The 55,955-nt window shown below is 37.6% G+C and carries 66 protein-coding genes, 5 tRNA genes and 2 pseudogenes (2 of these 73 only partly in view); 64 read left to right on the forward strand and 9 right to left on the reverse strand.

What is annotated here, in order from left to right:
• On the forward strand, positions 1-184 hold the 3' portion of the coding sequence (locus JCM15092_RS02100) for a LytR/AlgR family response regulator transcription factor (RefSeq protein ID WP_024993204.1). 548 nt of this gene lie to the left of the window's left edge; the window shows 184 of its 732 coding nt (coding positions 549-732); its start codon lies beyond the left edge, outside the window; the stop codon is at positions 182-184.
• 3 nt (positions 185-187) lie between these two features.
• Here JCM15092_RS02100 and JCM15092_RS17390 read toward each other — a convergent pair whose 3' ends face one another.
• From JCM15092_RS17390 to JCM15092_RS02110, 3 genes are read right to left on the reverse strand one after another with little or no spacing between them, the layout of a single operon-like run.
• Complete coding sequence (locus JCM15092_RS17390) at positions 188-718, reverse strand: BamG-related protein (protein ID WP_235782248.1); 531 nt, start codon at positions 716-718, stop codon at positions 188-190.
• A gap of 37 nt (positions 719-755) precedes the next feature.
• On the reverse strand, positions 756-1,379 hold the full coding sequence (locus JCM15092_RS17395) for a BamG-related protein (protein ID WP_235782249.1): 624 nt from the start codon (positions 1,377-1,379) through the stop codon (positions 756-758).
• Positions 1,376-2,710, reverse strand: a complete 1,335-nt coding sequence (locus tag JCM15092_RS02110) for a DUF4270 family protein (RefSeq protein WP_024993205.1) — start codon at positions 2,708-2,710, stop codon at positions 1,376-1,378. The genes JCM15092_RS17395 and JCM15092_RS02110 overlap by 4 nt, the downstream gene beginning before the upstream one ends.
• A 181-nt stretch (positions 2,711-2,891) precedes the next feature.
• On the opposite strand from JCM15092_RS02110, the gene JCM15092_RS02115 reads away from it, so the two are divergent.
• Positions 2,892-3,917, forward strand: a complete 1,026-nt coding sequence (locus JCM15092_RS02115; RefSeq protein ID WP_084488407.1) for a Kelch repeat-containing protein — start codon at positions 2,892-2,894, stop codon at positions 3,915-3,917.
• A gap of 121 nt (positions 3,918-4,038) precedes the next feature.
• Here the strand turns inward: JCM15092_RS02115 and JCM15092_RS17005 are convergent.
• A pseudogene (locus JCM15092_RS17005) lies at positions 4,039-4,182 on the reverse strand (ORF6N domain-containing protein); the annotation flags it as partial.
• 378 nt (positions 4,183-4,560) lie between these two features.
• On the opposite strand from JCM15092_RS17005, the gene JCM15092_RS16440 reads away from it, so the two are divergent.
• Positions 4,561-5,373, forward strand: a complete 813-nt coding sequence (locus JCM15092_RS16440; RefSeq protein WP_024993207.1) for a DUF4382 domain-containing protein — start codon at positions 4,561-4,563, stop codon at positions 5,371-5,373.
• Positions 5,374-5,553: 180 nt separating this feature from the next.
• On the opposite strand, the gene JCM15092_RS02125 is transcribed toward JCM15092_RS16440, so the two are convergent.
• Entirely contained in the window at positions 5,554-6,045 is a 492-nt protein-coding gene (locus JCM15092_RS02125) for an acetyltransferase (RefSeq protein WP_024993208.1), read from the reverse strand.
• A gap of 120 nt (positions 6,046-6,165) precedes the next feature.
• On the opposite strand from JCM15092_RS02125, the gene JCM15092_RS02130 reads away from it, so the two are divergent.
• From JCM15092_RS02130 to JCM15092_RS02155, 6 genes are all read left to right on the forward strand, one after another.
• Positions 6,166-6,789, forward strand: a complete 624-nt coding sequence (locus JCM15092_RS02130) for a class I SAM-dependent methyltransferase (RefSeq protein ID WP_235782250.1) — start codon at positions 6,166-6,168, stop codon at positions 6,787-6,789.
• A gap of 7 nt (positions 6,790-6,796) precedes the next feature.
• On the forward strand, positions 6,797-7,360 hold the full coding sequence (locus tag JCM15092_RS02135; RefSeq protein WP_024993210.1) for a cob(I)yrinic acid a,c-diamide adenosyltransferase: 564 nt from the start codon (positions 6,797-6,799) through the stop codon (positions 7,358-7,360).
• 67 nt (positions 7,361-7,427) lie between these two features.
• Positions 7,428-7,649: a DUF2795 domain-containing protein gene (locus JCM15092_RS02140; RefSeq protein ID WP_002558131.1), complete on the forward strand. Its 222-nt coding sequence runs from the start codon at positions 7,428-7,430 to the stop codon at positions 7,647-7,649.
• Between the two features lie 202 nt (positions 7,650-7,851).
• The gene (locus tag JCM15092_RS02145; protein ID WP_024993211.1) at positions 7,852-8,427 is read left to right on the forward strand and encodes a porin family protein; all 576 of its coding nucleotides are present in this window, start codon (positions 7,852-7,854) and stop codon (positions 8,425-8,427) included.
• Positions 8,428-8,449: 22 nt separating this feature from the next.
• On the forward strand, positions 8,450-10,912 hold the full coding sequence (gene priA / locus JCM15092_RS02150; protein ID WP_024993212.1) for a replication restart helicase PriA: 2,463 nt from the start codon (positions 8,450-8,452) through the stop codon (positions 10,910-10,912).
• 12 nt (positions 10,913-10,924) lie between these two features.
• Positions 10,925-11,392 carry a low molecular weight protein-tyrosine-phosphatase gene (locus JCM15092_RS02155; RefSeq protein WP_024993213.1) on the forward strand — a complete coding sequence of 156 codons (468 nt, stop codon included), beginning with the start codon at positions 10,925-10,927 and terminating at the stop codon, positions 11,390-11,392.
• An 89-nt stretch (positions 11,393-11,481) separates the two neighbouring features.
• On the opposite strand, the gene JCM15092_RS02160 is transcribed toward JCM15092_RS02155, so the two are convergent.
• Together JCM15092_RS02160 and JCM15092_RS02165 are read right to left on the reverse strand one after the other, a co-directional pair.
• The gene (locus tag JCM15092_RS02160; protein WP_024993214.1) at positions 11,482-13,194 is read right to left on the reverse strand and encodes a GH35 family beta-galactosidase; all 1,713 of its coding nucleotides are present in this window, start codon (positions 13,192-13,194) and stop codon (positions 11,482-11,484) included.
• 5 nt (positions 13,195-13,199) lie between these two features.
• A complete protein-coding gene (locus JCM15092_RS02165; RefSeq protein WP_024993215.1) occupies positions 13,200-15,257 on the reverse strand; it encodes an HD family phosphohydrolase in 2,058 nt (685 codons plus the stop codon).
• Positions 15,258-15,338: 81 nt separating this feature from the next.
• Between JCM15092_RS02165 and gltX the strand changes: the two genes are divergently transcribed.
• On the forward strand, positions 15,339-16,856 hold the full coding sequence (gene gltX / locus JCM15092_RS02170; RefSeq protein WP_024993216.1) for a glutamate--tRNA ligase: 1,518 nt from the start codon (positions 15,339-15,341) through the stop codon (positions 16,854-16,856).
• 10 nt (positions 16,857-16,866) lie between these two features.
• Positions 16,867-18,085, forward strand: a pseudogene (locus JCM15092_RS14680) (3-deoxy-D-manno-octulosonic acid transferase).
• A gap of 252 nt (positions 18,086-18,337) precedes the next feature.
• Here the strand turns inward: JCM15092_RS14680 and JCM15092_RS02180 are convergent.
• On the reverse strand, positions 18,338-18,862 hold the full coding sequence (locus tag JCM15092_RS02180; RefSeq protein ID WP_024993217.1) for a gamma carbonic anhydrase family protein: 525 nt from the start codon (positions 18,860-18,862) through the stop codon (positions 18,338-18,340).
• A gap of 6 nt (positions 18,863-18,868) precedes the next feature.
• Complete coding sequence (locus tag JCM15092_RS02185; RefSeq protein WP_024993218.1) at positions 18,869-20,653, reverse strand: aminopeptidase P family protein; 1,785 nt, start codon at positions 20,651-20,653, stop codon at positions 18,869-18,871.
• Positions 20,654-20,810: 157 nt separating this feature from the next.
• On the opposite strand from JCM15092_RS02185, the gene rpsU reads away from it, so the two are divergent.
• From rpsU to JCM15092_RS02445, 53 genes are all read left to right on the forward strand, one after another.
• Positions 20,811-21,002 (forward strand): 30S ribosomal protein S21, encoded by a 192-nt coding sequence (gene rpsU / locus JCM15092_RS02190; RefSeq protein ID WP_024993219.1) that lies wholly within the window; start codon positions 20,811-20,813, stop codon positions 21,000-21,002.
• Between the two features lie 73 nt (positions 21,003-21,075).
• On the forward strand, positions 21,076-21,963 hold the full coding sequence (locus tag JCM15092_RS02195; protein WP_024993220.1) for a tyrosine-type recombinase/integrase: 888 nt from the start codon (positions 21,076-21,078) through the stop codon (positions 21,961-21,963).
• Between the two features lie 13 nt (positions 21,964-21,976).
• Positions 21,977-22,276: a ribosome hibernation-promoting factor, HPF/YfiA family gene (gene hpf, locus JCM15092_RS02200; protein ID WP_024993221.1), complete on the forward strand. Its 300-nt coding sequence runs from the start codon at positions 21,977-21,979 to the stop codon at positions 22,274-22,276.
• Between the two features lie 90 nt (positions 22,277-22,366).
• Positions 22,367-22,440 (forward strand) — tRNA-Thr (locus JCM15092_RS02205).
• Between the two features lie 32 nt (positions 22,441-22,472).
• Positions 22,473-22,555: transfer RNA gene (locus JCM15092_RS02210), tRNA-Tyr, on the forward strand.
• A gap of 30 nt (positions 22,556-22,585) precedes the next feature.
• A tRNA-Gly gene (locus tag JCM15092_RS02215) sits at positions 22,586-22,658 on the forward strand.
• Positions 22,659-22,664: 6 nt separating this feature from the next.
• Positions 22,665-22,736, forward strand: a tRNA-Thr gene (locus tag JCM15092_RS02220).
• A gap of 51 nt (positions 22,737-22,787) precedes the next feature.
• Positions 22,788-23,972, forward strand: a complete 1,185-nt coding sequence (gene tuf / locus JCM15092_RS02225) for an elongation factor Tu (RefSeq protein ID WP_024993222.1) — start codon at positions 22,788-22,790, stop codon at positions 23,970-23,972.
• Between the two features lie 43 nt (positions 23,973-24,015).
• A tRNA-Trp gene (locus JCM15092_RS02230) sits at positions 24,016-24,088 on the forward strand.
• A gap of 16 nt (positions 24,089-24,104) precedes the next feature.
• Complete coding sequence (gene secE, locus JCM15092_RS17870; RefSeq protein ID WP_084488409.1) at positions 24,105-24,299, forward strand: preprotein translocase subunit SecE; 195 nt, start codon at positions 24,105-24,107, stop codon at positions 24,297-24,299.
• An 11-nt stretch (positions 24,300-24,310) separates the two neighbouring features.
• On the forward strand, positions 24,311-24,853 hold the full coding sequence (gene nusG / locus JCM15092_RS02235) for a transcription termination/antitermination protein NusG (protein ID WP_024993223.1): 543 nt from the start codon (positions 24,311-24,313) through the stop codon (positions 24,851-24,853).
• A gap of 58 nt (positions 24,854-24,911) precedes the next feature.
• A complete protein-coding gene (gene rplK / locus JCM15092_RS02240; RefSeq protein WP_024993224.1) occupies positions 24,912-25,355 on the forward strand; it encodes a 50S ribosomal protein L11 in 444 nt (147 codons plus the stop codon).
• Between the two features lie 15 nt (positions 25,356-25,370).
• A complete protein-coding gene (gene rplA, locus JCM15092_RS02245; RefSeq protein ID WP_024993225.1) occupies positions 25,371-26,069 on the forward strand; it encodes a 50S ribosomal protein L1 in 699 nt (232 codons plus the stop codon).
• A gap of 16 nt (positions 26,070-26,085) precedes the next feature.
• Positions 26,086-26,601, forward strand: a complete 516-nt coding sequence (gene rplJ, locus JCM15092_RS02250; protein ID WP_024993226.1) for a 50S ribosomal protein L10 — start codon at positions 26,086-26,088, stop codon at positions 26,599-26,601.
• Positions 26,602-26,643: 42 nt separating this feature from the next.
• Complete coding sequence (rplL, locus tag JCM15092_RS02255; RefSeq protein WP_024993227.1) at positions 26,644-27,015, forward strand: 50S ribosomal protein L7/L12; 372 nt, start codon at positions 26,644-26,646, stop codon at positions 27,013-27,015.
• Between the two features lie 103 nt (positions 27,016-27,118).
• Positions 27,119-30,931 carry a DNA-directed RNA polymerase subunit beta gene (rpoB, locus tag JCM15092_RS02260; protein ID WP_024993228.1) on the forward strand — a complete coding sequence of 1,271 codons (3,813 nt, stop codon included), beginning with the start codon at positions 27,119-27,121 and terminating at the stop codon, positions 30,929-30,931.
• A gap of 34 nt (positions 30,932-30,965) precedes the next feature.
• Positions 30,966-35,246: a DNA-directed RNA polymerase subunit beta' gene (gene rpoC, locus JCM15092_RS02265; protein WP_024993229.1), complete on the forward strand. Its 4,281-nt coding sequence runs from the start codon at positions 30,966-30,968 to the stop codon at positions 35,244-35,246.
• Between the two features lie 104 nt (positions 35,247-35,350).
• On the forward strand, positions 35,351-35,677 hold the full coding sequence (locus JCM15092_RS02270) for a DUF3467 domain-containing protein (protein WP_024993230.1): 327 nt from the start codon (positions 35,351-35,353) through the stop codon (positions 35,675-35,677).
• Positions 35,678-35,861: 184 nt separating this feature from the next.
• The gene (gene rpsL / locus JCM15092_RS02275; protein WP_024993231.1) at positions 35,862-36,266 is read left to right on the forward strand and encodes a 30S ribosomal protein S12; all 405 of its coding nucleotides are present in this window, start codon (positions 35,862-35,864) and stop codon (positions 36,264-36,266) included.
• Positions 36,267-36,404: 138 nt separating this feature from the next.
• A complete protein-coding gene (rpsG, locus tag JCM15092_RS02280) occupies positions 36,405-36,881 on the forward strand; it encodes a 30S ribosomal protein S7 (RefSeq protein WP_024993232.1) in 477 nt (158 codons plus the stop codon).
• Positions 36,882-36,912: 31 nt separating this feature from the next.
• Positions 36,913-39,030, forward strand: a complete 2,118-nt coding sequence (fusA, locus tag JCM15092_RS02285; protein WP_024993233.1) for an elongation factor G — start codon at positions 36,913-36,915, stop codon at positions 39,028-39,030.
• A gap of 79 nt (positions 39,031-39,109) precedes the next feature.
• Positions 39,110-39,415, forward strand: coding sequence for a 30S ribosomal protein S10 (rpsJ, locus tag JCM15092_RS02290; protein ID WP_004291244.1), 306 nt, complete (start codon positions 39,110-39,112; stop codon positions 39,413-39,415).
• A gap of 20 nt (positions 39,416-39,435) precedes the next feature.
• Positions 39,436-40,053 carry a 50S ribosomal protein L3 gene (gene rplC, locus JCM15092_RS02295; RefSeq protein WP_024993234.1) on the forward strand — a complete coding sequence of 206 codons (618 nt, stop codon included), beginning with the start codon at positions 39,436-39,438 and terminating at the stop codon, positions 40,051-40,053.
• Positions 40,053-40,679, forward strand: coding sequence for a 50S ribosomal protein L4 (gene rplD / locus JCM15092_RS02300; RefSeq protein ID WP_024993235.1), 627 nt, complete (start codon positions 40,053-40,055; stop codon positions 40,677-40,679). The genes rplC and rplD overlap by 1 nt, the downstream gene beginning before the upstream one ends.
• Positions 40,680-40,697: 18 nt before the next feature.
• Positions 40,698-40,988: a 50S ribosomal protein L23 gene (gene rplW / locus JCM15092_RS02305; RefSeq protein ID WP_024993236.1), complete on the forward strand. Its 291-nt coding sequence runs from the start codon at positions 40,698-40,700 to the stop codon at positions 40,986-40,988.
• A 5-nt stretch (positions 40,989-40,993) separates the two neighbouring features.
• Positions 40,994-41,815 (forward strand): 50S ribosomal protein L2, encoded by an 822-nt coding sequence (gene rplB, locus JCM15092_RS02310; RefSeq protein WP_024993237.1) that lies wholly within the window; start codon positions 40,994-40,996, stop codon positions 41,813-41,815.
• Positions 41,816-41,837: 22 nt separating this feature from the next.
• Positions 41,838-42,107: a 30S ribosomal protein S19 gene (gene rpsS, locus JCM15092_RS02315; protein ID WP_024993238.1), complete on the forward strand. Its 270-nt coding sequence runs from the start codon at positions 41,838-41,840 to the stop codon at positions 42,105-42,107.
• Positions 42,108-42,197: 90 nt separating this feature from the next.
• The gene (gene rplV, locus JCM15092_RS02320; protein ID WP_024993239.1) at positions 42,198-42,554 is read left to right on the forward strand and encodes a 50S ribosomal protein L22; all 357 of its coding nucleotides are present in this window, start codon (positions 42,198-42,200) and stop codon (positions 42,552-42,554) included.
• Positions 42,555-42,560: 6 nt separating this feature from the next.
• A complete protein-coding gene (gene rpsC / locus JCM15092_RS02325) occupies positions 42,561-43,289 on the forward strand; it encodes a 30S ribosomal protein S3 (RefSeq protein WP_024993240.1) in 729 nt (242 codons plus the stop codon).
• Between the two features lie 21 nt (positions 43,290-43,310).
• Positions 43,311-43,745, forward strand: coding sequence for a 50S ribosomal protein L16 (rplP, locus tag JCM15092_RS02330; RefSeq protein WP_024993241.1), 435 nt, complete (start codon positions 43,311-43,313; stop codon positions 43,743-43,745).
• Between the two features lie 6 nt (positions 43,746-43,751).
• On the forward strand, positions 43,752-43,949 hold the full coding sequence (rpmC, locus tag JCM15092_RS02335) for a 50S ribosomal protein L29 (RefSeq protein ID WP_024993242.1): 198 nt from the start codon (positions 43,752-43,754) through the stop codon (positions 43,947-43,949).
• An 8-nt stretch (positions 43,950-43,957) separates the two neighbouring features.
• On the forward strand, positions 43,958-44,215 hold the full coding sequence (gene rpsQ, locus JCM15092_RS02340) for a 30S ribosomal protein S17 (RefSeq protein WP_024993243.1): 258 nt from the start codon (positions 43,958-43,960) through the stop codon (positions 44,213-44,215).
• Positions 44,216-44,217: 2 nt separating this feature from the next.
• Entirely contained in the window at positions 44,218-44,583 is a 366-nt protein-coding gene (gene rplN, locus JCM15092_RS02345; RefSeq protein ID WP_024993244.1) for a 50S ribosomal protein L14, read from the forward strand.
• A 20-nt stretch (positions 44,584-44,603) separates the two neighbouring features.
• The gene (gene rplX / locus JCM15092_RS02350; protein WP_024993245.1) at positions 44,604-44,927 is read left to right on the forward strand and encodes a 50S ribosomal protein L24; all 324 of its coding nucleotides are present in this window, start codon (positions 44,604-44,606) and stop codon (positions 44,925-44,927) included.
• Positions 44,927-45,484, forward strand: coding sequence for a 50S ribosomal protein L5 (gene rplE, locus JCM15092_RS02355; RefSeq protein WP_024993246.1), 558 nt, complete (start codon positions 44,927-44,929; stop codon positions 45,482-45,484). The genes rplX and rplE overlap by 1 nt, the downstream gene beginning before the upstream one ends.
• A gap of 6 nt (positions 45,485-45,490) precedes the next feature.
• A complete protein-coding gene (gene rpsN, locus JCM15092_RS02360) occupies positions 45,491-45,790 on the forward strand; it encodes a 30S ribosomal protein S14 (RefSeq protein ID WP_024993247.1) in 300 nt (99 codons plus the stop codon).
• A 49-nt stretch (positions 45,791-45,839) separates the two neighbouring features.
• Positions 45,840-46,235, forward strand: coding sequence for a 30S ribosomal protein S8 (gene rpsH, locus JCM15092_RS02365; protein WP_024993248.1), 396 nt, complete (start codon positions 45,840-45,842; stop codon positions 46,233-46,235).
• A gap of 15 nt (positions 46,236-46,250) precedes the next feature.
• Complete coding sequence (gene rplF, locus JCM15092_RS02370) at positions 46,251-46,820, forward strand: 50S ribosomal protein L6 (RefSeq protein WP_024993249.1); 570 nt, start codon at positions 46,251-46,253, stop codon at positions 46,818-46,820.
• A 21-nt stretch (positions 46,821-46,841) separates the two neighbouring features.
• Positions 46,842-47,183: a 50S ribosomal protein L18 gene (rplR, locus tag JCM15092_RS02375; protein WP_024993250.1), complete on the forward strand. Its 342-nt coding sequence runs from the start codon at positions 46,842-46,844 to the stop codon at positions 47,181-47,183.
• A gap of 6 nt (positions 47,184-47,189) precedes the next feature.
• Positions 47,190-47,705 carry a 30S ribosomal protein S5 gene (rpsE, locus tag JCM15092_RS02380; RefSeq protein WP_024993251.1) on the forward strand — a complete coding sequence of 172 codons (516 nt, stop codon included), beginning with the start codon at positions 47,190-47,192 and terminating at the stop codon, positions 47,703-47,705.
• Between the two features lie 11 nt (positions 47,706-47,716).
• Entirely contained in the window at positions 47,717-47,893 is a 177-nt protein-coding gene (gene rpmD / locus JCM15092_RS02385; RefSeq protein WP_024993252.1) for a 50S ribosomal protein L30, read from the forward strand.
• A 28-nt stretch (positions 47,894-47,921) separates the two neighbouring features.
• Positions 47,922-48,368 (forward strand): 50S ribosomal protein L15, encoded by a 447-nt coding sequence (rplO, locus tag JCM15092_RS02390; RefSeq protein ID WP_024993253.1) that lies wholly within the window; start codon positions 47,922-47,924, stop codon positions 48,366-48,368.
• Positions 48,369-48,372: 4 nt separating this feature from the next.
• Positions 48,373-49,716, forward strand: coding sequence for a preprotein translocase subunit SecY (gene secY / locus JCM15092_RS02395; RefSeq protein ID WP_024993254.1), 1,344 nt, complete (start codon positions 48,373-48,375; stop codon positions 49,714-49,716).
• Positions 49,717-49,727: 11 nt separating this feature from the next.
• Positions 49,728-50,525: a type I methionyl aminopeptidase gene (gene map, locus JCM15092_RS02400; RefSeq protein WP_024993255.1), complete on the forward strand. Its 798-nt coding sequence runs from the start codon at positions 49,728-49,730 to the stop codon at positions 50,523-50,525.
• 1 nt (position 50,526) lies between these two features.
• The gene (infA, locus tag JCM15092_RS02405; protein WP_024993256.1) at positions 50,527-50,745 is read left to right on the forward strand and encodes a translation initiation factor IF-1; all 219 of its coding nucleotides are present in this window, start codon (positions 50,527-50,529) and stop codon (positions 50,743-50,745) included.
• A gap of 11 nt (positions 50,746-50,756) precedes the next feature.
• Positions 50,757-50,873, forward strand: coding sequence for a 50S ribosomal protein L36 (gene rpmJ / locus JCM15092_RS16780; RefSeq protein ID WP_084488411.1), 117 nt, complete (start codon positions 50,757-50,759; stop codon positions 50,871-50,873).
• Between the two features lie 33 nt (positions 50,874-50,906).
• A complete protein-coding gene (rpsM, locus tag JCM15092_RS02410) occupies positions 50,907-51,287 on the forward strand; it encodes a 30S ribosomal protein S13 (protein WP_024993257.1) in 381 nt (126 codons plus the stop codon).
• Positions 51,288-51,333: 46 nt separating this feature from the next.
• Positions 51,334-51,687, forward strand: a complete 354-nt coding sequence (rpsK, locus tag JCM15092_RS02415) for a 30S ribosomal protein S11 (RefSeq protein WP_024993258.1) — start codon at positions 51,334-51,336, stop codon at positions 51,685-51,687.
• A 114-nt stretch (positions 51,688-51,801) separates the two neighbouring features.
• Complete coding sequence (gene rpsD, locus JCM15092_RS02420) at positions 51,802-52,407, forward strand: 30S ribosomal protein S4 (protein WP_024993259.1); 606 nt, start codon at positions 51,802-51,804, stop codon at positions 52,405-52,407.
• An 11-nt stretch (positions 52,408-52,418) separates the two neighbouring features.
• The gene (locus JCM15092_RS02425) at positions 52,419-53,411 is read left to right on the forward strand and encodes a DNA-directed RNA polymerase subunit alpha (RefSeq protein WP_024993260.1); all 993 of its coding nucleotides are present in this window, start codon (positions 52,419-52,421) and stop codon (positions 53,409-53,411) included.
• 3 nt (positions 53,412-53,414) lie between these two features.
• Positions 53,415-53,918 (forward strand): 50S ribosomal protein L17, encoded by a 504-nt coding sequence (gene rplQ, locus JCM15092_RS02430; protein WP_024993261.1) that lies wholly within the window; start codon positions 53,415-53,417, stop codon positions 53,916-53,918.
• Positions 53,919-54,632: 714 nt separating this feature from the next.
• Positions 54,633-55,172 carry a DUF8460 domain-containing protein gene (locus JCM15092_RS02440; RefSeq protein ID WP_024993263.1) on the forward strand — a complete coding sequence of 180 codons (540 nt, stop codon included), beginning with the start codon at positions 54,633-54,635 and terminating at the stop codon, positions 55,170-55,172.
• Between the two features lie 158 nt (positions 55,173-55,330).
• Positions 55,331-55,955 carry the 5' portion of a YMGG-like glycine zipper-containing protein gene (locus JCM15092_RS02445; protein WP_024993264.1) on the forward strand. It continues 38 nt past the right edge of the window, so the window shows 625 of its 663 coding nt (coding positions 1-625); its start codon is at positions 55,331-55,333; the stop codon falls past the right edge of the window.

Consider the following 55,955-nt stretch of genomic DNA (forward strand, 5'->3'; position numbering starts at 1 on the left):
AAGTATAGAAGAAGTCCTTCCTGAGGACGACTTTATAAGAGTTCACAGATCATACATCGTCAGAAAAGAAAGAATAATAGAAATAAAAAAAGGGCACATAGTTTTTAATTCTGTAAATATCCCTATTGGTGATTCTTATCGTAAAAAGTTCCAAAACTATATTGATAATTTGCCTATACTATAATAACTAATTAATTTTTCCTCTTTGAATCCTCTCTCCAAAAGTCATATTGAAGTTAAGTGAAAGCTGATTCTCCTGCATAAGGTTTGCCTTAGTATTGAGCTGTTGTTTCCATGAAACTCCCATAGATAAAGTAGATTGCATAAATGGTATAGCAATACCTGCATTTAAATTCAGATAGTTCATTTTCTCTTTTTTGAATGTTATGTAGGAATTGCTTATGCCAATGCCACACATATACTCTATTGAACGTCGTTCTGGATTTTTGTTATAAATCATTCCTACATTGAATTTATGTTGATCTATGTAGTCATATGAACTTACTGAAGATGAATTGCGACTCCATTGTATCCAATTATAATCTCCGGAAAGTGTTATCTTATTATTGTCATAAGTTACTCCTAATCCTATACGCTGAGGTATGTACTGCTTTTCATTATGGTAATAAGTTTCAATGTCAGTATCTTCAGAACTATTATCATATGTCAGTGTATTTTTTTGATTTAATTTAGAAGAAAGCCCATAAACAAGTCCCATTGACCATTTTTTGCTTAAAGCATAGTGTAATCCAAAATCAGAATAGAATGTACTTTTTTTTAGACTCTCTGTTAACAACAACTCCTTCGTCAGTCTCACTCTGTTCTATCATTCCTGAGATAAATCCAATGTTAACTCCTAATGAGAGCCTTTTATTCAATAAAAAGGCGTTAGATAAATAAAACCTATACAATCCACCTGTACCCTCGAAAGAAGAGGTAATATATGAATTAGTTGTTCCTTCAATTTCCTGGTCCACACTTATCAGATACCCTACACTTGTATAAGGAGCTACGCCTACCATTGTGTACCACTTAGGAAGTAATCTTATTCCCATTGAAAATCTATTAAGATTTCCCGTAAAAGCAGTGCTAGTCTTGCCAAGCATACTGTATTTACTATACGATGCAACCATACCAATATCAAAGACTAGGCCGGTACTGTCCATACCTGTTATACATGCAGGATTCTGTGAATTCATAAGACCATTCTTTCTAAGGCCTATTGCCACATTACCCAACCCCGAATATTTACCTCCATCTCCCATAGACAATTCACCTAAGCCATACATCGAGGTAGGCAGGCTTGTTGTATTTTGTGCTTCCGTTGCAGATACTATCGAAATTGAAGCAATAGCAACCAAAATTATATTTCGTTTCATTTATTATATGCTTTATATCTTATATCCAATCTTATCTGTCCTTTATCTTTTGAGTGATCATTTGAAAACACGACCTGATCGAAAGTACATACAAAGTCATCATCATCAAGTATAAGGAACAGTTTCTTCCTGTTCATGCCCCATGTACCAAGGTTGTCTTGCATGAACGATGTCAAGTCAAACGAATAGTATGTCTCATCACCATATATATTATCTACAACAAGGTTACCATTCTGTATCGTTGTTCCCATAGAATCGTATACCTGGTTCTCTGTATTATTGTTGTCATCTGCTATATATAACCTGAGTGTAGAGGGCAGTTGGCTATACTTCCCATAACTGTTCTTTAATGGATACAAATAAAGAGTCGCACTTTCAATCGATACAATGTCACCAGCCACCTGTATATTATTAAGATAGGGGAACTCTATAGAATTATATATACCTGTAAGCCCCTGCAAATAGGCACGCTTCCCTGTCTTGTAGGATAATATCGAGTTATTCTGCCCTGGAATTAACTGTGAGATTTGTGAAGAACTTCTGTCGTGTTCTACATGAGTATATGAATAGTCTGTATTTACAGTATATATCAATTCTTTTTCCTCTAGAGTATTATTTGATTCATGGTAATAAACTTTCATATACATTGAAGAATCATTAACCATAAAGCCTGTAATGCAGCTTCCATAATTATCTTGTTTAAAAGCAAGGCCATGAAAATATTCACGAAACTTATCCTGGCTATCTAAAGCTTCATTTTCAGAGAGAATATCTTCAAATAGTTGTTTACCAAATTTATCAGGCATCCTTACTTCAATATCATTGTCCGTATTTGGTTTTGGCTTATACAAAAAGCTGAAAAGTGGCGAATCCTCTGTCGTTACTTTGGATGTGTTATACAGAGTCTCTTCTGAATTGAGAGCTATAGCTTTTGATAACTTATATACATTTATTCTCTGTGTAACAAGCGTATCACCCCAATAATGTCCAGATGGAGTCATATTCAATGTAATAGAATCGAAAGTATATGTGCTACCATCATCTACGCTGAAACTTGCCTTATTATATTCGGCGTAAAAAGATGAAGTAACCTTACCAAAAACAGAATCCTCATAATAACCTATCTGAGTCACACTGTCACCCAATGTTTTAAGAGAATCGACCAATATCGTACTTATGTCAACACTACAAGTATCTGTAAAAACGTTCCTGAATGAACTCTCAACCAAGCTCTCTCCCAAGTAGGAATTCTCATCCTGACAAGAGAAGAGAGCGGTTAAAAGAACAAAACATGCAATTAAACTAAATGATTTATTTCTGGTCAATATCATACTCATTATTTCTTTATGCTGCAAAGAAAAATAATTGATATTGTATGTTCATAAAGTAATCGTCGAACCAATAGCTTTTGTCTTCTAATGGGTTTAACGATAAATAATGGCTGTTTATCGACCTTATTTGCAACAGTTTTGAGAGGGATATATATTCGCCGATAAAATTTTGATTAAAAAAATGATAAACATTAAGAAGTACTTAAGTATAGCTCTGCTGGGGTTGATAACACTGAGCAGTTGCGTTGACGATGAAGACTCATATACTCAGGGAGTATGGGAGCGTAAATCAGATTTTGACGGAGTAGCACGAAGTCAAGCCAGTAGTTTCACCATAGGGAATAAGGGATATCTATGCTGCGGATATACAGGCAAAAAAACTCTTAATGATCTATGGGTATACGATGCCGATCAAAATTACTGGTCAAAATGTGCTTCAATGCCTGATGAAGCTCTATCTCGTTTGGATGCTGCCGCATTCAGTATTAATGGGAAAGGATACATCACTGTTGGTTATAATAAAGAGAGTATGACATATCTTAAGGATACATGGGAATATGATCCAGATACAGACACTTGGACCAAGATGGATGATTTTCCTGGTGGAGAAAGAGTTGGAGCAATAGCTTTTTCAATTAACGGATACGGATATATAGGATGTGGAAAGAACGATAACTATCTAAAAGATTTCTATCGCTTTGACCCAACAGCGCCATCAGGCAGCCAGTGGCAGATTGTGAATGGATATGGAGGTACAAAGCGTGTATATGGAACATCTTTTGTTATAGATAATGTAGCATATATATGTTGTGGACAGAATAATGGTTCGGCTGTATACGACTTTTGGAAATTCGACGGCACCACCTGGACACAACTTAGAGATATTGAAGATACCAGTGATTATGACTATGATGACGACTATGCAATAGTAAGATGGAATGCTGTTTCGTTTGTTATTGATGGTAAAGGATATATAACAAGCGGCTATAACAATGGGAATCTATCCGATTATTGGGTCTATTATCCGGAAACAGACTTATGGTATGGTGACAGTGATGATGAATACACTCCATTTGAAGGAACGGCAAGATATCAATCAGTTTCGTTCTCTACTGGTACCAGAGGTTTTATAGTTACAGGAGGTAGCGGAGGAAGTTACTATTTCGATGATATGTGGGAGTTACTTCCATATGAACTTGAAGATTAATCTATTCTATTTTATTAATTATTAATGTTCCTTTCATAAAGCAAAGGAACTTACAATGAGAGGATGTCTCCAAAGGGGCATCCTCTAATTTGTTGTATGAAGGGCATGTTATACTTTAGTGTTCTTTTGATAATTCAAACATTAAATCGCTTGAGAAGCGAATAAGGTTTCTTCTTACAGCTTCTTTTAATCGTTTGGTCTCACTTCCATAAAGCTCAGCCAAATCAAAGTCTAACATAACCTTTTTACCTCTGATTTCATATATTTTATTCTATTTTCAAACTCATTTTTTGAATTTTAGTTCAAGACCATGGCTCATATATTATATTTTACTATAAAATATTACGCAAAGATAATAGCTTATTTTTGAAGGTTTTTGTAAACAAAAAGGTCATAATATTTGATTGTTTAGTGACATAAAGTTGTTTTATGTAATGGGTTTTACGGCGCTATTTTATTGATTATTGGTTAAGGCTAACATTTTTCTATAATCCTAAATCTTATGTTATTTATGGTTAATGCATTGTATTTATATGGCCACTTTTTTGCGATTTTATAGGCATTTACTGATTTTTGTCGCGAGTAATTCATAAATGCTCTATGTAAGGTATTGGTTTCGTATTATTAATTAATAATTATTGTTATGAAAAAGTTATTTAGTATTATTCCCTTTTTAGGATTGGTTACACTACTCTTCACATCTTGTGGAAGTGATTTGAATGACAATAACGCAAATGGTAAGTCTCAAGTTGGATTTTATCTGACAGATGCTCCTATAGTAAAAGGATATAAAGCAGTAAACATTGATGTGAAATCCATTAGTTTTTCAACGGATTCTATACATTGGGTTAATTTACCTATTGCAGGAAAAGTTGTAGAAATCACTAAATTTGCAAATGGTAAAGATTCTCTACTCTCCAATATAGTTCTTGATGCAGGAGTTAAGGTTACACAGATACGTTTGCTATTAGGCATAAACAACACAATTGTACTTAATGATGGAACAGTTAAACCATTGATAGTACCAAGTGGATATACTTCCGGATTGAAATTAAATGTACAGTCTGTACCTTCACTGACAAGTGGATATAAGGTTCTCATTGACTTTGATGCAGCAAGATCTATTGTTGCAAGAGGTAACGGATCATATTCACTTAAACCGGTTATTAGGTCTTATATTCAGGCTAACACATCATTCATTGATGGTTATTTGTCACCTGCTAAGGAGGCTGTTCGTGTGTTCACAATTAATACTGCCGGTGATACCATCTCAACAGTTTCGGATACACTAAAAAACAACTATTTTAGAGTTAGTGGATTATTTAGTGCTAACTATAAAATTCAGGGTCAGAAAATTAATACAGGTGAGATTGTTACAATAAAAGATAATGTCTCTGTAATAGGCGGCACTGATATACATTTATCAACTGCTGAACAGCCTTTATTGGTTCCTTAAACAGATAGTGAGATGATTTAGATAGCGCTTTAGCGCATATGAAATATAAAATTAAAACCAGCCTCTTTATTGTAAATAAAAGAGACTGGTTTTTGTGTAATATGTCTTGGCACTAAGAGCTAATGAGATATGCTAAAATCTTTTCCCTAAGTAAATAATACTTGTGATACTCTATTATTATCAGATGTCGGTCTCTTTTTGGAATGATACTCTAGGCGTTCCATCGGCAACATAAATTATACCACATCTTTTAAAGCCATAGTCAATAAGTAGATTCTGCATTTTGCTGTTTACCTCATGGGTGTCTATTCTTATATTGTTACATCTGTTAAAACACCAATCTAGGGAACTCTTTGCCACTCCCGGGTAGCTTCCATCAGAAGCGAGTCTATGTACTACTGCATATGGGTGCTCATTAATCCAGTTTCCACCATCTATATAGTTGTATGTTGGGTCATTCCCTATGATGAAACAGAAGGTGCCTATGCTCTTTTCGCCTTCAATGCATATGTAGCAGTGCTTATTCTCAATCTCACTTCTTATAAGTTCCTCAGAAGGATAGCCATTTACCCATTGAATCATATTGCCATTTTTACGCATATAATCTCTTGCTGATGAGAATAGTTTCATCAGTTCCGGAATATCTTTATAGGTTGCTTCTCTTATATCCATACGGCATCTTTCTTTATATAGCACAAATATAAAGCTAATTTTATTATGATTATATCTTATGCATTATTGATGTTTTGTTACATTTGTAGTATAGTCATTGAAGACAATAGGAAACATAAAATGATAACATTTACAAGAAGATTATATAATTGGTGCAGACGTTTTCGTCATCGTTGTGGGTATGGAGTTCATTCTCCATCTGATTTTTTTCTTATAACATCAGTTATTTACGAGAACTATTCATATTATGCATACAAGGAACTTCAGAAAGGAGTATGCTGTAAAAGCAACAGGTATCGTACCAAAGTTTACAGATTACTCTTCAGACTTATAAACTATTATACTCCTGAGTCTGTTATAGATATAGCTTGTGATGGTGGAATAAGTATGTCGTATATGAAGGCTGCTTCGAAGAAGCTTACCTTCTACTCATTAAGTGATGCGAAAGATGATGAGGTTGTCAAAAAATTAGATCAACTGTTGGATGAGATGGATAAGATTGATTGTCTTCATATAGGCTTTACTCCATATTATAAAGATATCTTCGATAAGGCGATAGACCATGTTAATGATAAGAGTATTATTATAGTATGCAATCCATATTCATCTGATAAAAAGAGAGAATGGTGGAACAATCTGCAGAGAGATAACAGGGTTGTATTGACATTCGACCTTTACGATATTGGCATTATTCTTTTTCCAAAAGATAGATATAAACAGAATTATATAGTTAACTTCTTATGATAAGATTATGAAAAAAAGTGACATTTATACTAGAAAAGGAGATAGCGGCTCTACATCATTAGTTGGTGGAGTAAGAGTTCCTAAAACTCATGTACGTCTTGAAGCCTATGGTACTGTGGATGAGCTGAATTCTCATCTAGGTCTGCTTGAAACTTATTTAACAGAAGATAGAGACAAGGATTTAGTCCTGTTTATCCAGCATAAGCTCTTCTCTATAGGATCATATCTAGCAACTGACCCTGATCAGACAGAATATAAACCGCAGTCAAAGCTTTTTGCTGAGGATATAGTGAGGCTGGAAAATGAAATTGATGCGATTGATGAGACCCTTCCTAAGATGACAGCATTTATAATACCTGGTGGATGTCGTGCCTCTGCTCAGGCTCATGTATGCAGAACAGTCTGTAGACGTGCTGAGAGACGTATTTGGGTACTGAAATCTGATCAGGATATTGATGAACTTATAACTACTTTTATTAATAGATTGTCTGATTATCTATTTATTTTATCAAGGAGATTAAATTTATTAACAAATAGAAGTGAAGTTTTTTGGAATAAAAGTTGCAAATGACAAAAAATAATATACTTTTGCGGCAAATAAAAAAATCATATTATTTTAATACTAAAACGGGAATACTATGTATTGGACATTAGAATTGGCCTCAAAATTAGAAGATGCTCCATGGCCTGCTACAAAAGATGAGCTAATTGATTATGCAATGCGTTCTGGCGCACCTCTTGAAGTTATCGAAAATTTGCAGGAGATGGAGGATGAAGGTGAAATATATGAGAGTATAGAGGATATTTGGCCTGATTACCCAAGCAAAGAAGATTTCTTCTTTAACGAAGAGGAATATTAATTGAATTTAATTATTCTAACTATATCTTTATATACAAAACCTGACTCTTTTTGTCGGGTTTTTTTGTTATGACAAGCGGGCAAACAATTATTGCATAACATTGTTATAGTTTAAATTAGGTTTGACTTAATATTAGTTTATCTATACTATTCATTCCGCTTTTTGTCTTTTTTTATTGTAAAATTCACTAAAATTGAAAGTCATGAAAAAGTTTGTGTTATTTTTTGCTCTTGTAGCTATGCTATTTATAAGCGTACCGGCAAATGCACAATTAAAATTCGGTGTAAAGGGAGGTTTGAATATCTCTAAATTGAATATCTCTGAAAGCGCATTATCTACAGATAATAGAACAGGATGGTTTATCGGGCCTATGGCTGAGTTTACAATTCCTATCGTTGGATTGGGTGTAGATGCTGCTGCTCTCTATTCGCAGTCTAAATTATCTGCTGATGGATCTGATGCAACACTAAAGAGCATTGAGGTTCCAGTTAACTTAAAAATGTCTTTCGGATTGGGTAGCACACTTGGAGCATATATTGCAGCAGGTCCTCAGTTCGGATTTAACATAGGCGACAAATGGGATTCAATCTTACACCTGAAGAAGAATACTACAACATTCAATGTAGGTGCAGGTGTGAAACTGATAAATCATATCCAAGCCGGAGTAAACTACAATTTTGCACTAGGCAACACAGCAACTATTAAGGATACTCTTCATAATATAGATTTTGATGCAAAAAATAATACTTGGCAAGTTTCCTTGGCATACATCTTCTAAATTATATTTGTAATTTAGCGGCATGAAAAAGTATGTCGATGTAATATTGCCGCTTCCTTTATCAAACCTATATACATATTCCCTTGCTGAAGAGATGCAAGAGGATGTGGATGTAGGTTTTCGTGTTGTTGTACCTTTCGGTAAAAAGAAATATTATACTGCTATTGTAGCAAAGGTACATTATGACAAGCCACAGGAATATGAAGTGAAAGAGGTGAGTGAGGTACTCGACAATCATCCTATCATTCTTGCCGATCAGCTGGAACTGTGGAGATGGATAGCATCATATTATCTTTGTACTCTTGGTGATGTATATAAGGCTGCTATACCATCAGGACTCAAGATTGAGAGCGAGACTGTAATAGTATATAATAAAGAGTTTGAAGCATCATCCCCTCTATCTGATAAAGAGCAGAAGGTACTCGATATACTTGAAAATGATAATGAGCTATGTATCAATCTGCTTGAGAAATATAGTGGCATAAAAAATATCCTTAGGATAGTAAATCACCTGCTCGATAAAGAGGCTGTTTTTATAAAAGAGGAGTTAAAGAACAACTACAAACCAAAAGTAGAGGCTCGTGTACGTCTTGTGGATAACACTCTTGATGAAGATAGATTGAATGCCATTTTTGATTCATTGAGCAGAGCCCAGAAACAGCAGGCAATGCTGATGAAATTCATTGAACTTTCACAATGGTTCTCCGACAAGAATCTTCAAAAGGAGGTCTCAAAAGCTGAACTTATTCAGAAGAGCGGATTCTCGGCTGCTATATTTAGAGAACTGGAGAAGAAGAATATTCTTGAGACCTATTTCCATGAGATAGGAAGAATATCCGATTCAAAGATAGAACTTTCTGAGGTGAACACTCTGAATGATTTTCAGGTTTATGCCTACAACTCCATTATTGATAGTTTCAATAAAAGAGATGTGTGCCTTCTGCATGGGGTAACATCAAGTGGTAAAACAGAAATTTATATTAATCTTATACATAAAGTACTCCAAGCCGGTAAACAGGTCCTGTATCTGCTTCCAGAAATAGCTCTTACTACACAGATAACAGAACGTCTCAAAAAAGTGTTCGGAGACAGACTTGGCATATACCACTCTAAGTTTTCGGATGCAGAGAGGGTAGAAATATGGCAGAAACAACTTACAGAAAAGCAATATGATGTTATCTTGGGTGTGAGATCTTCAATTTTTCTGCCGTTTACAAATCTGGGACTTGTGATTATAGATGAGGAACATGAGAATTCCTATAAACAGCAAGATCCTGCTCCAAGATATCATGCCAGAAGTGCAGCAATAATGCTTGCTTCACGATTTCAATCAAAAGTATTGCTCGGAACAGCTACACCAAGTGTGGAGAGTTATTACAATGCTCTTACCGGCAAGTATGCACTTGTAGAACTTAATGAGAGATATAAAGATCTTGAGTTGCCTCACATAGAGCTGGTAGACATAAAAGAGCTTGCGCGCAAAAAGATGATGACAGGACCATTCTCGCCGATACTAATCAAAAATATTCGAGAAGCTCTGGAGAGGAAAGAGCAAGTTATACTCTTTCAGAACAGACGTGGCTTTGCTCCAATAATAGAGTGCAGCGTATGCGGTTGGGTGCCAAAATGCAAGAACTGTGATGTGAGCCTTACTTATCATAAAAACCGGAGTATGCTTACATGTCACTATTGTGGATACACCTATCAAATGCCTACTGTATGTCCTGCTTGTGGAAATGTGGACCTTAAGAACAGGGGATATGGAACAGAGAGGATAGAGGATGATGTAGAGAAGCTATTCCCAGAAGCTAAGGTGGCAAGGATGGACCTCGACACTACACGTACACGTAATTCTTATGAAAATATCATATCTGACTTTGAGAATGGCAATATAGATATACTTATTGGTACACAGATGATATCTAAAGGCCTTGATTTTGATAATGTTAGCATAGTAGGTATACTAAATGCCGATAATCTTCTTAACTATCCCGATTTCAGAAGTTATGAAAGAGCATTCCAGCTTATGGCTCAGGTTGCAGGAAGGGCAGGAAGAAAATATAAGAGAGGACTTGTTATATTGCAGACCAAGTCAGCAGAAGTGCCTGTTATTTCTCAGGTAATCAACAACGATTACCAAGGAATGTATAATGATCAGATTGAAGAGAGGGAGGCATTTAAATATCCACCGTTTTATAAACTGATATGTGTTTATGTGAAACATCGTAATGAAGATGTTACCGTAAGAGCTGCAGAAACTATAGCCGGAATATTACGTACAGGACTTGGAAACAGGATACTTGGGCCCGATAAGCCTGCTGTGGCTAGGGTACAGAATCTATTTATTCGCAAAATTCTTTTAAAGATAGATAATCGCATATCTATTGCCAAGGTACGTGATTACTTGGTCTCTGTACAGAAAAGCATTGTTGCAGATGAGGCTTTCAGATCGGTAACGATATATTATGATGTTGATCCAATGTAAGAATTTTAGATAATGAAAAAGATATTATTTGTCTGTTTAGGAAATATATGTCGTTCTTGTACTGCAGAAGAGGTGTTTAGAGTGCTTGCTGAAAAAGAGGGACATAGTGATCTTATTATTGACTCTGCAGGTATTCTGAGTTACCATCGTGGAGAACTGCCTGATCCTAGAATGCGGATGCATGCCTCAAGTAGAGGGTATAATCTTACACATAAGTCTCGTCCTATAGTGACAGACGATTTCTTTGAATTTGATATGATTATCGGTATGGATGATAGTAATATTGATAGACTAAAAGAGAAGGCGCCCGATGTAAAAACTCAGGATAAGATATTCAGGATGACTGATTTCTGTATAGATAAAGTTGTTGATTATGTTCCCGACCCATATTATGGAGGAGCACAAGGTTTCGAAAATGTAATAGATATCCTAGAAGACTCATGTAAGGGACTTCTAGAAAAAATAACTCGGAATAGATGATTTGAAGTGCACCCCAAAGTTTGGACAAGAAACTTTGGGGTGCACTTCAATAAATGGTATTAGTCTCATTAATTAGCTCAGGATGATTTTTATTTATATGAGTATAACTTAACGTGTAGTATTTTAAAGTCGTCTACCGATATTCGTGCATGGCGTCCTTGATGGTCTTGATCACCATTAAATCTGCGTATGCGCTCAATCTTGCCCTCCTTATCCATATTAACCTCGTCAACATAGCCTATTCCTATACGGTAATCTTTGTTCCACCTCTCTTCTGAATCTCTTTTTTTACCACCGTTGTTAATGAAACCATCTTCACCAAGTTCCACTTTCATTGCAGTTTTACTGCCATCTTCCTGGAAGGTTACAACGATTCCACTTCCTGCAATTATATACTCCATATCCGATAATCTTATAAACAGAGCACCACCTTCAGGCCACTCATTATCTTCCTTAGCACGAGGGTCCCATGGTAGGGTGAAGTAGTGGCTGCAGGTAAGTTCAACTTTTGGCTCCATCTTAAGAGTTGTTGTTCTTGCCTCTTTATCTAACAATACACCGCGCATTTTGTCGCTACCTTTATATTTCTTTATCAAAGGCATGAGATCTTGAAGCATCTTGTAGCTTTGCACTAATGGCTTTTTCTCGGAATAGTTATAGTCCTCTATAGAGAATGGACTGAATCCCAATCCATCCATCTCACCTAGAACATAACATGCACGCACGCCATCATTATCTTCAAGACGAATCTCTGGTATGAATAGTGGGTTGTTGTGCAGCTTATATTGTGCTGTCCAATCTTTAAACCCCTTATCATAAAGGTCGGGTGCAAGGAAATCTATTGAAGGAGCTGCGCAATGCCATACATCAATGAGATGTGCCAAAGGACCTGCGGAAGGGTACTCTCCCGGTTTGCGGTTTCGGCTGTTCATTGCAGCATTGACATACATTGGAATGTTGTATATTGACTTACCTCCCTTTGTCATCATCTCCACATATTTTGCATAGTGGTATGCCATGAATATTTCATCAGTCTCAATGCCTTCACCGAAGACCTCACTCCATGTACCTCTCTTTTTTGACCCTGCCTCTTGCCATCTCTTAAGCATTACAGGGTGAAGCTTTTCTTTGTTTTTTGATAGATATGTAATCAACTCCTCTGGGACCTGCTGACTGAATTTTTTGTTGGCTATAGCTGAGCAGTCTCTAGCCGATTCCAGCATGCCTATCTCGTTCTCAACCTGAATCATTACAACAGTACCTATCTGTGCATCCTTCTCTTTGATATGACTAATCACTCTGTTGAATGCTTTTGAATCAGCTTTCAGTACCTCATCAGAAAAGGCACTTGCAATCTCAAGCGGCTTTCCGTTGCTGGTATAAGCACGAGGAAATCTCTTATAGTCACTCTTGAACCATAGAGGAGCATAACAGCTCATACTGTTTTTCCATGCACCGAACCATAGCAAAACCAACCTCAAATCATTTTTCCTAGCTTCCGAGAGAGTCTCATCCAAAAGAGCAAAGTCGAAAGAACCTTCCTGTGGTTCCAATAAATCCCAATAAACAGGTACTAACACAGTATTCAAGCCGATGGCTTTAAGTTTGGGGAAAATTTGCCGAATATCTTTTACCGATGAGGCTGAAGAGTTCCCTAGCTCACCCCCTAGGATAAAAAACGGTTCTTTGTCATAGTAGAGCTGTATAGAGTTATTTACTTTCTCTATAGAGCTGCGCTGTGCTTTTCCACCTGCAAAGAGTAGTAGTAAGAGTGCAGATGTCAGTAATAGTCGTTTTTTCATAAATATTATTTTTTTAGTTCAGGATAGCTTATTCTGGCGTGATACATTGTCTTAAGTTTCTCCTTGAATACTGATTTCACATTGGCTATGTCCATAAAGGTGATAGGGCACTCCTTAAAATAACCTTCATTGACTTGTGAGTCTACAATCTTGTCGACAAGATTGCTTATGCTCTCTTCGGTATACTCAGGCATACTTCTTGATGCTGCCTCAACAGAGTCAGCCATCATCATGATTGCCTGTTCCTTAGTGAAAGGATTAGGACCAGGATATGTAAATATAGATTTGTCGATAACCTCATCAGGGTTTTCGTTCTGACATGATATGTAGAAATATTTTGTCACTCCCTTACCATGATGAGTACTTATAAAATCTTTTATTACTTGTGGCAGGTTATGCTTTTCAGCAAGCTTCAGCCCATCGGTGACATGACTTAACACCACCTGAGCACTCTGCTGGTATGTTAGGTTTTCGTGAGGATTAACTCCGGATTGGTTCTCTGTAAATAGGGCAGGATTTATGGTCTTCCCTATATCATGGTAAAGGGCTCCCGTTCTTACAAGCTGACTCTTTGCATCAATCCTGTTGGCAGCTGCAGAAGCAAGGTTGGCAACCTGAAGTGAATGTTGGAATGTGCCTGGAGCTACCTCGGACATCTCTCTTAATATCTTATTATTGATATTCGAAAGTTCTACCAATGTTACATTTGATGTGAATCCAAATATTTTCTCAAGGACAAACAGAAGTGGGTATGCAAATAGTAGCAACACTCCGTTTATCATGAAGTATAGATACATTCTTGTGTTCAACCTTGTCAGGTCGTTCTCATTGATAAGTTCCAGGGAGAAGTATAACAAGGCATAACCGACGAATATAAAAAATGCAGTTCGTATAAGCTGTGAACGTTGGGATAGTTCGCGTAAACTGTATATTGCTATCATTGATGTTACAACCTGCAACAGTATAAACTCATATGGATACCTTAATGTGATGGAAGAGAGCATTATTATTGTACATACAATCATAAATGCCGTTCTAGAGTCGAGGAACACTCTTACAATGATAGGTACCATTGCAAAAGGTATGATATATACGGTGAACAGATTCTGATCAACCATTAAAGAGGTAAGCACAGGGAAGAACATCACCAATGCAAAGAGAAGAGTCAGTCCACCCTTATGCTGGTAATAATCTTTTCTGAAAAGTTCAAGGTATATCATGAAACAGAGAATGAATATACTCACAAAAAGAATCTGACCTCCTATGGTCATCCTTATCTCCTGAGCAGAGTCACTCTTCTTGCTCCACTCTTTTTTCAATGACTGAAGAATGTTGTATGTACCTTCGTTGACAATCTCTCCTCTGTCGATAATCTTCTGACCGGAAATCACATATCCACTGGCTCCTGATATTGTGGAGAGAAGATCTTTTTTTGCTATATCCGATCTCTCTTTATCGAACTCAACATTTGGGGTGAGATAGTTGTTGAGATTGCACTTCTGAAGTAGAGTTCTTATTAATTGAAAAGAGGTAGAGCTCATAATTTTCTCGTACGCCTCTTTAACAGTGATCAGTTGAGATACGTTATGGCTAGATGCTGTTGTGTTATTAACAAGACGGAATGTCTTGATGCTGTCTCCTCTTAGAATGGACATGTCGCTTCCCGAGATGATACCAAGTTTGTACATCTCTTTCAGCATTTTCTCAATCTGAGTGAAATACTCATAATTGGGGATTATATATTTTAATGTCTTATTATAATCTTCTTTGAATTTTTCTATAGCCTGCTTCTCAACATTGTTGTTTATGCTTAGATATGGCTGATAGGATGCCATAAGACTATCCTGTTCCTCCTTTATCTGAGCATCACTCTTGTAGATAGGAAAGTCAAAAGAAGCTTGGAGTAACCCATATTTCCAGGGCTTATTAATATCAAATTGATAATTGAACTTATCCTTCTGAGGGAGGAAACTTACTATGACAGTAACTGTTGCAATAAAAATCAATATTTTGTATATTATATCCCTGTTAAAAAGCCACTTATGTTTACTTATGGAATTCATAGTATTATATTTTTGCCCGAAAAATAAGAAAAATCCGGGATTTTTAGTTTATTTTGCGCCGTATTTTATATATAACTCAAAATGTCAGAGAGAAAAGTAAGAGTTCGTTTTGCTCCAAGCCCAACCGGAGCATTGCATATTGGTGGAGTTCGTACCGCTTTATATAACTATTTATTTGCGCGTCAAAATGGTGGTGAATTAATATTCAGAATTGAGGATACAGATTCTAGTCGTTTTGTCCCAGGTGCAGAAGAGTATATCCTGGAGTCTTTTAAATGGTTAGGCATAAAGTTTGACGAAGGAGTCTCATTCGGAGGTAACTATGGACCTTACCGCCAGTCGGAGAGGAGAGACATATATAAGAAGTATGTAGATATCCTTCTTGAAGAAGGTAAAGCATATATTGCTTTTGATACACCTCAGGAACTTGAGACAAGGCGTAATGAAATTGCAAATTTTCAATATGATGCGTCAACAAGGCTAAGTATGAGAAATTCGTTGACTCTCTCAAAAGAGGAGGTTAATGAACTTGTCAATAACGGTAGCCAGTATGTTGTACGTTTTAAAATAGAGCCAAACGAGGATGTACATGTTAATGATATTATCCGTGGCGAAGTTATTATCAACTCATCTATTTTAGATGATAAAGTACTATTTAAATCATCAGACCAGCTCCCTACATATCACCTTGCAAACATTGTGGACGACCATTTGATGGATATCTCACATGTTATTCGTGGTGAGGAGTGGTTGCCTTCAGCACCGCTGCATGTGTTGCTCTACAGAGCTTTCGGATGGGAGGATACCATGCCAAAATTTGCTCATCTTCCACTTCTTCTTAAACCTGACGGAAACGGAAAGTTGAGTAAGAGAGATGGTGACAGACTTGGTTTCCCTGTATTCCCATTGGAGTGGCATGATCCAAAAAGCGGTGAAGTATCTTCAGGATATAGAGAATCAGGATACTTGCCTGAGGCTGTAATAAATTTCTTGGCTCTGCTTGGATGGAATCCGGGAACAAACCAAGAGATACTATCTATGGATGAGCTTATACAACTTTTTGACTTGACTCATTGTAGCAAGGCAGGAGCAAAATTTGACTTTGAAAAGGCTAAGTGGTTTAACCATGAATATATACTTCATGCAGACAACAGAGAGTTGGCTGAGATGTTCATACCTATAGTTAAGGGAAATGGCATAGATGCTCCATTGGAGAAGGTGGTAACTGTTGTTGGATTGATGAAAGACCGTGTAAGCTTCATGAAAGATCTATGGGATACATGTAAGTTCTTCTTTGTTGCTCCTGAAACATACGATGAGAAAACAACAAAAAAACGCTGGAAGGAAGATTCTCCTGAGATGATGCTTGAACTAGCTGCTGTCTTGGAGAATATTGACGATTTCTCTTTGGAGAATCAGGAGAAGATAGTAATGAAATGGATAGAAGATAAGGGCTATCATTTGGGAAACATCATGAATGCATTCCGACTTACTCTTGTTGGAGAGGGTAAAGGTCCTCATATGTTCGATATATCATCTGTTTTGGGTAAAGAAGAGACGTTGAAACGTATATACAGGGCAGTTGAGGTACTAAAGTAATTTACTGATGATGTTTTATAATTTAGCAATATATATATATCTGTTAGGAGTCAAGATAGCTGCACTTTTTTTCCTCGAAACCTTCGAAGATGATAAAAGGTCATCGTGAGGTGTTTAAGGTGTTGCAGCAGATAGACAAGAATAAAAAGTACATTTGGTTTCACGCTGCTTCGCTCGGAGAGTTTGAGCAGGGGCGCCCATTAATAGAATATATTCGAAAGAGATATCCTGAATATGGTATTTTGCAAACATTCTTCTCTCCCTCAGGATATGAGGTGAGAAAAGATTATAAGGGCGCAGATGTAGTATGCTATCTTCCTTTTGATACACCACGTAATGCCAAAAGATTTGTGAAACTGGCAAATCCTTGCATGGCTTTCTTTATCAAATATGAATTCTGGCAGAACTACCTTGGAGAGCTTAATAGTAGAAATGTGCCTGTTTATAGTGTATCATCTATATTCAGAAAAAATCAGATATTCTTCCGTTGGTACGGAAGAGATTATAGAAAGGTACTTACAAAATTTGAGCAATTGTTTGTTCAGAATGAATCATCAAAGAAGCTTCTTGCTAAAATTGGTGTGACCAATGTGAGCGTTGTAGGCGATACCCGCTTTGATAGAGTAATTGATATCTATAATGCCGCTAAGGAATTACCTCTGATAGGTAAGTTCAAGGGAGATTCTAAGACCTTGGTTGTTGGAAGCTCATGGGAACCAGATGAGGATATCATTCTGAAATATGTAAATGAGAATCCTCGGTTAAAGCTTATTATTGCTCCACATGTGGTTACTGAGTCACATATAAATGACATCATATCCAAACTTAATTGTAAGTGTGTACGTTATACATCTGCTGATGAACATAGCGTTAAAGAGTCAGGATGTATGATTGTCGACTGCTACGGACTACTCTCTTCAATATACAGATATGGTGATATGTCATATATTGGTGGTGGATTTGGGGTAGGTATACATAATGTTCTTGAGGCTGCAGTTTATGGGATACCGGTAATTTTCGGACCAAACAATATGAAGTTTCGTGAGGCACAGCATCTGATAGAGAACAGAGGTGGCTTTGAAATAAAGAACTCGGATGAGTTCAATGGTTTGATGCATAAATTCCTATCCGAAGATGCTTTCCTTAATGAATCAGGTGCTGCAGCAGGATCTTATGTGAAAGACAATTCTGGAGCATTAGACTTGATAATGAAAGAGATTAAGCTCTAAAAGCATATAATAAAAAATAAGGAGAATGATATGAATCATATCATTCTCCTTATTTTTGTAAACCGATCATGATCAATTGGATGACCAATCATGATTCGTTTATAAACCATAGTGATCAATGTTCTTAATCCCACTGCGTTGGTATATATTTCGTTATGAAGCCTCTTTTTGTTTCCATAATATTCTACTGAATGGTTTATGCCATTATAGATATAATTCCTTTTCGGGAATATAACCTATGAGAATATTAAATTATTTCTCTTCACTCTTGAACCATTCCGAATACATTATGTATCCTTTGGCTATCCTTTTATTCAGTTCCATACTCTGCTCAGGCGGAATGTTCTTTATGAATTTTGCTGGAACTCCTCCCCAAAGAGTGTTAGGTTCAATGACTGTGTTGCTCAATACAAGTGCTCCTGCAGCTACAATAGCTCCTTCACCAACTTCTGCATGATCCAGAATGGTAGAGCCCATACCTATTAATGCACCTGAACGTATGTTTGCTCCATGTATAGTCACATTGTGTCCCACAGATACATCGTTCTCTATCTCTACAGTTGATTTCTGATATAGAGTATGTATAACTGTTCCGTCCTGAATGTTTACTCTGTCGCCTATCTTTATAGAGTTTACATCTCCTCTGAGTACAGCGTTGAACCATATGCTGCATTGGTCGCCAATCACCACATCTCCAATTATTGTTGCATTATCTGCCAGATAGCAATCTTCACCTATTTTAGGTGTGAATCCTCTTACTGATTTTATAAGTGCCATATTTTATTATTTTCCAATTTGTGCTGTTTCTTTTTTAAGCCACTCTTTTTCTTCTTCAGAAAGTAGAGGTGACAGTTTTGAATATACATAAGAGTGATATCTGTTCAGATAGCCCAACTCCCCCTCATTGAGCATCTCTATATCAATTCCTTCTCTGTCGATAGGACATAGTGTAAGAGGTTCAAGTTTATAGAAATCTCCGAACTCCGTACTCTGTGATTTTACTATTAACATTGTATTTTCTATTCTCACTCCATGTCTTCCTGCCTTATATATACCCGGCTCATTAGTGACGGTCATTCCCGGTACCAAAACTGTTGGAACATAGTTCATTCTGATTTGATGTGGTCCCTCGTGTACATTCAAGAAATGACCAACTCCATGACCTGTTCCGTGCATATAGTTTATGCCATGTTTCCACATAGCAATTCTTGCGAAAGCGTCAAGCTGTGTACCGCTTGTTCCACTAGGAAACTCTGCCATCGAGAGGTTTATCATACCCTTAAGTACGAGTGTGTAATCTCTTCTCTCTTCCTGACTTATCTCTCCCAATATTATTGTTCTTGTTATATCAGTAGTTCCGTCAAGGTATTGGCCTCCGCTGTCGAGCAGCAACATGCCTTCAGCTTTAAGGCTCTTGTTGCTCTCCTCGTCGGCTTCGTAGTGTACAATAGCTGCATTATCTTTATATCCTGCTATAGTGTCGAAACTTTCGCCTACGAATTTAGCCTGTTCGCTGCGTAGCTGGTATGCTTTTCGGGTAACAGATAGTTCAGATTCATTGCCGTTTTTTACAGCCTCCTTAATCCATTTAAGTAACTTGACCATAGCTACTCCATCGCGAAGCATTGCATTGTGGAATCCTTCAATCTCAACCTCATTCTTCATAGCCTTCATAAGGAGTATAGGAGATGGACAAATAGTTGCATTCTTCTTTACCAGATCGAATATTCCACCATTTATTGTTGAAGGAACCTGAACTTTTAGATTCATAGAGACGATCTTTAGTAGATCCTCTTTTATGGTAGGGTACGGGCTTATATTAACACCCTGTGAGAAAAGGTATGTCCTTACCTCATCGTCAACCTTATTATCGTCAATGTAAAGCGTAGCACTTTCACTATCAATTATAAGATAACTTATGAATACAGGGTTGCAGTGAACATCGTCTCCTCTAAGATTTAGCATCCAGCACACTTCGTCAAGGGCGGATATTACAAGAGTATCTTTGCCTTTCTCTTCCATGTAACTCCTTACAGCTGCAATTTTATCCTTAGCCGATATTCCTGCATATTTTATATCGTGAATGAAGGCTTTATTTTGAGGAATAGATGGCCTGTCACTCCAAATGGAGTCAAATGGGTCGTCAGTGAAAATAAGGCTTAATCCTTTCACTGACAATAGATCATTTATATCTTGTATATCAGAGATGCTGTTTGTCCATGGATCTATACCCACTCTGTCTCCACTCTTTAGTCCTGAGATAAGCCATTCCGGAATAGATGGGGTATTAGAAATCCTCTCTTTGAATAGTTCTATGGATGTGCCTTTCAGCTGTTCCTCGGCTTGAATAAAATATCTTGAGTCGGTCCATAGTCCGGCGCTGTCTAATGTTATTACTACTACTCCTGCTGAGCCTGTGAATCCGGAAATCCATTTTCTTCCCTCCCAATGCTGGGCAATATATTCTCCTGAATGTGGGTCTGTACTTGGAACAATGAAAGCCTGAATATTATTGCTGCGCATGAAGGAGCGCATCTTTTTTAATCTATCTTTAATCTCTTCTATCATAATGATATCGGTTTCTGTCGGTTATATACAAAGGTAATATTTATATGTGATTTGAAATAAATATTGATGGAAAGTTTTGAGAATAAAGAAAGTATGTTTAATTTTGCGCCGCAAATTGACTAAAAATATATTTAGTAACTATATAATAAAAATTAAAATGATTGTAGTACCAGTAAAAGAAGGCGAAAACATTGAAAAAGCCCTTAAAAAGTTCAAAAGAAAGTTTGAGAAAACAGGTGTTGTAAAAGAATTAAGAGCTAGACAACAGTTTGACAAGCCATCTGTAGTAAACAGATTGAAGAGAGAACGCGCTGTATACGTACAGAAGTTGCAGCAGGTAGAAGAATAATTGCTTCTATTTTGTTTTGAGCAATTGAATTCTTTTCATATATTCGTTGCACAATAGTTAAGCAACGTCTCTTATGTTGATAGAGTCTTTTCTAAATTATCTTCGACTGGAAAGAAATTATTCTGAGAGAACTATCCGTAGTTATGGAATAGATCTTAAAGAGTTTCAGACTTTTTTTAAAGAGAAGAGTGAAGAGACAGACTTTGTGACATTAGATTCAGATTTAATACGTTTTTGGATTGTTGATATGATGGATCGTGGGTACACTTCGACCTCGGTAAATAGGAAGTTGAGTGCCTTACGTTCGTTTTATCGTTTTTTACTGAGAAACGGAACTGTTGAGATTGATCCTACCTTGAAAGTTACAGGTCCTAAAAATAAGAAGCCACTGCCGGTTTTTATTAAAGAGGCAGATATGGATAAGATTATTGAAAGGTCTAATTTTAAAGAGGGATTCGAAGGATGCAGGGACAGGTTGATTATAGAGATGTTTTATACAACCGGTATCCGATTGTCTGAACTTATCGGGCTTAAGGATAGGGATGTTGACTTCTATAACTCCACCTTGACTGTTTTAGGTAAAAGAAACAAAATGAGAATCATTCCATTTGACATTGAGCTGAATAATGACATTAAAGAGTATATTAATGTGAGGGATGAATATTTTACTGATAGGAGCAAGTGTAGTTCACTTTTTGTTCTAAAGAGCGGAGAAACACTGTACCCCTTGAAAGTTTATAATTTGGTGAAACGAAGTTTGGCTAAATTTGTATCGGTAAAAAAGAAGAGTCCTCATGTGTTAAGACACACTTTTGCAACCTCGATGCTGAATCATGATGCATCACTTGAGGCCATAAAAGAGTTGCTTGGTCATGAGAGTCTTGAGACCACTCAGGTTTATACCCATACAACATTTGAAGAACTGAAAAAAGTATATGAACAAGCTCATCCAAGAGCGTAAAATAGGAGGTTATATGGAACTAAGAATTCAAGCTATTCATTTTGATGCTTCAGAGAAGCTTCAGGATTTTATCCAGAAGAAGTGTGGTAAATTAGAAAAATATTGCGACGATATAAAAAATGTGGAGGTGTTATTAAAAGTCGTAAAACCCGAAAGCGCAATGAATAAAGATGTTAACATTAAGGTGTCTGTGCCCAATTCTGAGTTTTTCGCAGAGAAGGTAAGTGATACATTTGAAGAGTCTGTTGACGTTTGTATTGATGCACTTTCAAAACAATTGACTAAGCATAAAGAAAAGCTTCGCGGTGCCTAAAAAAGTACTGAAAGTTTTTGCAAATTAAAATAATTGTCTAACTTTGCAGCCGCTTATCCCTTAATAGGAATCGGCTGCAATTTAAGATAAGCCTCTTTAGCTCAGTTGGCCAGAGCACGTGATTTGTAATCTCGGGGTCGTTGGTTCGAATCCGACAAGAGGCTCTTAATTTTCGATCTTTGTTTATTGTGTAGTGGGGCAAATACCAGAGTGGCCAAATGGGGCAGACTGTAAATCTGCTGTCTTTCGACTTCGGTGGTTCGAATCCATCTTTGCCCACTATAAATTGAGACTTTGATCTTTAGTGATGCGGAAGTAGCTCAGTTGATAGAGCATTAGCCTTCCAAGCTGAGGGTCGCGGGTTTGAGCCCCGTCTTCCGCTCTCATTGCTGTTATAGCTCAGTGGTAGAGCACTTCCTTGGTAAGGAAGAGGTCACGAGTTCAAGTCTCGTTAACAGCTCAGAATAACGTAATTGCTGATTATTAATCAAATAAATAACAAGTTAAAGCTATGGCTAAAGAGAAATTTGAACGTTCAAAACCGCACGTTAATATTGGTACTATCGGTCACGTTGACCACGGTAAGACAACATTAACTGCTGCTATCACTACGGTGTTGGCAAAAAAAGGTCTTTCAGAATTGCGCTCTTTCGATTCTATCGATAACGCTCCTGAAGAGAAAGAAAGAGGTATTACTATTAATACTTCACACGTAGAGTATCAAACAGCTAACCGTCACTATGCACACGTTGACTGTCCAGGTCACGCTGACTACGTTAAGAACATGGTTACTGGTGCTGCTCAGATGGACGGTGCTATCATCGTTTGTGCTGCAACTGACGGTCCTATGCCTCAGACTCGTGAGCACATCCTTTTGGCTCGTCAGGTAAACGTACCACGTCTTGTTGTATTCTTGAACAAGTGTGATATGGTTGATGACGAAGAAATGTTGGAATTGGTAGAAATGGAAATGCGTGAATTGCTTTCATTCTATGATTTCGATGGCGACAATACTCCAATCATCCGCGGTTCTGCACTTGCTGCATTGAACGGTGTTGCTGAATGGGAAGATAAAGTAATGGAATTGATGGACGCAGTTGATACTTGGATTCCATTGCCTCCACGTGAAATAGACAAACCATTCTTGATGCCAGTTGAGGACATATTCTCAATCACTGGTCGTGGTACAGTTGCTACAGGTCGTATCGAAACTGGTGTTATCCACGTAGGTGATGAAATTGAAATCCTTGGTTTAGGTGAAGATAAGAAATCTGTTGTTACAGGTGTCGAAATGTTCCGTAAACTTCTTGATCAGGGTGAAGCTGGTGATAACGTAGGTCTTTTACTTCGTGGTATAGACAAGAATGAGATCAAACGTGGTATGATTCTTTGTCACCCAGGACAGGTTAAGGCTCACTCTAAATTCAAAGCTGAGGTTTATATCCTTAAGAAAGAAGAAGGTGGTCGTCACACTCCATTCCATAACAAATACCGTCCTCAGTTCTATCTTCGTACTATGGACTGTACAGGTGAAATCACTCTTCCAGAAGGAGTTGATATGGTAATGCCTGGTGATAACGTAACAATCAATGTAGAACTTATCTACCCAGTTGCTTTGAACGTAGGTTTGCGTTTCGCTATCCGCGAAGGTGGACGTACAGTAGGTGCTGGTCAGATTACAGAACTTGTTGACTAATACATAAATTTAGTTCTCGACTTGCAAGAGTCGAGAACTTTTTACGGGAGTAGCTCAGTTGGTAGAGCACCGGTCTCCAAAACCGGGTGTCGGGAGTTCGAGCCTCTCCTCCCGTGCAAAACTTTAAACAATATGTTTCATAAAGTAGTAAATTATTTCAAAGAATCTTATAACGAATTAGTCTATAAAGTATCATGGCCAAATCGTTCAGAGCTTTCTAATAGTGCTGTAGTTGTTTTATATGCTTCCCTACTTCTAGCACTAGTAGTTTTCTTAATGGATTCTCTCTTCCAGTTAGTTATGGAAGGTGTCATCTATCCGCACTAAAACTATAAACCATGTCTGAAATTGAAAAAAAATGGTATGTTCTTCGTGCCGTGAGTGGAAAAGAGAGCAAGGTTAAAGAGTATTTGGATGCAGATATCAGAAATGGTAATCTCGGTGATTACGTATCTCAGGTTCTAATACCTACAGAGAAGGTATATCAAGTACGTAACGGTAAAAAAATCGTTAAAGAAAGAAGTTATCTTCCAGGATATGTTTTGATCGAGGCTGCACTTGTTGGTGAGGTTTCTCATCATCTAAGAAATACTCCTAATGTGATCGGCTTCCTCGGAGGTACAGAGAACCCTGTTCCACTTCGTCAGTCAGAAGTTAATAGAATTTTAGGAACTGTTGATGAACTTCAGGAAATCGGAGAGGAATTAAATATTCCTTTTGCCGTTGGAGAAAACGTGAAAGTATCAGTTGGTCCGTTTAGCGGCTTCAGTGGTGTCATTGAAGAGGTTAACTCGGAAAAACGTAAACTGAAAGTAATGGTCAAAATTTTCGGAAGGAAAACTCCTCTGGAATTAGGCTTTGTAGATGTAGAAAAAGAATAACGCACCTGTTACATGTGTTGTTCTTTAATGTAGTGTTTATATATAAAACTAAAGAAAAATGGCTAAAGAAGTTGCTGGACTAATCAAATTACAGATTAAAGGAGGCGCTGCAAATCCATCACCTCCCGTTGGACCTGCACTAGGTTCTAAGGGTATTAACATAATGGAATTTTGCAAGCAATTCAATGCCAGAACCCAGGACAAAGCTGGTAAAATATTACCAGTAATCATTACCTACTACGCAGATAAGTCTTTTGATTTTGTTATCAAGACTCCTCCTGTAGCAATCCAATTACTTGAGGTTGCTAAAATTAAGAGTGGATCTGCTGAGCCAAATCGTAAGAAAGTTGCCGAGCTTACTTGGGAACAGATTCGTAATATTGCTCAGGACAAAATGGTTGACTTGAACTGTTTTACTATTGAATCAGCAATGACAATGGTAGCAGGTACTGCGAGAAGTATGGGTATCTCTGTAAAAGGGGAATTCCCGGGTAATAATTAATAAACTTCAATTATAATGGGTAAACTGACAAAAAATCAAAAGTTAGCTGCAGAAAAAATTGAAGCAGGGAAAGCATACTCACTTAAAGAAGCTTCTGAACTTGTAAGAGAGATTACTTTTACAAAATTTGATGCTTCCTTGGATATTGATGTACGTTTAGGAGTTGACCCTCGTAAATCTAACCAGATGGTTCGTGGTGTGGTATCTTTACCTCACGGAACTGGTAAAGAGGTACGTGTTTTGGTTCTCTGTACACCAGATGCTGAAGCTGCTGCAAAGGAAGCTGGAGCTGATTATGTTGGTCTTGACGAATATATCGACAAGATCAAAGGTGGATGGACAGATATTGATGTAATCATCACTATGCCATCTATCATGGGAAAAATTGGTGCTCTTGGTAGAGTATTAGGCCCTCGCGGTTTGATGCCAAATCCAAAAAGTGGCACTGTGACAATGGATGTTGCTAAAGCTGTAAGAGAAGTTAAGCAGGGTAAGATTGACTTTAAGGTTGACAAGAGCGGTATCGTTCACACTTCAATCGGTAAGAGTAGTTTTACATCTGAGCAGATTCGTGATAATGCAAAAGAATTTATTGCAACTATCATTAAACTGAAACCTAGCGCAGCTAAAGGTACATATATAAAGAGTATTTATCTTTCAAGTACTATGAGTAAGGGTGTCAAAGTTGACCCTAAAACTGTAGAAGAAATCTAATTAAAAGGAGGAAATCATGAGAAAGGAAGATAAAGGCGTTATTATTGGCCAATTGACAGAAACTTTAAAAGAGTACGGTCATTTCTATCTTGTTGATACAACTGCTATGGCAGCTGCTGAAACAAGTGATTTGAGAAGAAAATGTTTCAAGAACAATATCAAGCTTGTAGTTGTAAAGAACACTTTATTACACAAGGCTCTTTTGAACTCTGAGACAGATTTCTCTCCACTTTTTGATTCTTTGAAAGGAACAACTTCGGTTATGTTCACTGAGGTAGCTAACGCTCCTGCTAAACTTTTGAAAGAATTCAAAGATGGAAAGCCAGGCCTGAAAGCAGCTTATGCTGAAGAAGGTTTCTATGTTGGCGCTGAGCAACTTGATGCTCTTGCTAATATTAAGAGTAAAAATGAAGTTATTGCTGACATTGTTGCACTTTTGCAATCTCCAGCAAAGAACGTTATTTCAGCTCTTCAATCAGGTGGAAACACCATTCACGGAGTCCTCAAGACTCTAGGGGAAAGACCCGAATAATTTTTTATTTACAAAGTAACAAACAATTAAAATCATACAAAAATGGCAGATTTGAAAGCTTTTGCAGAACAATTAGTTAACTTAACAGTAAAAGAAGTTAATGAACTTGCAACTATCCTAAAAGAAGAATACGGTATTGAACCTGCTGCTGCAGCTGTTGCTGTTGCTGCTGGCCCAGTAGCTGCTGCTGCTGTAGAAGAGAAAACATCTTTTGATGTAGTTTTGAAGAGTGCAGGTGCTGCTAAACTTCAGGTAGTTAAGGCAGTTAAAGAAGCATGTGGTTTAGGTTTGAAAGAAGCTAAAGACATGGTAGACGGTGCTCCTAGTACAGTTAAAGAAGGCTTATCTAAAGACGAAGCTGAATCTCTAAAGAAAACTTTGGAAGAGGCTGGAGCTGAAGTTGAGCTTAAGTAATATTGCCTGATTATCAGGAACTTCGGTTAGGAATCCCCCGAGTGAGGGGGTTCTTAACCTTTTTGTGTCTATATTAATTTAAGTCCTACAAATATTTAATTAGATGTCTTCAAACTCTGAAAATCAAAGAATTAATTTTGCTTCAATAAAGAATCCGATGAAGTATCCGGATTTCCTTGAAGTCCAATTGAAGTCATTCCAAGACTTTTTACAACTTGATACCCCACCTGAAAAAAGAAGAAACGATGGGTTGTATAAAGTGTTTGCTGAGAATTTTCCAATAGCAGATACACGTAATAATTTCGTACTTGAGTTTTTGGATTACTATATCGATCCGCCTCACTACTCAATAGATGAGTGTTTGGAACGTGGTCTTACATATAGTGTACCATTAAAAGCTAAACTGAAACTTTACTGTACAGATCCTGATCATGAGGATTTTGATACTGTTATTCAGGATGTATTTTTGGGTCCTATCCCATATATGACTCCAAAAGGAACATTTGTTATCAATGGTGCTGAACGCGTAATTGTATCTCAGTTGCATCGTTCTCCAGGCGTATTCTTCGGACAAAGTGTTCATGCTAATGGAACTAAACTATATTCAGCTCGTATAATACCATTCAAAGGTTCTTGGATAGAATTTGCTACTGACATAAACAATGTCATGTATGCTTATATAGATCGTAAGAAGAAATTACCAGTAACAACTTTGTTACGTGCTGTTGGTTTCGAAAATGATAAAGACATCCTTGAGATTTTTAATCTTGCTGAGGACATAAAGGTTACTAAAGCTAATCTTAAGAAGGTTGTCGGAAGAAAATTAGCAGCTAGAGTTCTTAAGACTTGGACTGAAGATTTCGTTGACGAAGATACCGGTGAAGTTGTTTCTATTGAACGTAACGAGGTTATCATTGACCGTGAAACAGTACTTGAAGCTGAACACGTTGATGAGATTGTTGAATCAGGTGTTCAGAATATACTTGTTCACAAAGAGGATGCAAATTCTTCTGATTTCTCTATTATCTTCAATACACTCCAGAAAGACCCTAGTAACTCAGAAAAAGAGGCAGTACTTTATATCTACCGTCAGTTGAGAAATGCTGACCCTGCTGATGATGCAAGTGCTAGAGAAGTTATCAATAACCTCTTCTTCTCAGAGAAACGTTACGATTTGGGTGATGTAGGACGTTACAGAATAAATAAGAAGTTAGGCCTTACAACTGACATGGATGTTAAGGTGCTGACAAAACAAGATATTATTGAGATTATTAAGTATCTTATCGAACTTATTAACTCGAAAGCTGATGTGGATGATATCGACCACTTGAGCAACCGTCGCGTACGTACTGTAGGTGAACAGTTATCAAATCAGTTTGCTGTTGGTCTTGCTCGTATGTCACGTACAATCCGTGAACGTATGAACGTTAGAGACAATGAGGTCTTTACTCCAATAGATCTTATCAACGCTAAAACTATATCATCTGTTATCAATTCATTCTTTGGGACAAATGCTTTGTCTCAATTTATGGACCAGACTAACCCACTTGCTGAAATTACTCACAAGCGTCGTTTGTCTGCACTTGGCCCTGGTGGTCTTTCTAGAGAGAGAGCAGGTTTCGAGGTACGTGACGTTCACTACACTCACTACGGCCGTCTCTGTCCTATTGAAACTCCTGAAGGTCCAAATATCGGTCTTATCTCTTCTCTTTGTGTATATGCAAAGATCAATGATCTTGGATTCATTGAAACTCCATACCGTAAGACTGCTGACTCAAAAGTAGATATCAGTGAAAATGGTATCATATATCTTACAGCAGAAGAAGAAGAGGACAAGATTATTGCACAGGGAAATGCCCCTCTTGATGATGAAGGTAAATTCATCCGTACTAAAGTAAAAGCTCGTAGTGATGCTGATTATCCAGTTGTTGACCCAAGTCAGGTTGAACTTATGGATGTATCTCCACAGCAGATTGCATCTATCGCTGCGTCATTGATTCCTTTCTTGGAACATGATGATGCTAACCGTGCGTTGATGGGATCTAACATGATGCGCCAGGCAGTTCCATTGCTTCGTACAGAAGCTCCTATCGTAGGTACAGGTATTGAAAAACAGTTGGTAGAGGATTCACGTACTCAGATTGCTGCTGAGGGTGATGGTGTTATCGATTTTGTTGACGCTACTACTATTCGTGTTCTTTATGACAGAACAGATGAAGAGGAGTTCGTAAGTTTCGAACCTGCACTGAAAGAGTATACAATACCTAAGTTTAGGAAAACTAACCAGAGCATGACAATTGACCTTCGCCCAATATGCAGCAAGGGTCAGAGAGTTAAAGCTGGTGATATCCTTACAGAGGGTTACTCTACAGCTAACGGTGAACTTGCTCTTGGTAAGAACCTTCTTGTTGCTTACATGCCTTGGAAGGGTTACAACTATGAGGATGCTATTGTACTTAACGAACGCGTTGTAAGAGAAGATATCCTTACATCAGTTCATGTTGATGAATACATTCTTGAAGTTCGTGAGACAAAACGTGGTATGGAAGAACTTACTTCTGACATTCCAAACGTTAGCGAAGAGGCTACTAAAGATCTTGATGAAAACGGTATCGTTAGAATCGGTGCTCGTATTGAACCAGGTGATATCCTTATCGGTAAGATCACTCCAAAAGGTGAGTCTGATCCTTCACCAGAAGAGAAATTGCTTCGTGCAATCTTCGGTGATAAGGCAGGTGATGTGAAAGATGCTTCACTTAAAGCTTCTCCATCATTGAAGGGTATCGTTATAGATAAGAAACTCTTCTCAAGAGTTATCAAGACTAGAAGTGAGAAGAATGCAGACAAGGCTATACTTCCAAAATTAAACGATGAGTTTGATGAGAAAGTAGCAAGTCTGAAAAATGTTCTTGTTGATAAACTTCTTGTTCTTACAGATGGAAAACCATCTCAGGGTGTTAAAGATTATCTAGCTACTGAAGTAATTGCAAAGGGTGCTAAGTTTACTAAGAGAGATCTTGAAACTTTGGATTATTCTATCATACAGTTGAGCAAGTGGACAACTGATGCTCATACAAATGATATGATAAGAGACCTTGTAATGAATTATCTGAAGAAATATAAAGAACTTGATTCTGAACTTAAACGTAAGAAGTTTGCTATTACTATCGGTGATGAGCTTCCATCAGGAATCATCCAGATGGCAAAAGTATATATTGCTAAGAAACGTAAGATTGGTGTAGGTGATAAGATGGCAGGTCGCCACGGTAACAAGGGTATCGTATCAAGAGTTGTTCGTCAGGAAGATATGCCTTTCTTGTCTGACGGAACTCCAGTAGATATCGTTCTTAACCCGTTGGGTGTGCCTTCTCGTATGAACATCGGTCAGATATTCGAGGCTGTATTAGGCCGTGCCGGAAAAGAGTTGGGTCTTAAATTTGCTACTCCAATCTTTGATGGTGCAACTATGGAAGACCTGGACAAATGGACAGACAAAGCAGGCTTGCCACGTTATTGTAAGACCTATCTTTATGATGGTGGAACAGGTGAAAAGTTTGACCAGCCGGCAACAGTTGGTGTGACTTACATGTTGAAACTTGGTCACATGGTTGAAGATAAGATGCATGCTCGTTCTATCGGTCCTTACTCACTTATTACTCAACAGCCACTTGGTGGTAAGGCACAGTTTGGTGGTCAGCGTTTTGGAGAGATGGAGGTTTGGGCACTTGAAGCATTCGGTGCAGCTCACATTCTTCAGGAGATCCTTACTATCAAATCGGATGATGTCGTTGGACGTTCTAAAGCTTATGAAGCTATCGTCAAAGGCGAGCCTATGCCAACACCTGGTATACCTGAGTCTCTAAATGTATTGTTACATGAACTTAGAGGTTTGGGCTTGAGCATCAATCTTGAATAATAAATATAACTCTTTACAATATAAATAAGAAAGTATGGCTTTTAGAAAAGAAACTAAGATAAAGAGTAATTTCTCGAAAATTTCTATCGGACTCGCTTCTCCTGAAGAAATCTTAGAGAATTCGAGTGGTGAGGTCTTAAAACCTGAAACCATCAATTACCGAACATACAAACCTGAGCGCGACGGTCTGTTCTGCGAAAGAATATTCGGTCCTGTAAAGGATTATGAATGCCATTGTGGTAAATACAAACGTATTAGATATAAAGGTATCGTTTGTGACCGTTGTGGTGTTGAGGTAACTGAAAAGAAAGTACGTCGTGAAAGAATGGGACATATACAACTTGTTGTTCCTGTTGCTCACATATGGTATTTCCGTTCTTTGCCAAATAAAATCGGTTATCTTTTAGGCTTGCCAACAAAGAAACTTGATTCTATAATATATTATGAACGTTATGTAGTCATACAGCCAGGTATTATGGCTGAAGAGGGGATTAATGAATATGACCTTCTATCTGAAGAGGAATATCTAAACATCCTTGATAAATTGCCAAAGGAGAATCAGTATCTTGAAGATACTGATCCAAACAAATTCATCGCTAAGATGGGTGCTGACGCTATCTATGATATGTTGGCAAAATTGGATCTTGACTCTCTTTCATACGATTTGCGTAACAAGGCTGGCAATGACTCTTCTCAGCAGAGAAAAAACGAAGCATTGAAGAGATTACAGGTTGTAGAATCTTTCAGAGCATCTAAGGGTAGAAATAAACCTGAATGGATGATTGTGAAGATTGTACCTGTTATTCCACCTGAACTTCGTCCATTGGTGCCACTTGATGGTGGTCGTTTCGCTACATCTGATTTGAATGACCTTTATCGTCGTGTTATTATACGTAACAACCGTTTGAAGAGACTTATAGAGATCAAGGCTCCGGAAGTAATTCTACGTAACGAGAAACGTATGCTTCAGGAAGCTGTTGACTCACTATTCGACAACTCAAGAAAATCAAGCGCAGTTAAGACAGATGCTAACCGTCCTTTGAAGTCTTTGTCAGACAGTTTGAAGGGTAAGCAAGGTCGTTTCCGTCAGAACCTGTTAGGTAAACGTGTTGACTACTCTGCTCGTTCAGTTATCGTCGTTGGTCCTGAATTGAAGATGGGTGAATGTGGTATTCCTAAATTGATGGCTGCAGAACTTTACAAACCATTTATCATACGTAAGTTGATAGAGAGAGGTATTGTTAAGACTGTTAAATCAGCGAAGAAGATCGTTGACAGAAAAGAGCCTGTTATTTGGGATATCCTTGAGCATGTAATGAAAGGTCATCCAGTTCTATTGAACCGTGCCCCTACATTGCATCGTCTTGGTATTCAAGCATTCCAACCTCATATGATTGAAGGTAAAGCTATCCAGCTTCACCCATTAGCATGTACTGCGTTCAACGCCGACTTCGATGGTGACCAGATGGCTGTGCACTTGCCGCTAAGCAATGAGGCTGTTCTTGAGGCTCAGATGCTTATGATTCAGTCGCACAATATCTTGAACCCTGCTAATGGTGCTCCTATTACCGTTCCTGCTCAGGATATGGTTCTTGGTCTTTACTATATTACTAAGCTAAGAAAAGGTGCTAAGGGTGAAGGTCTGATATTCTACGGTGCTGAAGAGGCAATGATAGCTTATAACGAAGGCAAGGTAGATATCCATGCTATAATAAGCGTTATTGTTAAGGACTTGGATAGTGAAGGAAATATTGTAGACGTAATGATGAAGGAGACTTCTGTAGGACGTGTTATCGTTAATGAGATAGTACCTTACGAAGTTGGTTACCTGAATACTATTATATCAAAGAAATCTCTTCGCGATATCATCAGTAATGTAATTAAGACTGTCGGTGTTGCAAGAGCTTGTACATTCCTGGACGGAATAAAGAATCTTGGTTATTATATGGCGTTCAAGGGTGGTCTTTCATTCAACTTGGGTGATATCATTATCCCTAAGGAGAAAGAGGAACTTGTGAAACGCGGTAACGAAGAGGTAGAACAGATTATGATGAACTATAACATGGGTTTCATCACTGACAATGAACGTTACAACCAGGTTATCGATACTTGGACACACGTAAACAGTGACTTGTCAGATATCCTCTACAAAACTATTAAGAACGACGATCAAGGATTCAACTCAGTATTTATGATGCTTGACTCTGGTGCCCGTGGTTCTAAAGAACAGATTCGTCAGCTTTCAGGTATGCGTGGTTTGATGGCAAAACCTCAGAAAGCTGGTGCTGAAGGTGCACAGATTATTGAGAACCCTATTCTTTCTAACTTTAAGGAGGGTCTTTCGGTTCTTGAGTACTTTATCTCTACCCACGGTGCTCGTAAAGGTCTTGCCGATACAGCGCTTAAGACTGCCGATGCAGGTTATCTGACTCGTCGTCTTGTTGACGTTTCTCATGATGTTATCATCAATGAAGAGGACTGTGGAACATTACGTGGTCTAGTATGTACTGCATTGAAGAACAACGATGAGGTTATCGCTACACTTTACGAACGTATCCTCGGACGTGTATCTGTACATGATATCATACATCCTACTACAGGTAAGATGATTGTTGCAGGTGGTGAAGAGATTACTGAACCTATAGCACAAGAGATTGAAAACTCTCCAATAGAGAGTGTTGAAATACGTTCAGTGCTTACTTGTGAATCTAAGAAGGGCGTTTGTGCTAAGTGTTACGGACGTAACCTTGCATCAAGCCAGATGGTTCAGAAAGGTGAAGCTGTCGGCGTTATTGCTGCACAGTCAATCGGTGAGCCTGGTACTCAGTTGACACTTCGTACATTCCATGCCGGTGGTATCGCCGGTAACATGGCAGCAAATGCTAGCATCGTAGCTAAGAATGATGCAAGACTTGAGTTCGAAGAGTTGCGTACTGTTGATACAGTGGATGAATCAGGTGAATTGGTTAAAGTTGTAGTTGGTCGTTTGGCTGAAGTACGCTTTGTTGATGTAAACACTGGTATTATCCTTTCTACTCACAATGTACCTTACGGTTCTAAACTATTTGTTTCAGATGGTGATGTCGTTGACAAGGGCAAACTTATCGCTAAGTGGGATCCATTCAATGCTGTTATCATTACTGAAGCAACAGGTAAGATTGAATTCGAATCTATGATTGAGAATATAACATACAAGGTTGATTCGGATGAAGCAACCGGTTTACGCGAAATTATCATCATAGAATCTAAAGATAAGACAAAAGTTCCATCTGCTCATATTATGGGCGAAAAGGGAGGTTTGATACGTACATACAACTTCCCAGTGGGTGGTCACGTTGTAATCGAAGACAAACAGTCTGTGAAAGCAGGTGATATATTGGTTAAGATTCCTCGTGCTGTAGGTAAGGCAGGTGATATCACAGGTGGTTTGCCTCGTGTAACTGAATTGTTTGAGGCTCGTAATCCATCTAACCCTGCAGTTGTATCTGAAATCGATGGTGAGATCACTATGGGTAAGATTAAGCGTGGTAACCGTGAAATTGTTGTAACATCTAAGACTGGTGAGGTTAAGAAGTATCTTGTAAATCTTTCTAAGCAAATTCTTGTTCAGGAGAATGACTACGTAAGAGCCGGTACTCCACTTTCTGACGGTGCTACTACTCCAGCAGATATCCTTGCTATCAAGGGTCCTACTGCTGTTCAGGAATATATCGTTAATGAGGTTCAGGACGTATATCGTCTGCAGGGTGTGAAGATCAATGACAAGCACTTTGAAATTATCGTTCGTCAGATGATGCGTAAAGTACAGATTGGCGAAGCAGGTGATACTCGTTTCTTGGAACAACAGGTTGTAGACAAACAAGACTTCATGGAGGAAAATGACCGTATATGGGGTAAGAAAGTTGTTGTCGATGCTGGTGACTCTCAGAACTTGCAACCTGGACAGATCGTTACAGCTCGTAAACTACGTGATGAAAACAGTATGTTAAAACGCCGTGACCTCAGACTTGTTGAAGTACGTGATGCTGTACCTGCTACATCTACTCAGATTCTGCAAGGTATAACACGTGCTGCATTGGGAACATCTAGCTTCATGTCGGCTGCATCATTCCAGGAAACAACCAAAGTCCTCAACGATGCTGCAATCAATGGTAAAGTTGACAGACTTGAAGGTATGAAGGAGAATGTGATCTGCGGTCACTTGATCCCTGCCGGTACAGGTCAACGTGAATTTGAAAAGATTGTTGTTGGCTCAAAAGATGAATACGAAAGAATTCAAGCTAACAGAAAGAACATTATAGATTACGCTGAATAATAAATCTGTATAATTGATAGAAGAAGCAGTCATATATTGGCTGCTTCTTCTTTTTTATCCAATAAAAATAGATATATTTGTTATCAAACGTAAACCAGTAGGAAATGGAAAGAAAAGAATTACATGACTTGCAGATTGAACTTCAGGACGATGTAGCTGAAGGAAACTACTCAAATCTTGCTATAATATCTCATTCAAGCTCGGAATTTATACTTGATTTTGTAAAGATTTTGCCAGGCTTAAAAAAAACAAAGGTGCAGACAAGAGTAATAATGGCTCCTGAACATGCAAAAAGATTGCTTTATGCACTTCAGGAGAACATAACCAGATATGAGAAAACATTTGGTGAAATACGAATGTCGCACCCTCAACGTGAAGATGATAATGAGACTTATATTCCCCCGATAGGTGGTTTCAAGGGAGAGGCTTAATTACATTTTCGAAGATATTTATATGCCTGTTATTCAAAAGTTTTTTTTGGATACAGGCATATTTTTATATATTAAAGGTATTGTTTATTAAAATGTTATTTGTAACTTTGCAGCCCAAAATGTATAGTTTTGGATGACTTTAGCATATTAATAAACAATATATAATAATTAAAAATCAAACAAAATGCCTACTATTCAACAATTAGTAAGAAAAGGAAGAGAGGTTTTGGTTGAGAAGAGTAAATCACCAGCACTAGACTCATGTCCACAGAGACGTGGTGTTTGTGTTCGTGTATATACTACAACTCCTAAGAAACCTAACTCAGCAATGCGTAAAGTTGCTCGTGTGCGTCTGACAAACTCTAAGGAAGTTAACTCATACATCCCAGGAGAAGGTCACAACTTGCAGGAGCACTCAATCGTTTTGGTACGTGGCGGTCGTGTTAAAGACCTTCCAGGTGTACGCTATCATATCGTTCGTGGTACATTGGATACAGCTGGAGTAGCTGGTCGTACTCAGAGACGTTCTAAGTATGGAGCTAAGCGTCCAAAACCAGGACAAGCACCTGCTACAAAAGGTAAGAAGTAATTCTTAAAAAAAAGAAAAATAGATTTTTTAATTACGTTTTGGTTTGTTGGATAAGCTTAAGGGTTGAGTAAATACTTCGGTGGAAGTGTTGAAGAAGACAAAGATGCAACCTCAAACAAAACATTATTTTCAATTAAAATGAGAAAAGCAAAACCAAAAAAACGTGTGATCCTTCCAGATCCAGTATTTAATGATCAGAAAGTTTCAAAGTTCGTTAACCATCTTATGTATGATGGAAAGAAGAATACTTCTTACGAAATTTTCTACGATTCATTAGAAGTCGTTAAAGCAAAACTTCCAAACGAAGAAAAATCTGCTTTGGAAATTTGGAAAAAAGCATTGGAGAATGTTACTCCACAGTTGGAGGTTAAGTCTCGCCGTGTAGGTGGAGCTACTTTCCAGGTTCCAACAGAAATCCGTCCTGACCGTAAGGAGTCAATTTCTATGAAGAATTTGATTTTATATGCTCGCAAACGTGGTGGCAAGTCTATGTCTGATAAATTGGCAGCTGAAATCATCGATGCTTTCAATGAACAAGGTGGCGCATATAAGCGTAAAGAAGATATGCACCGCATGGCAGAAGCTAACCGTGCATTTGCTCATTTCAGATTCTAATCAAGTAATAATATAAAAGAAAAGGATTAAAATGGCTAAACATGATTTGCATTTGACTCGTAATATTGGTATCATGGCTCACATCGATGCTGGTAAGACAACTACTTCTGAACGTATATTGTTCTACACTGGATTGACTCACAAAATCGGTGAGGTTCATGATGGTGCAGCTACAATGGACTGGATGGAGCAGGAGCAAGAGCGTGGTATTACTATTACATCTGCAGCTACAACTACTCGTTGGAAGTGGGATGGAAATACATATAAGATTAACTTGATTGATACTCCGGGACACGTTGACTTTACTGCTGAGGTAGAACGTTCATTGCGTGTTCTTGATGGTGCTGTTGCAACATATTGCGCTGTAGGTGGAGTTGAACCACAGTCAGAAACTGTTTGGCGTCAGGCTGACAAATATAATGTTCCTAGAATTGGTTATGTAAACAAGATGGACCGTTCTGGCGCTGACTTCTTTGAAGTTGTTCGCCAGATGAAGGACGTCCTAGGTGCTAACCCATGTCCTATTGTAATCCCTATCGGTGAAGAGGAAAGCTTTAAAGGTGTTGTTGACCTTATAAAGATGAAAGCTATCCTTTGGCATGATGAAACAATGGGTGCTGACTACTCAGAAGAGGATATTCCTGCTAATCTTGTTGATGAAGCAAATGAGTGGAAAGATAAACTTCTAGAAAAAGTAGCTGAATTTGATGAGGCTCTTATGGAAAAATTCTTTGATGATCCTTCACAGATCACAGAAGAAGAGGTTCTTAGAGCTTTGCGTGCCGGTACTCTTAAGATGGAAATCGTTCCTATGTTGTGTGGTTCTTCATTTAAGAATAAGGGTGTTCAGACTCTTATTGATTATGTATGTGCATTCTTGCCTTCTCCGCTTGACACACCAAATATTCAGGGAACTAACCCTTCAACTGGTGCTGAAGAAGATCGTTGCCCAGATGAGGACGATAAGACTGCAGCTCTTGCGTTCAAGATTGCAACCGACCCTTATGTTGGTCGTCTTACTTTCTTCCGCGTATACTCAGGTAAGATTGAATCTGGCTCATATATATACAACTCTCGCTCAGGAAAGAAAGAACGTGTATCACGTCTTTTCCAGATGCACTCAAACAAACAGAATCCTGTTGAAGTAATTGGAGCTGGTGATATTGGTGCAGGCGTTGGTTTTAAAGATATCCGTACTGGTGATACTTTGTGTGATGAGACAGCTCCTATAGTTCTTGAATCTATGGACTTCCCAGAACCAGTTATCGGTATCGCTATTGAGCCTAAGACTCAGAAAGACCTTGACAAACTTTCAACAGGTCTTGCTAAGCTTGCTGAAGAGGATCCAACATTCCGCGTTCACACTGATGAGCAGACAGGTCAGACAGTTATTGAAGGTATGGGTGAGCTTCACCTTGATATCATCATCGACCGTTTGAAACGTGAGTTCAAGGTTGAATGTAACCAAGGTCGTCCACAGGTAGCTTACAAAGAGGCTATCACTAAGACTGTTGAGCTTCGTGAAGTTTACAAGAAACAGTCAGGTGGTCGTGGTAAGTTTGCTGATATCATAGTAACAATCGGCCCAGTTGATGCTGATTATGCATTGGGTGGTCTTCAGTTTGTTGACGAGGTTAAGGGTGGTAATATCCCTAAAGAGTTTATCCCTTCAGTTCAGAAAGGTTTCAATACAGCTATGAAGAATGGTGTATTGGCTGGTTACCCTCTTGATTCTTTGAAGGTTGTTCTTAAAGATGGTTCTTTCCATCCAGTAGACTCTGACCAGTTGTCATTTGAGATCTGTGCTATCCAGGCATACAAGAATGCTTGTGCTAAGGCCGGTCCAGCTCTTATGGAGCCAATCATGAAACTCGAAGTTGTTACTCCTGAGGAGAACATGGGTGATGTGATCGGTGACTTGAATAAACGTCGTGGTCAGGTTGAAGGTATGGAGAACAGCCGTTCAGGTGCTCGTATCGTTAAAGCAAAAGTTCCATTGGCTGAAATGTTCGGTTATGTAACAGCTTTGCGTACAATCACTTCAGGTCGTGCTACATCTTCAATGACTTACGATCATCATGCACAGGTTTCTAGTTCAATTGCTAAGGCTGTACTTGAGGAAGTAAAAGGACGTACTGATTTAGTATAAAAAAATTAGGGGCGCCAGATTAGCGAATGACTCTTAATCTGCCCCCTTATTTATTATTAATAATTTTATAAATAAAACAATGAGTCAAAAAATTAGAATCAAACTCAAATCTTACGATCACAACTTGGTTGACAAGTCAGCTGAGAAAATCGTTAGAACAGTGAAGACTACAGGAGCTATTGTCAGTGGTCCAATTCCATTGCCAACTCACAAACGTATCTTCACAGTAAACCGTTCGACTTTCGTTAACAAGAAGTCACGTGAACAGTTCGAACTCTCTTCTTATAAGAGATTGATCGACATCTATAGCTCAACAGCTAAGACAGTAGATGCACTTATGAAGTTGGAGTTACCAAGTGGAGTAGAAGTAGAAATTAAAGTTTGATAAATTAAAAATTAACTGAAATGCCAGGATTATTAGGAAAGAAAATCGGAATGACATCCGTTTTCAGTGCTGATGGTAAGAATGTACCATGCACTGTTATCGAAGTTGGTCCTTGTGTGGTTACTCAGGTTAAAAATGTTGAGAAGGATGGTTATGCAGCTGTTCAGCTTGGTTTCCAAGAAAAGAAAGAGAAGCATACTACAAAACCTTTGATGGGACATTTTAAAAGAGCTGGAGTAACACCAAAGAGACACTTGGCCGAGTTCAAAGATTTTGGAAATGAGCTAAATTTGGGTGATACTTTAACAGTAGACTTTTTCAATGATGCAACATTTGTAGATGTTGTTGGAACTTCTAAAGGTAAAGGTTTCCAAGGTGTAGTTAAGAGACATGGTTTTGGTGGTGTAGGTCAGGCTACTCACGGTCAGCATAACCGCGCTCGTAAACCAGGTTCTATCGGTGCTTGTTCTTACCCAGCAAAAGTATTCAAAGGAATGCGCATGGGTGGTCAGCTAGGTGGCGATCGTGTTACTACACATAATTTACAAGTATTAAAAGTAATTTCGGAACATAACCTTCTTCTGATAAAGGGTTCTGTACCAGGTTGCAAAGGTTCAATCGTATTAATTGAAAAATAATGGAAGTTAACGTATATAACATTAAAGGTGAAGATACCGGAAGAAAGGTTACGTTAAACGAATCTGTCTTCGGAATTGAACCAAATGACCACGCTATCTATCTAGATGTAAAGCAGTTCTTGGCTAATCAACGTCAGGGAACTCACAAGTCAAAAGAGAGAAGCGAACTCAGTGGTTCTACTCGTAAATTAGGTCGTCAAAAAGGTGGTGGTGGTGCACGTCGTGGTGATATCAACTCTCCTGTTTTGGTAGGTGGTGCTCGTGTATTCGGTCCAAAACCACGTGACTATTGGTTCAAACTTAACAAGAAAGTTAAGGATTTAGCTCGTCGCTCTGCTTTATCTTATAAGGCTCAGGCTAATGCAATAACTGTAGTTGAAGACTTCTCATTTGAAGCTCCTAAAACTAAGGAATTTATTGCAATGGTAAATAATCTTAAAGTTGCAGATAAGAAATTGCTTTTAGTTTTGTCAGAAGCAGATAAAAACGTATATTTGTCGGCTCGTAACATTCAGCGTGCTAATGTTATACTTGCTTCTGCGTTAAATACTTACAAGGTATTGAATGCAGAATCTCTTGTTGTGACTGAAAGTTCACTGAAAGCTATTGATAATATCTTATCTTAATAAAAGGAGGCTTACATAATGAGTATTATTATTAAACCGTTAGTAACAGAAAAGATGACTGCAATGACCGAAAAGTTAAATCGTTTCGGTTTTATCGTGCGTCCTGAGGCTAACAAATTGGAAATTAAGAGAGAGATAGAAGGATTATATAATGTTACAGTAGTAGACATAAATACAATCAGATATTCTGGAAAGAATAAGAGCCGTTATACAAAATCTGGCTTGATCACTGGTCGTACAAATGCTTTCAAAAAGGCTATCGTGACATTAAAAGAAGGTGATACTATTGATTTTTATAGCAATATTTAAATAAGATGGCAGTACGTAAATTTAAGCCCACAACACCGGGGCAAAGACATAAAATTATTGGTACTTTTGAGGAAATTACTGCGTCAGTACCAGAAAAGTCTCTTGTTTTTGGTAAACGAGTAACTGGTGGCCGTAACAATGTAGGTAAGATGACAATGCGTTACCTTGGTGGCGGTCATAAGAGAAAATTCCGTTTAATTGACTTCAAGAGAAATAAGGACGGTGTCCCAGCAGTTGTTAAGACAATTGAATACGATCCAAATCGTTCGGCTCGTATCGCTTTGTTGTATTATGCTGATGGCGAAAAGAGATATATTATTGCTCCTAATGGATTGCAAGTTGGTAGTACTTTGTTGTCTGGAGCGACTGCAGCGCCTGAGATTGGTAATGCATTGCCGCTAGAAAACATCCCAGTTGGTACTGTAATTCACAACATTGAATTACGTCCAGGACAAGGTGCAGCTCTAGTTAGATCAGCTGGTAATTTTGCTCAGTTAACATCAAGAGAAGGTAAATACTGTGTTATCAAGTTGCCTTCAGGAGAGGTTAGACAAATACTTAGTTCATGTAAAGCTACTATTGGTAGCGTTGGAAACTCAGATCATGGATTGGAATCATCAGGCAAGGCTGGACGCTCTCGTTGGTTAGGACGTCGTCCTCACAACCGTGGTGTTGTTATGAACCCTGTTGATCACCCAATGGGTGGTGGTGAAGGCCGTCAGTCAGGAGGTCATCCAAGATCACGTACTGGATTGTATGCTAAGGGCTTGAAGACAAGAGCTCCTAAGAAACAATCTTCTAAGTATATTATTGAGAGAAGAAAGTAATAATTGATTAATTGAGTAAATTATGAGTCGTTCATTAAAAAAAGGTCCATATATCAACGTTAAGCTTGAAAGCAAAGTTCTTGCTATGAATGAAAGCGGCAAAAAGAATGTTGTTAAAACATGGGCTAGAGCTTCAATGATTTCCCCTGATTTTGTAGGGCATACAATTGCAGTTCATAACGGAAATAAATTTATTCCTGTTTATGTTACAGAAAACATGGTTGGTCATAAGTTAGGAGAATTTGCTCCAACTCGTACTTTCCGTGGTCATGCTGGAAATAAAAAAAGATAATCAGGAAAGTTTAAAGAAAAAAATAAAGTAATAAATAATGGGAGCAAGAAAAAAATATCGGCTGATAAAAGGAAAGAAGCCCTTAAGACCATGTATTTTGCAAAATTGCAGAATGTTCCTACTTCTCCACGTAAGATGCGCCTTGTGGCTGACATGATTCGTGGAATGGAAGTAAACCGTGCATTGGGTGTCTTGAAGTTCTCTTCTAAAGAAGCTTCTGCAAGAGTGGAAAAGCTTTTGCGCTCTGCTATTGCTAACTGGGAGCAGAAAAACGAACGAAAAGCAGAGAATGGTGAACTATTTGTAACTAAGGTTTTTGTTGATGGTGGTGCTATGCTGAAAAGAATGCGTCCAGCCCCACAGGGTAGAGGTTACCGAGTTCGCAAACGCTCAAATCATGTGACTCTGTTCGTTGATTCTAAAAATACTAATGATAATCAAAATTAAAACTAGATGGGACAAAAAGTTAATCCGATAAGCAACCGTTTAGGAATTATCAGAGGATGGGATTCTAATTGGTATGGTGGCAAAAACTACGGTGATTCTCTTTTGGAAGATAGTAAAATCCGTAAGTATTTAAGTGTCAGACTTGCTAAAGCAAGCGTATCACGTATTGTAATAGAACGTACATTGAAACTGGTTACAATAACTGTATGTACAGCACGTCCAGGTATTATCATTGGTAAAGGTGGCCAGGAAGTTGATAAACTTAAAGAAGAGTTGAAGAAAATAACTGACAAAGATATTCAGATCAATATCTTCGAAGTTAAGAGACCAGAATTAGACGCTGTTATTGTAGCAAACAATATAGCACGTCAGGTTGAAGGAAAAATAGCTTATCGCCGTGCCATTAAGATGGCTATCGCAAATACTATGCGTATGGGCGCTGAGGGAATCAAAGTTTTGATTTCAGGACGTTTAAATGGAGCTGAAATGGCTCGTTCTGAAATGTATAAGGAAGGAAGAACTCCATTACATACATTCCGTGCTGATATCGACTATTGTCATGCTGAAGCTTTGACAAAAGTTGGTTTGCTAGGTATTAAAGTGTGGATTTGCCGCGGTGAAGTTTTCGGAAAGAAAGAGTTGGCACCTAATTTTACTCAGACTAAAGAAAGTGGTCGCGGTGGAAATAGCAACAACGGCGGTAAGAACTTCAAAAGAAAGAAAAACAATCGCTAACGAATTTGAATTTTAGGAAATATGTTACAACCGAAAAAGACAAAATTCAGAAGACAGCAGAAGGGCCGTCAAAAAGGAATTGCTCAGAGAGGTAATCAATTGGCATTTGGTTCTTTTGGTATCAAATCTTTGGAGACAAAGTGGATTACAGGAAGACAAATTGAAGCTGCTCGTATTGCAGTGACAAGATATATGCAACGTCAAGGACAAATTTGGATTCGTATATTCCCTGATAAACCTATCACTCGTAAGCCAGCTGATGTGCGTATGGGTAAAGGTAAAGGTAGCCCTGAGGGCTTCGTAGCACCTGTTACACCAGGTCGCATCATTATCGAAGCAGAAGGTGTTCCTTTCGAAGTAGCTAAAGAGGCTTTGCGCTTAGCAGCTCAAAAACTCCCAGTTACTACTAAGTTTATAGTAAGACGTGATTATGACGCTCAAAATCAAAATGCTTAATTTATTATGAAAATTGCAGAAATTAGAGAAATAGCTACCAATGAATTGGCTGAAAGACTTGATTCTGAAGTTGCCAATTACAATCAGATGGTTTTAAATCATTCTATCTCTCCGCTGGATAATCCTGCACAGATTAAAAAATTACGCAGAACTATTGCGCGTATGAAAGCAGAATTACGACTGAGAGAACTTAACAATAAATAATAGTCCTCATGGAAGCTAGAAATTTAAGAAAAGAAAGAACGGGTGTTGTAGTAAGCAATAAGATGGATAAAACCATCACTGTTGCTTCTAAATTCAAAGAGAAACACCCTATATATGGTAAGTTCATTAGCAAGACTAAGAAATACCATGCTCATGATGAAAAGAACGAGAGCAATATCGGTGATAAAGTACTTATCATGGAAACTCGTCCTTTGAGCAAAACAAAGAGATGGAGATTGGTTGAAATAATCGAAAGAGCTAAGTAATTATGATACAAGCAGAATCCAGACTTACAGTATGTGACAACAGTGGTGCTAAAGAGGCTCTTTGTATTCGCGTTTTAGGCGGTACAAAGAGACGTTACGCCTCTGTCGGGGATGTAATTGTCGTTTCAGTAAAGAGCGTTATCCCCTCAAGTGATGTTAAAAAAGGTGCAGTGTCAAAGGCTTTGATAGTACGTACAAAGAAGGAAATCCGTCGTGCGGATGGTTCTTATATACGTTTTGATGATAATGCTTGCGTTCTATTGAACAACGCAGGTGAAATTAGAGGTAGCCGTATCTTCGGTCCAGTAGCAAGAGAATTGCGTACTGCAAACATGAAGGTAGTTTCATTAGCACCAGAAGTACTTTAATTTTGTAAAAGATTTAAGTAATGAGTAAATTACATATTAAAAAAGGCGATACAGTTTACGTAAACTCTGGTGAAGATAAAGGTAAAACTGGCCGCGTGTTAAAAGTTCTTGTAGAGAAAGGACGTGCACTTGTAGAGGGTATTAATATGGTATCTAAAAGTACTAAACCTAATGCAAAAAATCCTCAGGGAGGTATTGTTAAACAGGAAGCACCTATCCATATCTCAAACTTAAATGTGGTTGATCCTAAAACTGGAAAACCAACACGTGTGGGAAGAAGAGAAAGTTCTGATGGAAGAACATTTGTTCGTTATGCTAAAAAATCAGGAGAGGAGATTAAATAATGAGTAATACTGCTAGCCTTAAAAAAGAATATGCAGAGCGCATTGCTCCTGCATTAAAAGAACAGTTCCAGTATTCTTCAGCAATGCAAGTCCCAGTTCTAAAGAAGATTGTTATCAATCAAGGATTGGGTAGCGCAGTTGCAGACAAGAAGATTATTGAGGTTGCTATTAATGAGTTGACAGCAATTACAGGTCAGAAAGCCGTTGCTACTATCTCACGTAAAGATATCGCAAACTTCAAGTTGCGTAAAAAAATGCCTATTGGCGTTATGGTGACATTGCGTCGTGAGAGAATGTATGAATTCTTGGAAAAGCTCGTTCGTGTTGCTTTACCACGTATTCGTGACTTCAAAGGTATCGAAAGTAAATTTGACGGAAGAGGTAATTATACATTGGGTATCCAAGAGCAAATTATTTTTCCTGAAATAAATATCGATAGTATTAGTAAAATTCTCGGAATGAATATTACCTTTGTAACTTCTGCAAATACAGATGAAGAAGGTTATGCATTGTTGAAAGAATTTGGTTTACCATTTAAGAACTCTAAAAAAGACTAATATATTATGGCAAAAGAATCAATGAAAGCTCGTGAAGTAAAAAGAGCTAAACTTGTAGCCAAATATGCTGAAAAACGTGCTGCTTTGAAGAAGATTGTTCAGACAGGAGATCCTGCAGAAGCTTTTGAGGCTGCTCAAAAGCTACAGGCAATTCCAAAGAATGCTAATCCAATTCGTTTGCATAACCGTTGTAAGTTGACAGGTCGTCCAAAAGGTTATCTTCGTCAATTCGGAGTATCAAGAATCCAATTCAGAGAAATGGCTTCTAACGGACTAATACCAGGAGTAAAGAAAGCAAGCTGGTAACTTTTTTAAATATTGTCAGGGTTGTCCTGATTAATTTAATTTATAATATATGACAGATCCAATCGCAGATTATCTCACCAGGTTGAGAAATGCAATTAGTGCAAAGCACAGAATCGTTGAGGTCCCTGCCTCAAACTTGAAAAAGGAGATCACAAAGATTCTTTTTGACAAGGGTTATATCTTGAACTATAAGTTCTTGGAAGATGGCCCTCAAGGTACAATTAAAGTAGCTTTGAAGTACGATGCAGTTAACAAAGTTAACGCAATCAAAAAGCTTGAGAGAGTTTCTTCTCCAGGTATGCGTAAGTACACAGGCTATAAAGACATGCCGAGAGTTATTAATGGTTTAGGTATTGCTATAATATCTACTTCAAAAGGTGTAATGACAAATAAAGAGGCTGCTGACCTTAAAATAGGTGGTGAAGTTCTTTGTTATGTATATTAATAAGGAGGATAAGCAATGTCAAGAATAGGAAAATTACCCATTAATATACCTGCAGGCGTTACAGTAACAATGAAAGATAATACTGTAACAGTTAAAGGGCCTAAAGGTGAACTTACACAGTTTGTTGACCCTTCTATCGAAGTCGCTTTCGAAGAGGGACAAGTGGTGTTGAAAGAGAATGAAAATGCAATGCTCGATAACCCAAAGCAGAGACATGCGTTCCATGGCTTGTATCGTTCATTGTTGAATAATATGGTCGTTGGCGTATCTGAAGGTTACAAGAAAGAATTGGAATTAGTCGGAGTTGGTTACCGAGCTACAAGCAATGGTAACATTATCGATTTTGCTTTAGGCTATACTCACAATATCTTCTTCCAGTTACCTGAAGAGATCAAAGTTGAAACAAAGTCTGAAAGAAATAAGAATCCATTAATCATATTGGAATCTTGTGATAAGCAATTGCTTGGTCAGATTTGCTCTAAGATCCGCTCTTTCCGTAAGCCAGAACCTTATAAAGGTAAAGGTATTAAGTTTGTTGGCGAAGAAATTCGTAGAAAGTCTGGTAAATCAGCAGGCGCTAAATAATTTACATAAAATTGTATAATCATGACAACAAAAATAGAAAGACGTATTAAGATCAAATATAGAGTACGCAATAAGATTTCAGGTACTACTGAACGTCCGCGTATGAGTGTATTTAGAAGTAACAAGCAGATCTATGTTCAAGTTATAGATGACTTGTCTGGAAAGACTTTGGCGGCAGCTTCTTCTTTGGGAATGGAAGTTATGCCTAAAAAAGATCAGGCTGCTAAAGTTGGTGAACTGATTGCCAAAAAAGCTCAGGAAGCCGGTATTACGACTGTCGTATTCGACCGTAATGGTTACTTATATCATGGGAGAATCAAAGAAGTAGCTGATGCTGCTCGTAACGGTGGACTTAAATTTTAATAGATTATGGCAGTTAATAATAAAATCAAAATCACTAACGACATAGAGTTAAAAGATAGATTAGTTGCTATTAACCGTGTTACTAAAGTTACTAAGGGTGGTAGAACATTCAGTTTTTCTGCTATCGTAGTTGTTGGTAACGAAGACGGTATTATTGGTTGGGGACTAGGTAAGGCTGGTGAAGTTACAGCTGCTATCGCTAAAGGCGTTGAAGCTGCAAAGAAAAACCTTACTCGTGTACCAGTTCTTAAAGGAACTGTTCCTCATGAACAATCTGCTAAGTTTGGTGGTGCTGAGGTTTTCATTAAACCAGCATCAACAGGTACTGGAGTAGTAGCTGGTGGCGCTATGCGTGCCGTTCTTGAAAGCGTAGGAATTACTGATGTTCTTGCTAAGTCTAAAGGATCTTCAAATCCTCACAACTTGGTTAAGGCAACTATTCTTGCTCTAGGAGAGATGAGAGATGCTCGCATGGTTGCTCAGAACCGTGGAATAAGTATGGAAAAAGTATTTAGAGGATAAGGAGAATTTATATGGCAACTATAAAGATTAAACAAACTAAGAGTAGAATTGGTGCTCCAGCTGATCAGAAAAGAGTGCTAGATGCATTAGGACTTCATAAGATGAATCGAGTTGTTGAACGTGAAGCTACTCCTTCTATCCTAGGAATGGTAAATAAGGTTAAACACTTAGTTACAATCCTAGATTAATTCATTGTTAAAAAAAACTGATTACAATATGGATTTAAGTAATTTAAAACCTGCAGAAGGATCAACTCATTCAAGAAAAAGAATCGGTCGTGGACCAGGTTCTGGTTTGGGTGGTACTTCAACAAGAGGTCATAAAGGAGCGAAATCAAGATCAGGATACTCTAAAAAAATAGGTTTTGAAGGTGGTCAGATGCCTCTTCAACGTAGAGTTCCAAAATTTGGTTTTAAGAATATCAACCGCGTTGAATATAAAGCTATTAATCTTGACGTTATCGATGCTTTGGCAAAGAAAAACTCTTTGGCAAAGGTTGGAATTAATGACTTTGTTGAAGCTGGATACATATCTTCTAATCAATTAGTAAAAGTACTTGGTAACGGTAGCCTGTCAACAAAACTCGAGATTGAAGCTAATGCTTTCTCTAAGAGTGCTGTTGCTGCGATCGAAGCTATTGGTGGTAATGCGATAAAACTCTGATTCAATGAGAAAATCTATTGAAACATTAAAAAATATATGGAATATTGAGGATCTTAGAAAAAGGATCCTCATAACTATATTGTTTGTTGCAATTTATAGGTTTGGATCTTATGTGGTCCTACCGGGAATAAATCCTGCTATGTTAACACAATTGCATAAACAGACAAGTGAAGGTCTATTAGCCTTGTTAAACATGTTCTCTGGTGGAGCTTTTTCTAATGCATCTATTTTTGCATTAGGAATTATGCCTTATATCTCGGCATCAATCGTAATTCAACTATTAGCGATAGCCGTTCCTTACTTTCAAAAAATTCAACGTGAAGGTGAAAGTGGAAGGCGTAAGATAAATCAATATACTCGTATATTGACTATTGCCATTTTGGTTTTTCAAGCTCCGTCATATTTGCTTAACTTGAAGATGCAAGCTGGACCATCGCTTAATGCTTCATTAGATTGGACATTTTTCATAATTACTTCTACAATCATCCTAGCAGCAGGAAGTATGTTTATACTTTGGTTAGGTGAGAGAATTACAGACAAAGGAATCGGTAATGGTATATCATTCATAATATTGGTTGGTATCATCGCTCGTCTTCCTCAGTCTCTTTTCCAAGAAGTAGTGTCTCGCTTATCTTCTCCAGGTGCTGGAGGTATCGTGATGTTCTTGATAGAGATAGTCTTCCTACTTTTAGTTATTTCTGCTTCAATTCTTTTGGTACAAGGCGTTAGAAAAGTGCCAGTACAATATGCAAAAAGAATAGTCGGTAACAAACAATATGGTGGTGCAAGACAGTATATACCTTTGAAAGTAAATGCGGCTAATGTAATGCCTATCATTTTTGCTCAGGCTATTATGTTTATACCTATCACTATTGTAGGTTTCTCTAATGTATCAACTGCAAGTGGGGTAACTCAGCAATTGGTTGATCACACTAGTTTACTATATAATGTGGTATTCGCTTTACTGATAATTGTATTTACCTATTTCTATACGGCAATTACAATTAATCCTACACAGATGTCTGAAGATATGAAGAGAAATAATGGTTTTATTCCAGGTATCAAACCAGGAAAAGATACTGCTGAGTATATCGATGCTATCATGTCTCGTATTACTTTACCAGGATCTATGTTTTTGGCAATTGTAGCTATTATGCCCGCTTTTGCAGGTGTTTTTGGAGTAAAAGCAGAGTTTGCTCAATTCTTCGGAGGAACATCACTCTTGATTCTTGTCGGTGTTGTATTGGATACATTACAACAAGTAGAAAGCCATTTATTGATGCGTCATTATGATGGACTTCTTAATTCCGGTAGAATTAGAGGCCGTAACGGTGTTGCAGCATATTAATCAGTCAGAGAATGATATTTCTTAAGACAGATGATGAAATAGAACTACTTCGGCAGAGTAACCAACTCGTTGGTAAAACTCTCGCCGAAATAGCTAAAATTATCAAACCAGGTATCACAACCTTGGAACTTGATAAGGTAGCAGAAGAATTTATAAGAGATAATGGGGCTATACCTACATTCAAAGGTTTTCCAAACCCTTATGGAGGCCCATTCCCAAATTCAATATGCACCTCAGTCAATGATCAGGTTGTACATGGTATACCAAATAACATTCCGCTTAAGGATGGAGATATTGTTTCGGTTGATTGTGGAACGTTGTTAAATGGTTTTTGTGGAGATTCAGCTTATACGTTTTGTGTCGGTGAAGTAGCACCTGAGGTGGTGAAACTTCTTAAGACAACAAAAGAGTCTCTTTACTTAGGTATAGAGAATGCTGTTCACGGCAAACGTATAGGTGATATCGGATATGCAATTCAGAGTTATTGTGAAAGTAACTCTTATGGTGTAGTCCGAGAATTTATCGGTCATGGTATCGGTAAAGATATGCATGAAGATCCACAAGTACCAAACTATGGAAAAAGAGGATATGGCACGCAGTTGAAAAAAGGTATGTGCATAGCTATCGAACCGATGATTACACTAGGTGATCGTCAGATAGTAATGGAGAGAGATGGATGGAGCGTACGAACTAGAGATAGGAAATGCGCTGCGCATTTTGAACATACAGTTGCCATAGGAGTTGGTAAGGCAACGATTTTATCATCATTTGAGTTTATAGAACAAGTATTAGGAGATAAAGCAATTTAATATGGCTAAGCAATCCGCAATAGAGCAAGATGGAGTAATAATAGAGGCATTGTCAAATGCAATGTTTAGAGTAGAATTGGATAATGGTCATGAAATTACTGCCCATATATCTGGTAAAATGAGAATGCATTACATTAAAATATTGCCTGGAGATAAGGTTAGAGTTGAGATGTCACCTTATGACTTATCTAAAGGAAGGATAGTTTTTAGATACAAATAAAAAATTAAGATATGAAAGTAAGAGCATCATTAAAGAAACGTACAGCGGAATGCAAGATCGTAAGACGCAATGGCTGTTTGTATGTTATTAACAAGAAAAATCCTAAGTATAAACAACGTCAAGGATAATTTATTATTTTTGCAAAAAAAATAATTTAGTATATGGCTATAAGAATAGTTGGTGTAGATTTACCTCAGAACAAGAGAGGTGAGATTGCGTTGACCTATGTGTATGGTATAGGACGCAACAGCTCCGCAAAAATTTTAGATAAAGCAGGAGTAGACAAAGACTTGAAAGTCAAAGATTGGACTGATGATCAGGCAGCTAAGATTCGTGAGATCATTGGCGCTGAATATAAGGTCGAAGGTGATCTTCGTTCTGAGATCCAATTAAACATTAAGAGATTAATGGATATTGGTTGCTATCGTGGTGTTCGCCACCGTATTGGCTTACCAGTTCGTGGACAAAGCACTAAGAATAATGCTCGTACACGTAAGGGTAGAAAGAAAACAGTTGCAAATAAGAAAAAAGCTACTAAATAATAATTGTTGATATGGCAAAAAAACAGTCGCAGCTAAGAAGAGAAATGTGAAAGTTGATGCAAATGGACAACTACATGTTCATTCTTCATTCAACAACATCATTGTATCTCTAGCAAATAGTGAAGGTCAGATTATCTCTTGGTCTTCTGCCGGTAAAATGGGATTTAGAGGTTCTAAAAAGAATACTCCTTATGCAGCTCAGATGGCTGCGCAAGATTGTGCAAAAATTGCATTTGATCTTGGCCTAAGAAAAGTAAAAGCTTATGTTAAGGGTCCAGGTAACGGACGTGAGTCTGCTATCAGAACAATACACGGAGCTGGAATCGAAGTAACAGAGATTGTTGACGTTACTCCACTTCCTCACAATGGTTGTCGTCCTCCAAAGAGAAGAAGAGTTTAATAGATAACCAAAATTTAAGTAACTTGATTTTGTTAATAAATGGATTGCACTTTCCTTTCTGTAATCGCGGCTGCAACAAATTAAGTTCATTTATAACAATTAAAATTAATAGAAATGGCTAGATATACTGGACCAAAATCAAGAATTGCCCGTAAATTCGGTGAAGGAATATTTGGAGCAGATAAAGTTCTATCTAAGAAAAATTATCCTCCTGGACAACATGGTAACAACAGAAGAAAGAAAACTTCTGAGTATGGTGTCATGTTAGCTGAAAAGCAGAAAGCAAAATATACTTATGGAGTATTAGAAAAACAATTCCGTAACTTATTTGAGAAATCTGCAAGTGCAAATGGTATTACTGGTGAGATCTTACTTCAGAGCCTTGAAGTTCGTCTCGATAACATCGTATTCCGTTTAGGTATCGCTCCAACTCGTGCTGCTGCTCGTCAGTTAGTAGGTCACAGACACATTACTGTTGATGGTAAGGTTGTAAATATTCCTTCTTATTCAGTAAAACCAGGTCAGATTGTTGGTGTACGTGAAAGATCTAAATCTTTGGAAGTTATAGGTAATTCACTTGCTGGATTTAACCATAGCAAGTATCCATGGTTAGAATGGGATGATAACAGTAAGGTAGGTAAATTGCTTCACATACCTGAGAGAGCTGACATTCCTGAAAACATAAAAGAGCACTTGATCGTTGAATTGTATTCTAAATAATAATTAATTTCATGGCGATATTAGCATTTCAAAAACCTGATAAAGTATTAATGTTGGAAGCGGATTCTAAATTTGGTAAATTCGAATTCCGCCCTCTTGAACCCGGTTTTGGTATTACCGTAGGTAATGCTTTGCGCCGTATTCTTCTTTCTTCTTTGGAAGGATTTGCTATCAATACAATAAAAATTGAAGGTGTTGAGCATGAATTTGCTACCGTGCCAGGAGTAAAAGAAGATGTTACCAACATTATCTTAAATCTTAAACAAGTGAGATTTAAGCAAGTAGTGGAAGAATTTGAAGGTGAGAAGTTAAGCCTCACTATAGAAAATTCTGTAGAATTTAAGGCAGGTGATTTAAGTAAGTATTTGACTGGATTTGAAGTGTTAAATCCTGAGTTAGTTATTTGCCATTTAGATTCCAAGGCAACATTAAAGATGGATCTAACAATTAACAAAGGTCGTGGATACGTTCCTTCTGATGAGAATCGTGAATACTGTACTGATGTTAATGTAATTCCAATTGATTCCATTTATACTCCTATCCGTAATGTCAAGTATCAAGTTGAAAACTTCCGTGTAGAACAGAAGACTGACTATGAAAAACTTGTTCTTGAAATTACAACCGATGGTTCCATTCACCCAAAAGAGGCTTTGAAAGAGGCTGCTAAGATATTGATTTATCACTTCATGCTTTTCTCTGATGAAAAGATCACACTTGAGACAACTGATGTTGATGGTAATGAAGAGTTTGATGAAGAGGTATTGCATATGCGCCAGCTTCTTAAGACTAAGCTCGTAGACATGGATCTCTCAGTTCGTGCTTTGAACTGCTTGAAAGCTGCTGATGTTGAGACATTAGGCGACTTGGTACAGTTCAACAAGACCGATCTTTTGAAATTCAGAAATTTTGGTAAGAAATCGCTCACTGAGCTTGATGATTTGCTCGAGAGTCTGAATCTGTCGTTTGGAACAGATATTTCTAAATATAAATTAGATAAAGATTAAAAAATGAGACATAATAAGAAATTCAATCACTTAGGTCGTACTGCTTCTCATAGAGCTGCTATGTTATCGAATATGGCATGTTCTTTGATTATGCACAAAAGAATCACTACGACTTTAGCTAAGGCAAAAGAACTTAAAAAGTTCGTTGAACCTTTAATCACTAAGTCTAAAGATGATACAACTAATTCTAGACGTGTCGTTTTCAGCAACTTGCAAGACAAGTTCGCTGTAACTGAGCTTTTCAAAGAAATCTCTGTTAAGGTAGCTGACCGCCCAGGTGGTTATACACGTATTATCAAGACTGGTAGACGTTTAGGTGATAATGCTGAAATGTGCTTCATCGAGTTAGTTGACTATGATGAAAACATGGCTAAAGTTGCTCCAGCTAAGAAGGCTGCTCGTACTCGCCGCTCAAAGAAAGCTGCAGACGCTCCTAAAGTAGAAGTTGCTGTTGAAGAAACTGCAAAAGCTGAAGTAGCTGCTGAAGAAGCTCCAAAGGCAGAATAACTCATAAAATATATATGTAGAGAGAGGTGTATCATATGATACACCTCTTTTTATTTCTATTTATCAAGGTAATTATGTTATTCCACTGTAATAATAATGTTATATTTTAAGTAGTGTAATACTCATTGTCTTAAAAAAATATATCCTTTTTTGCTATAACTGATAATAGCATTATATTTGGTCATTAATCATTTTATAATCACTGATGCGATCTTTTTTGCTGATATTATTCATGATTATCGGTATAGGTTTCTTTACAAGCACCAAAACTGTTAATACCTCGGATAAGGTTTCTTTTATTGAGTTCCTTCTTCAGCAAGATTGTCATGCAAAATCCAGTTCACCTAATGGGCTATTTATTATATCAAAGAATGTTTCTAATAATAACACCGCTCTTGATCCGACAAGTTTATACACCTTTTACACTAACCTATGCTTTAAATTCAATAGGATAAATAGTTTACTTTCACAAGAGGCTAACATATATCTTAAGAACATTTTAAGACAGAAATCTATATTCGATCTGCTGAGCCAGAGAGGTAGAGTGCAATATGATAGTTCAATATCTCTATATAAGCTGCTTAACTCCTGCAATTTTTATACCTTCCATAACCATCGTATTATAATTTAGAATTTTAATTGATAAGATTCAGTCTGCACCATTGTAGTGTGGACAGCTAGTTTATGCATTTATCAATCAATAAAAATATAATCATGGGACAAACTAAAACCACATCTGAGCGAATTTATTCTATGTCTAGCCCAGATGTAATACAAAAATTAAATCTTTCATCAGTTCTAATCTCTGCGAGTGTTTTCATGTTTGGTGTATTGTTGTTTCTTTTTATCTGGAAACAGGAAGACTCTTCATCCTTTATAAGCATGACCCTATTTACCATTGGTATTATCTGTTTCCTTTGGTCTATATATAGAATCTTCTGGCAAAGTAAGGAGTGGGTTTACCTTAAAACAGGTAGCTCAATCAGAGAGGGCTCATGTTTTTTTGACAATGAAAATTTATTGGACCTAATAAACTGTTTTGATGAAAATTCAATTCAAAACAGTAAAGTTATATGTGCAAAGAAAAGTGGAAATGTAAGGTTGGACTATATGCTATCTAAAGACAATAAGTTTGCAGCTGTGCAACTATTCCATTTTATTCCTTATACTTATGAACCTGCCTCAAGAATATTTTATCTTACCGGAAAGGATGTAGAAGAATTCGCAATAAAACTTATAAATAGTAAATTCTGAGATATTTTTGTCTTAAATAAGTAATTTATATAATATGAAACTATGCACTCTCCTTTTCATATGAATATGGGGAGTGCTTTTATTTTTTATTGTCCAAACAAAATGATTGTATAAACAATTTTACTCTATATTTGTAATGGTCTTCAAATAATACTATTATGAAAAAATTGTTATTTATATCCTTGATAACTACGTTTTCATTAACTAGTTGTACCTATTGGCAAGGTAATCCTGCAGCAATTCAAGCCGGGGCGTCAATTGGTGGAGTAGTAGGAGCTATAATTGGTGATAACGCCGGTGGATATTCCGGATCTCAGTTTGGAGCCCTTATAGGTACTGTTACAGGTGCTGCTGTGGGAAATGCCATAACTACTCCTAAGAATAACGGAGACTCATATGACGATGGTGATTACTATGTTCAAAATAATAGTTCATCACGCTATTTACCTTCTCAACGAGAATCAGAACCTAATGCTATCGTAATTAGTAATATACGTTTTGTGGATGAAAATAGGAACCATATTATTAATGCTGCTGAAAATGGTAAAGTAATATTTGACGTAACAAACGACTCACCTGTCGCACTTTACAATGTTACTCCTGTTATTTCAGTTTCCGGAGTTAAAAATCTATATGTTTCGCCATCACAGGTAATCTCATACATGGAACCTGGCTCTACAATACGTTATACTGCGTCTATTTTATCAGGCAAAAGGATTAAGAATGGAATGGCTGATTTCAACATTTATGCTGTTGACAGCAATGGTGGAGTAAGTGACTATC

This window comes from Phocaeicola paurosaccharolyticus JCM 15092, from assembly GCF_000613805.1.
Classification (GTDB): Bacteria; Bacteroidota; Bacteroidia; order Bacteroidales; family Bacteroidaceae; genus Phocaeicola; species Phocaeicola paurosaccharolyticus.

Excerpts from the sequence above, each read along its gene's own strand:
- fusA (WP_024993233.1), top strand. The coding sequence starts at position 36,913 with ATGGCTAAACATGATTTGCATTTGACTCGTAATATTGGTATCATGGCT.
- JCM15092_RS02115 (WP_084488407.1), top strand. The coding sequence starts at position 2,892 with ATGATAAACATTAAGAAGTACTTAAGTATAGCTCTGCTGGGGTTGATA.
- JCM15092_RS02440 (WP_024993263.1), top strand. The coding sequence starts at position 54,633 with ATGGGACAAACTAAAACCACATCTGAGCGAATTTATTCTATGTCTAGC.
- rpsM (WP_024993257.1), top strand. The coding sequence starts at position 50,907 with ATGGCTATAAGAATAGTTGGTGTAGATTTACCTCAGAACAAGAGAGGT.
- rpsH (WP_024993248.1), top strand. The coding sequence starts at position 45,840 with ATGACAGATCCAATCGCAGATTATCTCACCAGGTTGAGAAATGCAATT.
- rplR (WP_024993250.1), top strand. The coding sequence starts at position 46,842 with ATGACAACAAAAATAGAAAGACGTATTAAGATCAAATATAGAGTACGC.
- rplQ (WP_024993261.1), top strand. The coding sequence starts at position 53,415 with ATGAGACATAATAAGAAATTCAATCACTTAGGTCGTACTGCTTCTCAT.
- JCM15092_RS16440 (WP_024993207.1), top strand. The coding sequence starts at position 4,561 with ATGAAAAAGTTATTTAGTATTATTCCCTTTTTAGGATTGGTTACACTA.
- hpf (WP_024993221.1), top strand. The coding sequence starts at position 21,977 with ATGGAACTAAGAATTCAAGCTATTCATTTTGATGCTTCAGAGAAGCTT.
- rpsQ (WP_024993243.1), top strand. The coding sequence starts at position 43,958 with ATGGAAGCTAGAAATTTAAGAAAAGAAAGAACGGGTGTTGTAGTAAGC.
- rpsN (WP_024993247.1), top strand. The coding sequence starts at position 45,491 with ATGGCAAAAGAATCAATGAAAGCTCGTGAAGTAAAAAGAGCTAAACTT.
- rpsD (WP_024993259.1), top strand. The coding sequence starts at position 51,802 with ATGGCTAGATATACTGGACCAAAATCAAGAATTGCCCGTAAATTCGGT.
- JCM15092_RS17390 (WP_235782248.1), bottom strand. The coding sequence starts at position 718 with ATGGGACTTGTTTATGGGCTTTCTTCTAAATTAAATCAAAAAAATACA.
- infA (WP_024993256.1), top strand. The coding sequence starts at position 50,527 with ATGGCTAAGCAATCCGCAATAGAGCAAGATGGAGTAATAATAGAGGCA.
- rplC (WP_024993234.1), top strand. The coding sequence starts at position 39,436 with ATGCCAGGATTATTAGGAAAGAAAATCGGAATGACATCCGTTTTCAGT.
- rpmD (WP_024993252.1), top strand. The coding sequence starts at position 47,717 with ATGGCAACTATAAAGATTAAACAAACTAAGAGTAGAATTGGTGCTCCA.
- JCM15092_RS02180 (WP_024993217.1), bottom strand. The coding sequence starts at position 18,862 with ATGGCACTTATAAAATCAGTAAGAGGATTCACACCTAAAATAGGTGAA.
- rpoC (WP_024993229.1), top strand. The coding sequence starts at position 30,966 with ATGGCTTTTAGAAAAGAAACTAAGATAAAGAGTAATTTCTCGAAAATT.
- rpsC (WP_024993240.1), top strand. The coding sequence starts at position 42,561 with ATGGGACAAAAAGTTAATCCGATAAGCAACCGTTTAGGAATTATCAGA.
- JCM15092_RS02270 (WP_024993230.1), top strand. The coding sequence starts at position 35,351 with ATGGAAAGAAAAGAATTACATGACTTGCAGATTGAACTTCAGGACGAT.
- JCM15092_RS02130 (WP_235782250.1), top strand. The coding sequence starts at position 6,166 with ATGATAACATTTACAAGAAGATTATATAATTGGTGCAGACGTTTTCGT.
- secY (WP_024993254.1), top strand. The coding sequence starts at position 48,373 with ATGAGAAAATCTATTGAAACATTAAAAAATATATGGAATATTGAGGAT.
- rplK (WP_024993224.1), top strand. The coding sequence starts at position 24,912 with ATGGCTAAAGAAGTTGCTGGACTAATCAAATTACAGATTAAAGGAGGC.
- rpmJ (WP_084488411.1), top strand. The coding sequence starts at position 50,757 with ATGAAAGTAAGAGCATCATTAAAGAAACGTACAGCGGAATGCAAGATC.
- JCM15092_RS02165 (WP_024993215.1), bottom strand. The coding sequence starts at position 15,257 with ATGAATTCCATAAGTAAACATAAGTGGCTTTTTAACAGGGATATAATA.
- rplJ (WP_024993226.1), top strand. The coding sequence starts at position 26,086 with ATGAGAAAGGAAGATAAAGGCGTTATTATTGGCCAATTGACAGAAACT.
- rplX (WP_024993245.1), top strand. The coding sequence starts at position 44,604 with ATGAGTAAATTACATATTAAAAAAGGCGATACAGTTTACGTAAACTCT.
- rplV (WP_024993239.1), top strand. The coding sequence starts at position 42,198 with ATGTATTTTGCAAAATTGCAGAATGTTCCTACTTCTCCACGTAAGATG.
- JCM15092_RS02160 (WP_024993214.1), bottom strand. The coding sequence starts at position 13,194 with ATGAAAAAACGACTATTACTGACATCTGCACTCTTACTACTACTCTTT.
- rpsJ (WP_004291244.1), top strand. The coding sequence starts at position 39,110 with ATGAGTCAAAAAATTAGAATCAAACTCAAATCTTACGATCACAACTTG.
- JCM15092_RS02140 (WP_002558131.1), top strand. The coding sequence starts at position 7,428 with ATGTATTGGACATTAGAATTGGCCTCAAAATTAGAAGATGCTCCATGG.
- JCM15092_RS02425 (WP_024993260.1), top strand. The coding sequence starts at position 52,419 with ATGGCGATATTAGCATTTCAAAAACCTGATAAAGTATTAATGTTGGAA.
- rpsG (WP_024993232.1), top strand. The coding sequence starts at position 36,405 with ATGAGAAAAGCAAAACCAAAAAAACGTGTGATCCTTCCAGATCCAGTA.
- rplL (WP_024993227.1), top strand. The coding sequence starts at position 26,644 with ATGGCAGATTTGAAAGCTTTTGCAGAACAATTAGTTAACTTAACAGTA.
- JCM15092_RS02135 (WP_024993210.1), top strand. The coding sequence starts at position 6,797 with ATGAAAAAAAGTGACATTTATACTAGAAAAGGAGATAGCGGCTCTACA.
- nusG (WP_024993223.1), top strand. The coding sequence starts at position 24,311 with ATGTCTGAAATTGAAAAAAAATGGTATGTTCTTCGTGCCGTGAGTGGA.
- rpsS (WP_024993238.1), top strand. The coding sequence starts at position 41,838 with ATGAGTCGTTCATTAAAAAAAGGTCCATATATCAACGTTAAGCTTGAA.
- JCM15092_RS02110 (WP_024993205.1), bottom strand. The coding sequence starts at position 2,710 with ATGATATTGACCAGAAATAAATCATTTAGTTTAATTGCATGTTTTGTT.
- rplB (WP_024993237.1), top strand. The coding sequence starts at position 40,994 with ATGGCAGTACGTAAATTTAAGCCCACAACACCGGGGCAAAGACATAAA.
- tuf (WP_024993222.1), top strand. The coding sequence starts at position 22,788 with ATGGCTAAAGAGAAATTTGAACGTTCAAAACCGCACGTTAATATTGGT.
- rplW (WP_024993236.1), top strand. The coding sequence starts at position 40,698 with ATGAGTATTATTATTAAACCGTTAGTAACAGAAAAGATGACTGCAATG.
- rpmC (WP_024993242.1), top strand. The coding sequence starts at position 43,752 with ATGAAAATTGCAGAAATTAGAGAAATAGCTACCAATGAATTGGCTGAA.
- priA (WP_024993212.1), top strand. The coding sequence starts at position 8,450 with ATGAAAAAGTATGTCGATGTAATATTGCCGCTTCCTTTATCAAACCTA.
- rplF (WP_024993249.1), top strand. The coding sequence starts at position 46,251 with ATGTCAAGAATAGGAAAATTACCCATTAATATACCTGCAGGCGTTACA.
- rplD (WP_024993235.1), top strand. The coding sequence starts at position 40,053 with ATGGAAGTTAACGTATATAACATTAAAGGTGAAGATACCGGAAGAAAG.
- gltX (WP_024993216.1), top strand. The coding sequence starts at position 15,339 with ATGTCAGAGAGAAAAGTAAGAGTTCGTTTTGCTCCAAGCCCAACCGGA.
- rpoB (WP_024993228.1), top strand. The coding sequence starts at position 27,119 with ATGTCTTCAAACTCTGAAAATCAAAGAATTAATTTTGCTTCAATAAAG.
- rplE (WP_024993246.1), top strand. The coding sequence starts at position 44,927 with ATGAGTAATACTGCTAGCCTTAAAAAAGAATATGCAGAGCGCATTGCT.
- JCM15092_RS02145 (WP_024993211.1), top strand. The coding sequence starts at position 7,852 with ATGAAAAAGTTTGTGTTATTTTTTGCTCTTGTAGCTATGCTATTTATA.
- secE (WP_084488409.1), top strand. The coding sequence starts at position 24,105 with ATGTTTCATAAAGTAGTAAATTATTTCAAAGAATCTTATAACGAATTA.
- JCM15092_RS02155 (WP_024993213.1), top strand. The coding sequence starts at position 10,925 with ATGAAAAAGATATTATTTGTCTGTTTAGGAAATATATGTCGTTCTTGT.
- rplN (WP_024993244.1), top strand. The coding sequence starts at position 44,218 with ATGATACAAGCAGAATCCAGACTTACAGTATGTGACAACAGTGGTGCT.
- rpsL (WP_024993231.1), top strand. The coding sequence starts at position 35,862 with ATGCCTACTATTCAACAATTAGTAAGAAAAGGAAGAGAGGTTTTGGTT.
- rpsE (WP_024993251.1), top strand. The coding sequence starts at position 47,190 with ATGGCAGTTAATAATAAAATCAAAATCACTAACGACATAGAGTTAAAA.
- rplP (WP_024993241.1), top strand. The coding sequence starts at position 43,311 with ATGTTACAACCGAAAAAGACAAAATTCAGAAGACAGCAGAAGGGCCGT.
- JCM15092_RS02195 (WP_024993220.1), top strand. The coding sequence starts at position 21,076 with ATGTTGATAGAGTCTTTTCTAAATTATCTTCGACTGGAAAGAAATTAT.
- rplA (WP_024993225.1), top strand. The coding sequence starts at position 25,371 with ATGGGTAAACTGACAAAAAATCAAAAGTTAGCTGCAGAAAAAATTGAA.
- rpsU (WP_024993219.1), top strand. The coding sequence starts at position 20,811 with ATGATTGTAGTACCAGTAAAAGAAGGCGAAAACATTGAAAAAGCCCTT.
- JCM15092_RS17395 (WP_235782249.1), bottom strand. The coding sequence starts at position 1,379 with ATGAAACGAAATATAATTTTGGTTGCTATTGCTTCAATTTCGATAGTA.
- JCM15092_RS02125 (WP_024993208.1), bottom strand. The coding sequence starts at position 6,045 with ATGGATATAAGAGAAGCAACCTATAAAGATATTCCGGAACTGATGAAA.
- JCM15092_RS02185 (WP_024993218.1), bottom strand. The coding sequence starts at position 20,653 with ATGATAGAAGAGATTAAAGATAGATTAAAAAAGATGCGCTCCTTCATG.
- rplO (WP_024993253.1), top strand. The coding sequence starts at position 47,922 with ATGGATTTAAGTAATTTAAAACCTGCAGAAGGATCAACTCATTCAAGA.
- map (WP_024993255.1), top strand. The coding sequence starts at position 49,728 with ATGATATTTCTTAAGACAGATGATGAAATAGAACTACTTCGGCAGAGT.